This window comes from Enterococcus sp. DIV0213h (assembly GCF_051711285.1).
Taxonomy (GTDB): domain Bacteria; phylum Bacillota; class Bacilli; order Lactobacillales; family Enterococcaceae; genus Enterococcus_D; species Enterococcus_D casseliflavus.
This window is the reverse complement of the sequence record NZ_JBIOMH010000001.1, coordinates 3410502-3452500: the sequence shown is the minus strand read 5'-3', so window position 1 is coordinate 3452500 and position 41999 is coordinate 3410502. Positions and strand designations below refer to the sequence as shown.

Genomic DNA, 41999 nt, shown 5'->3' with positions numbered 1-41999 from the left:
GCATCTAAGTGTGAAGCCCACCTCAAGATGAGATTTCCCATTTCTTTAAGAAAGTAAGATCCCTGAGAGATGATCAGGTAGATAGGTCAGAAGTGGAAGGCCAGTGATGGTTGGAGCGGACTGATACTAATCGATCGAGGACTTAACCAAAAAGAAAAAAGCACGTAAACTCGTAGAGTTTTGATTTCTTCGATCCAGTTTTGAGTGAGCAAAACTTACTCAATTGAATAGTGTGGTGGCGATAGCAAGAAGGATACACCTGTAACCATGCCGAACACAGAAGTTAAGCTTCTTAGCGCCGATTGTAGTGAAGGGTTTCCCTTTGTGAGAGTAGGACGTCGCCACGCGTTTTTTTTACCTTATGGGGGTTTAGCTCAGCTGGGAGAGCATCTGCCTTACAAGCAGAGGGTCAGCGGTTCGATCCCGTTAACCCCCATATGAGTCGTTAGCTCAGTTGGTAGAGCATCTGACTTTTAATCAGAGGGTCACAGGTTCGAGCCCTGTACGACTCATAGTAATAACCTATGCGGGTGTGGCGGAATTGGCAGACGCACTAGATTTAGGATCTAGCGCCTTCGGGCGTGGGGGTTCAAGTCCCTTCACCCGCACTTCATTGCCGGCTTAGCTCAGTTGGTAGAGCATCTGATTTGTAATCAGAGGGTCGAGGGTTCAAGTCCTTTAGCCGGCATCAGGAATATGCGGAAATAGCTCAGTGGTAGAGCACCACCTTGCCAAGGTGGGGGTCGCGGGTTCGAACCCCGTTTTCCGCTTTGCCTTAGCAATTTTCAGCCGGGGTGGCGGAACTGGCAGACGCACAGGACTTAAAATCCTGCGGTGAGTGATCACCGTACCGGTTCGATTCCGGTCCTCGGCATTTCATAATATGCGCCCATAGCTCAATTGGATAGAGTGTTTGACTACGGATCAAAAGGTTAGGGGTTCGACTCCTCTTGGGCGCGCTTTTTAATAACGGGAAGTAGCTCAGCTTGGTAGAGCACTTGGTTTGGGACCAAGGGGTCGCAGGTTCGAATCCTGTCTTCCCGATACTTTTTCAAAAGGGGCCTTAGCTCAGCTGGGAGAGCGCCTGCTTTGCACGCAGGAGGTCAGCGGTTCGATCCCGCTAGGCTCCATATCATTTGAATAAATGATTCTTTTTTACGCGGTGTAGCTCAGCTGGCTAGAGCGTCCGGTTCATACCCGGGAGGTCGGGGGTTCGATCCCCTCCGCCGCGATTTTTAAGAGCCTGGACCTTTAGCTCAGTTGGTTAGAGCAGACGGCTCATAACCGTCCGGTCGTAGGTTCGAGTCCTACAAGGTCCATTGTGGCATTGTATCTGTTTTATTATGGAGGATTACCCAAGTCCGGCTGAAGGGAACGGTCTTGAAAACCGTCAGGCGGGTAAAACCGTGCAAGGGTTCGAATCCCTTATCCTCCTTAACTGTCTCTTTTGTTGCGAGCAAAAGAATCACAGTCTTTTAATTACTGTAAAGTAATTACTTATCGCGGGATGGAGCAGTCTGGTAGCTCGTCGGGCTCATAACCCGAAGGTCGTAGGTTCAAATCCTGCTCCCGCAATTGCTTTTGTTTTCAAAAGCGCAATAAAAGCTAAATATGGTTTGGTAGTTCAGTTGGTTAGAATGCCTGCCTGTCACGCAGGAGGTCGCGGGTTCGAGTCCCGTCCAGACCGCCATGCGGGTGTAGTTTAGTGGTAAAACCACAGCCTTCCAAGCTGTTGTCGCGAGTTCGATTCTCGTCACCCGCTTTAGCTTTTATTTTTTGGGGCCTATAGCTCAGCTGGTTAGAGCGCACGCCTGATAAGCGTGAGGTCGATGGTTCGAGTCCATTTAGGCCCATCAAAATGTAGTCATACATTTGGGGAAGTACTCAAGTGGCTGAAGAGGCGCCCCTGCTAAGGGTGTAGGTCGGGAAACCGGCGCGAGGGTTCAAATCCCTCCTTCTCCGTTTTTTATTGGTCCGTTGGTCAAGTGGTTAAGACACCGCCCTTTCACGGCGGTAACACGGGTTCGAATCCCGTACGGATCATTTTTTACTTTTGGAGGATTACCCAAGTCCGGCTGAAGGGAACGGTCTTGAAAACCGTCAGGCGGGTAAAACCGTGCAAGGGTTCGAATCCCTTATCCTCCTTAACTGTCTCTTTTGTTGCGAGCAAAAGAATCACAGTCCTTTAATTACTGTAAAGTAATTACTTATCGCGGGATGGAGCAGTCTGGTAGCTCGTCGGGCTCATAACCCGAAGGTCGTAGGTTCAAATCCTGCTCCCGCAATTGCTTTGTTTAACGGCAAAGCAGCAATACAAAGCTTCTGGTTTGGTAGTTCAGTTGGTTAGAATGCCTGCCTGTCACGCAGGAGGTCGCGGGTTCGAGTCCCGTCCAGACCGTTGTTTTTGGCTCGGTAGCTCAGTTGGTAGAGCAATGGATTGAAGCTCCATGTGTCGGCAGTTCGATTCTGTCCCGCGCCATAGGAATGCGGGTGTAGTTTAGTGGTAAAACTACAGCCTTCCAAGCTGTTGTCGCGAGTTCGATTCTCGTCACCCGCTTTGCATTTTTTATTTGGGGCCTATAGCTCAGCTGGTTAGAGCGCACGCCTGATAAGCGTGAGGTCGATGGTTCGAGTCCATTTAGGCCCATTACATTTTTAAACTGGTCCGTTGGTCAAGCGGTTAAGACACCGCCCTTTCACGGCGGTAACACGGGTTCGAATCCCGTACGGATCATGCAAACACTCTTGAGAGTGTTTTTTTATTGCCCAAAAATGATCTTTTTATCATTTTTTCAAGCATGAGCAGTCAAAATTTGTTATAATCAGTCCGTTGCAAGTTCCCGAAAGGATTCGCAGCTGCGAAGATGCCTTGTAACCGAAACATATATTAGGGGGAATACAAAAATGACAGAGAAACACTTATTTACATCAGAGTCCGTTTCAGAAGGACACCCAGACAAAGTAGCCGACCAAATCAGTGATGCCATCTTAGATGCGTTGCTTGCCGAAGATCCAATGGCACGGGTCGCTTGCGAAACGTCAGTTACTACCGGATTGGTTTTAGTCTTTGGAGAAATTTCTACTTCTGCTTATGTAGATATTCAAAAAGTCGTCCGAGAAACCATCAAAGAAATCGGCTATACACGAGCAAAATTCGGCTTTGACGGCGATACGGTTGCTGTTTTGGTAGCGATCGATGAGCAATCACCAGATATCGCTCAAGGCGTTGACGATGCTTTAGAAAGTCGTGGAGAAACGGATAAAGAAGATATCGGTGCCGGCGACCAAGGCTTGATGTTTGGTTTTGCCGTTGATGAAACACCTGAATTGATGCCTTTACCGATCGCGTTGAGCCATCGGCTGGTACGTCGCTTAGCAGAGTTGCGTAAAAACAACGAACTAAGCTATTTGCGTCCAGATGCAAAATCACAAGTAACCGTTGAATATGATGATAACGATCAACCACAAAGAGTGGACACCGTCGTTATTAGTACCCAGCATGATGATGCGGCTGATAATGAAATGATCCACCGTGATGTCATCGAAAAAGTGATCAAAGAAGTGATCCCTGCCGATCTTTTAGACGAGCAGACAAAATATTATATCAATCCTACTGGTCGTTTTGTGATCGGCGGTCCTCAAGGGGATGCCGGTTTGACTGGCAGAAAAATCATCGTTGATACTTATGGCGGCTATGCACGTCATGGCGGCGGTGCGTTTTCTGGAAAAGATGCAACCAAAGTTGACCGTTCAGCCAGCTATGCGGCTCGCTACATTGCCAAAAACATCGTAGCAGCAAACCTAGCCAAAAAAGTGGAAGTACAATTAGCCTATGCGATCGGTGTGGCACAGCCCGTTTCGATCAGCATCAACACTTTTGGTACAGGAACCGTCAGCAACGAGCGCTTGATCCAAGCGGTACGGGAAAACTTTGATTTGCGACCAGCAGGAATTATTGAAATGTTAGATTTGCGCCGTCCGATTTATCGTCAGACTGCCGCTTACGGACATTTCGGTCGTACAGATATCGATTTGCCATGGGAACGCACCGACAAGGTGTCGGCACTTTTGGCAAGTGTGAAGGATTAAAAGAGGCGACCTCTATTGATGACTATCAATAGAGGTTCTTTTTTTTGGAGTAAAAGGAGGAGTTATATGCGAACCAATGTAAAATTAGTCACCATTGCGGTCTTTGTCGCAACGTTTATGACCGCAATCGAAGGAACGATCATTACGACAGCGATGCCTACCATCGTCAGTTCATTGAAAGGGATCGAGATCATGAACTGGGTCTTCTCGATCTATCTTTTGACCAGTGCGATGTTGACCCCGATCTACGGCAAGTTTGCCGATAATATCGGCCGCAAACCAGTCTTTTTATTTGGGACGTTGCTGTTTATTATCGGGTCGGCGTTTTGTGGGATGGCCAACACGATGTTGACGTTGATCATTGCCAGAGCGTTGCAAGGATTAGGCGCAGGTGCCATGATGCCCGTTGCCCTAACGATCATTGCGGACCTGTATCCCGTTGAAAAGCGGGCGAAAGTCTTAGGGCTCAATAGTACGGCTTGGGGGATCGCCAGTGTCGTTGGTCCCTTAGCCGGTGGCTTGATCGTAGATACGATCGGGTGGCATTGGATCTTTTTTATCAACGTACCCATTGGATTAGGGCTGATTGCCTTGATTTGGTTTTATTTTCATGAAGAAAAAAAGGCCTTTGCTGCAGTCAACATTGATTATGCAGGCAGTCTCTTGTTGATGTTGACGCTAGTAGGGCTCCTGCTAGGCTTCCAGTTGCTGGGAGATTATGGTGTGAGTCTGCCTATCCTCAGTCTGTTCGTTTTTTCTGTCCTTATGTTCATCGGCTTCGTTCGGGTGGAGAAAAAAGCAGCAGATCCGATTATTGATCTGAAGCTGTTTCACTCAAAATTATTTGTGGTGGTCAATATCGTAGCAGCTTTGGCTAGCGGCTTCTTGATGGGGATCGATGTTTATATCCCAATGTGGATGCAAGGGGTCTTAGGCATGAGTGCGGGGATTGGCGGGCTTGTGTTGGCACCGTTGTCGATTTTATGGATGATTGGCTCCTTCTTAGCCAGCCGTTGGTTGACACAGCACAGTGTCAGCTGGGTCTTGACGGTTAGCTTGTTGATCACGGCTACCGGTGCTTTGTGGCTGTTTTTGACACCGGCACAGACCTCATTCTGGTTGTTCTTGGTCATTTCTTCTATTACTGGCGTCGGGTTAGGGGCAACGATGGTGGTTTGTACGGTTACTGCCCAAACCAGCGTTGGCCCCACACAAGTCGGCGTGGCGACTTCTTTCAATACCCTGTTGCGAACGATCGGGCAAACCATCATGGTAGCGGTCTTCGGTATCGTTTTAAACACCAGGAATAGCGTAGGCTTAGCACAGGCACAAGTCAATGATAGCAGTGTCATGAATCAGCTAGTAGATCCAGCCGCTGCGCGCCAGCTGCCAACCGCATTATTAGGGCAATTACGGGAGATTCTTTATAGCGGTCTACACTGGGTTTTTGGGATCGGTGTTTTACTTATTGTGCTAGCGATTGGTTTGACCCGCACGATTTCGCGAGAATCTGGTACAATATAAAAAAAGGATCGCAGGTGATTGTATGGCTTTTTTACAAGCAAATATCTATTCAAATGTTCTTGAAATGGAGGTAATGATCGATGTGATCTTGCCTCAAAGTACCAAGAAAAAAATCGGCACGCAAAGCCAATCGACAGGCACAGATCTCCCGGTGCTTTATTTATTGCATGGGATGAACGGAAATCATAGTGTCTGGCAGCGACGGACGTCGATCGAGCGGTATGCCGCAGAGTATCAACTAGCGGTCATCATGCCGTCTACTGATCTGGGGTGGTATACCGATACGACCTATGAGATGAAGTATTGGACTTTTATCGCCGAAGAATTACCACAGATTTGCCATGAGCTGTTTCCTCAGCTGACGCAAAAACGAGAAAAAACTTTTGCGGCTGGGCTTTCTATGGGGGGCTATGGGGCAGTAAAACTCGGGCTGAGAAAGCCTGACCAGTTTGCGGCGGTAGCGTCTTTGTCTGGGGCATTAGCGCTGGCTGAAAGCATGGATTCCTTGCTGCAGCTGCGAAGCCAAGCTTATTGGGAAGGAATTTTTGGACCATTAGAGCAATTCAAAGGGTCAGAAAATGATTTGATCCATCTGATTGAGACCATCGATCCAAGCACAGCGCCGCGCTTTTTTATTAGTTGCGGAACCGAGGATCAGCTGTATCCGGCAAGTGAATATGCGGTGGATAAGCTGCAAAAACGCAAACTAGCCGTAACGTTTGAATCGGGAACTGGGGATCATGATTGGAATTTCTGGGATCAATGGATCCAACGAGTCCTGCAATGGCTTTTTAGTGAATAAAAAAACCATCAGTCGATCGACACCTTAACGTGCCGAGGACTGATGGTTTTTTCGTTCGATACAAAATAAGATCGGCGGTTGGTTGCGCTGATTGATAAATTGATAGGAAAGGACATTGAATGCCTCTTGCGGCAGCTGTTGACAAAAGGAGTGGACTTCTTTCAGCTCTGCTTCGCCGCCAGCGTGTCCATAATAGCAGACGAGGATGATTCTACCTTTCGGGGCTAAACGTGTCAGTAAAGCTTCTAAAGCCGTTTTCGTTGTATCAGGCAGCGTGATGATCGCTTTGTCCCCTTTCGGCAAGTAGCCTAAATTGAAAATGGCGGCGTGAACCGGACCACTCACAACCTCTGCCAACGTCTCATGGCCTTGATGGATCAGCTGGACTTGCGCCAACAGCTCTTTTTCAGCCAACCGCTTTTTGGTAGCTTGCAGGGCTTGTTCTTGAATATCAAACGCAAACACCTGACCAGTTGGGCCAACTAAGGAAGCCAGTAATTCCGTGTCGAAGCCGTTGCCCATCGTGGCATCAACGGCGGTTTGTCCCGGCTGCAGAACTTCTTTTAAAAGGGTGTGGCTATAGCGCATGGCGGTCGGCAGCATTGACAGGCTCCTTTCGCACGTTGAATTTTCCTTGATAGGAGTTGCGGCGCAGCATTTCTTGATCGATCTCATTCAAGACTTCCCATTTTTTCAAACTCCACATTGGACCTACCAGAGAATCCCATGGTGCATCGCCTGTCAAGCGATGAATGATGATCTCTGGGGGGATCATTTCTAACTGATCGCAGATCAATGACACATAGGTATCGCGCCGCATCAATTGCAAACGTCCTTCATGATAATCCCGCAGCATCCGAGTATTGCGCATCAAATGCAGCAGGTGCAGTTTGATGCCTTGGATATCAGAATCTTGAATGGTGCGGCGGACATTTTCTTGCATCATCTCGATCGTCTCGCCTGGCAGGCCATTGATCAAATGGGTACAGACACGAATATTGTGTTTGCGCAGGCTGGCGACGCCGTCTAAGTAAGTTTGATAATCATGGGCGCGGTTGATGGCATTGCTCGTGGTTTCAAACGTCGTTTGCAGTCCTAATTCGACCCATAAATAAAAGCGTTGATTGAGCTCTGCTAGATAGTCAACGACATCTTCTGGTAAGCAGTCTGGTCGGGTCCCAATGGAGATCCCGACAACACCAGGTAGTGTCAGCACTTGCTCGAAGCGTTCGCGGATCACTGCCACCGGTGCGTGGGTGTTCGTAAAGTTTTGAAAATAGACAATGTATTTGTCCACTTGCGGCCACTTTTTGTGCATCATGGCGATCTCTTTTTCAAACTGCTCTGGCAGTGGGGCTTCAGGAGCTACGATCATATCGCCAGAACCGGACACACTGCAAAATGTACAGCCGCCTTTGGCAACGGTGCCGTCACGATTGGGGCAGTCGAAGCCCGCATCGATGGGGACTTTAAAGATTTTTTCGCCAAATTCTTGCCGCAAAGCAAAGTTCCACGAATGGTATCGTTTGTTTTTATCTTCTGCATAAGGAAATGGATTCATTTTTTTACCTTCTTTTATAATTGTTTACGCGTGAAGCGCCAGACAAAGCGTTTTTGCAAGTAGTACGGATAGGTCAACAGCAGCCAAGACAGGCCAACACAAAAACCGCCTAACACATCACTGGGGAAATGCACACCAACATAAATACGGCTGATGCCGATGCAGCCAATCAAAAGGCCCAGCAAAAGGCGGATGCCCCATTGCCAAAAAGGCTGCTTAAAGAAAACTGGGACCAAGAAGAGCAAGGTTCCATAAAAAATCATACTGCCCGTCGAGTGTCCACTGGGGAAACTGAAACTTGATTCCGTGACTAAGTGTTCAAGAGTTGGGCGCTCCCGTAAAAAGACCAGTTTGATCAATGGATTAAAGAGCCCAGCAATCCCGATGGTACCAATACTGAGCCATAGGGCTTCAGCATAATATTTGTTGATCACTAAGACAGCTAAAACAGCGAGAAAAAGCAAGATGATCGTGGTAGGATTCGCAAATTTTGTGACCCATAGAAAAAACGGTGTCCAAAACGGGTAGCCGCTGCGGATGATGCGAGTCAAGGTTTCGTCAAAGGAGACCAACCAAGTAGGGTAAAATTTCACGACATAGCCGAGAAAAACGAACAGCAGTAAAAAGCAACTGCCCGCAAATTGAAAATAAAGTTTTTTATGCATGGATAAGCCTCGTTTCTAGAGAATTTCTGTCAATTATTGTCATTAAGTCAAAGAGACATCTAGAAGGTATTATAGCATTTATCACAAGTCGGAAAAAGCGCGGAACGAGCAAGGTGTTACTCGTCTGAGCAAGCGATACGTTTATCGGGAGCAGGCCAATTGCTTCATTGCAATAAATGTTCGTTTGATTACAAAGAGTTTACAGTTTCTGAAATCGGCTCAAATACCTTTTATAAATTCTTAAGAAATTGTATACTAAACCTACGTTCACTATAAGGAAAAAACGGAGGAATAACGGACATGAACACGAGTCAATCAAGAAAAGTACATCGTCAAGCAGACCAATCGGGCGATAAGTATCGAGTGATCAAAAAAAGTGCAGTTGTTTTAGGAACAACACTGACTGCTTGCTCTGTTGTAGCTCCATTGGTGTCATCGGTTCAAGCAGAAGCCGTAGAGACCTCGATCGCCCAAGTTTCTACTAGCAATTTTGCCGCGCCGAATACTTCCGCGTTTATTGCTGAAATCGCTACGTACGCCCAACCTGTGGCAAACGCCAATGATCTATATGCTTCTGTGATGATCGCGCAAGCCATTTTAGAAAGTGGTTGGGGCCGAAGCAGCTTATCAAAAGCACCGAATTACAATCTTTTCGGAATCAAAGGCAGCTATAACGGTCAAACCGTTTATATGAGTACCTTAGAATATTTGAACAACCAATGGTTGACTATGAATGAACCCTTTAAGCGTTACCCATCTTACACGCAATCATTTGAAGATAACGCACGTACTTTACGCTCAACTTCTTTACAAAGCGGTGTCGCGTATTATTCTGGCGCTTGGAAAAGCAATACGACTTCATATCTTGATGCAACCGCATGGCTAGCAGGACGTTATGCGACTGCACCAAACTATGCCTCTTCACTGAATGCCGTGATCCAGCAATTTGGGTTGACGAAATATGACACGCCAGCTTCTGGCAATGCCGGTGGTGGCGCCACAGCCAGTGCTTCAACGAGTACGACGACCACGACATCAGCTGTCAGCACGAGCGGTAGTCAAACCTATACAGTCGCTTCGGGGGACTCAGTCTGGTCGATCGCCAACAAACATGGCATCTCCATGGATCAGTTGCGCAGTTTGAACAATATCAAAAACGATTTTGTTTATCCAGGACAAACCTTGAAAGTCAACGGCAGCGCCCAAAGTACTTCGGCAACTTCAACGGTATCGATCGTCAATCGCAATGCTTCAGCAACTACATCAGGCAATACCTACACCGTAGTTTCTGGTGATTCCGTCTGGTCGATCGCCAATAAGCATGGCATTTCGATGGATCAATTTCGCAGTTTGAACAACATCAAAAATGATTTTGTCTATCCAGGGCAAAAAGTTGTCGTTAGCGGTGGTTCGTCTACGAATACCAGCAGTACTACGACCGTCAGCACGGCATCAACGGCTAGCCAAAGCAGTGGCGGCACCTACACGGTGGCAGCTGGCGATTCAGTCTGGTCGATCGCTAACAAGCATGGCATCTCGATGGATCAGTTCCGCAGCTTGAACAATATTAAAAATGACTATGTTTATCCAGGTCAAAAGGTGGTTGTCAGCGGTAGTTCTACCCGTACAAGTACAACGACGAGCACGACCGTCAGCAGCCAAACCAGCAGCAGTGCTGCAGGCAACACCTATACGGTGGCTTCTGGTGATTCAGTCTGGTCAGTTGCCAATAAACACGGGATTTCGATGGACCAATTCCGCAGCTGGAACAACATCAAAAATGATTTTATCTATCCAGGACAAAAGGTGGTCGTCAAGCAAGGCGGCACGGCAGCTACTACCAGCACTTCAGCGACAAATGGTACCTACAAGGTCGCATCGGGGGATTCTGTTTGGGGGATCGCAGATAAGTTCGGCATCACGACGGATCAATTTATCCAATGGAACAATATTCAAAATAACTTTATTTACCCAGGACAAACAGTTAGGGTAAAATAGATTGCTATTCCTAATGATTTTTGTTAGGATAAGTGCAAAGAAACTTTCACGTTTGAGAAGGAATAGTAGAAGTACGGTGGGACTTTTAGAGAGTGCATGGTTGGTGGAAATGCACAGCACACCTTTCGAACTCGTCTTCGAGTGATATCTGACTGAACCTGATTTGGCTAGGCAGATACGGCGATGGCCGTTAAAACATCGAGGTCTGCTTTTTTGAGGAGCAGATAAACTTAGGTGGTACCACGTTGATAACGTCCTATAAAAATCATAGCGATTTTTATAGGACTTTTTTTAAGTTTTGCTGGTTGATTTGACGAGCAAAACACCAATTTTTTAGGAGGAGTCCATCGTGAATTACAATCACAAAGAAATCGAAAAAAAATGGCAAAAATATTGGGCAAAGAAAAATGAATTCAACACCCATGATGAGCCGGACAAACCAAAATTTTATGCGCTAGATATGTTCCCATATCCATCTGGACAAGGATTACATGTCGGACATCCAGAAGGCTATACAGCTACGGATATCTTGAGCCGCTTCAAACGCAGCCAAGGGTACAATGTACTGCACCCAATGGGCTGGGATGCCTTTGGTCTGCCTGCCGAACAATATGCATTAGACACTGGAAATGATCCAGCGGAATTCACGAAGAAAAATATTGAGACCTTCCGCCGTCAAATCAATGCGCTAGGATTCAGCTATGACTGGAATCGTGAAATCAATACGACAGATCCCGAGTACTACAAGTGGACGCAATGGATCTTTACCAAGCTTTATGAAAAAGGGTTAGCTTATGAAGCCGAAGTTCCAGTAAACTGGGTACCAGAGCTTGGGACCGTGATCGCCAATGAAGAAGTCATTGACGGCAAAAGCGAACGGGGCGGCTACGATGTGATCCGCAAACCGATGCGCCAATGGATGCTGAAAATCACAGCGTATGCTGATCGTTTGTTGGACGATTTAGAAGAAGTTGATTGGCCAGAAAGCATCAAAGAAATGCAACGCAATTGGATCGGACGTTCGGTCGGAGCCAACGTTACGTTTAAAGTGGCAGGGATGGAAAAAGACTTTACCGTCTTTACGACTCGCCCAGATACCTTGTTTGGTGCGACCTACGCCGTATTGGCACCAGAACATGAGCTAGTGGCCCAAATCACTACACCAGAACAAAAAGCAGCCATTGATGCCTATGTAGAAGAAGCGTCGAAAAAATCTGATTTGAACCGAACAGATTTGGCCAAAGAAAAAACTGGTGTCTTCACAGGTGCCTATGCCATCAATCCCGTGAATGGTAAAGAGATCCCGATTTGGATCGCCGATTATGTTTTGGCTTCTTATGGAACAGGTGCGATCATGGCGGTTCCTGCCCATGACGAACGTGACCACGAATTTGCCAAAACATTTGGCTTAGAGATCATTCCTGTATTGGCAGGGGGCAACGTGGAAGAATCTGCCTATACCGAAGATGGACTGCATATCAATTCAGACTTTTTGGATGGGCTAGACAAAGAGACAGCCATCGAAAAAATGGTCGCATGGTTGGAAGAAAACCACGTTGGGAAAAAAGAAGTCAGCTATCGTCTTCGCGATTGGTTGTTCTCTCGCCAACGGTATTGGGGAGAGCCAATCCCAATCATCCATTGGGAAGATGGTACGACTACGACGCTTCCTGAAGATCAGCTGCCGTTGCGTTTGCCAAAAACCGACAATATCAAACCAAGCGGTACTGGTGAATCGCCATTAGCCAATGTCACAGATTGGGTCAATGTCACCGACCCTGAAACCGGGAAAAAAGGACGTCGTGAAACCAATACGATGCCGCAATGGGCTGGAAGCTCATGGTATTTCTTGCGCTTTATCGATCCTCATAATAAGTCTGTTTTGGCAGACTACGACAAATTGAAACGCTGGATGCCAGTCGATATTTATATCGGTGGCGCAGAGCACGCTGTCTTGCACTTGCTTTATGCTCGCTTCTGGCATAAATTCTTGTATGATATCGGTGTCGTGCCAACGAAAGAACCATTTGAAAAATTGTTCAACCAAGGGATGATCCTTGGGGAAAACAATGAAAAAATGTCAAAATCCCGCGGCAACGTCGTCAATCCAGATGATGTCATCAATCAATACGGTGCGGATACTTTGCGTCTATATGAAATGTTTATGGGACCATTGGATGCATCGATCGCTTGGAATGAGAATGGTCTTGAAGGCAGTCGTAAATTCTTGGATCGTGTGTGGCGCTTGATCGTCGATGAAAATGGCAAAATGCGTGACCGCATCACGACATTCAACGATGGCAAATTGTCGAAAGTTTACCATCAAACCGTTAAGAAAGTGACGGAAGATTTTGAGCAGCTGCACTTCAATACGGCGATTTCCCAATTGATGGTCTTTGTCAATGAAGCGTACAAAGCCGATGCCTTGCCTTACGAATATGTCGAAGGATTTGTGCAGCTATTGGCTCCGATCGCACCGCATATCGGGGAAGAGCTATGGTCGATCCTCGGGAATGACCATGGGATCTCTTATGTGCCATGGCCAACCTATGACGAAAGTGCCCTAGTGGAAGACGAGATCGAAGTCGTCTTTCAAGTCAACGGCAAAGTTCGCGCCAAAGCAATGGTGCCAGCGGATGCCGAAAAAGCAGTGCTTGAACAATTGGCGCAAGAAAACGAACTTGTCCAAGAACAGCTCCAAGGAAAAACGATCCGTAAAGTGATCGTCGTACCGAACAAATTGGTCAATATCGTTGCAAACTAAACGCTAAAAAATAGCTGCCTAGCAGATCGAGGGTCTGTTAGGCAGCTTTTTGGTGACGACAAAGAAAAAAAGTGTTACTGAGTAGTTCTCAGCAACACTTTTTTGTTATTTTTTGCGAATGATCCCATAGAACAAAGCGGCTGTTGCGACCAATGGAATCAAGATCACTAGTAGAAAGCCGTTTGGATACGTAGCGCGAGTGAAAATTTCTGATGAAGCATCACTTCCGCCAAATAGATGATTGGAAATCATGAACTGAGCCATCATAGCAACGATTGCGACAAAACCAATTGCAGCACCAGTACCGACGAAAATTTTTTTCTTTGCGTTGTTCATTACATTTGCCCCTTTTATAGTCTCTATGTATCATTATACAAAATTTGGATGCGTGTTCAATCTGATTTTGTCAAATAATTGATTCGTAATACACTTGAAATGTTTCTGACATATTTAAGCACCAGAAGAGTAAAAATTCCCCTGTAGACCGATCATATTATTCGCTGATCCTCACGGACTCTCGTATAATAAAGTAAGAGAAAAGAAAGAGGGGACTTACATGGAGTATCAATCATTTGAAGGCCAGTCGGCTTTTTTTGAAGATTATGCACGGATTGCCAAACCTGGCTATGAGGAAGAGGCAGTCACTGCCGATGTCTTGGAACAGTTGAATCAACAATTAACAGAAGAAGAGCTGTTTTACCGTTTAGCAGCCGAAGATGCCAAAGAAGGGCAAGTCTTTTTGTTTCCTTTCAGCAAACGAATGTTTACCGAAGACCTTGACGCCGCCATTTCAACAGAATTCCGTTATGATGGCGCACCCTATGTCTATGAGACTTACGAAGACGAACAACCTTAGTCACGCAGAAAAAAAACTTTCAGATGATCTGTTAAATCATCTGAAAGTTTTTTTGTTGAGGCAACTTGTTGCTATTGGTGTTTGGCTTGCTGCTGCGCTAAGGTCAAGTCACCGATGTAAGGGACTTTTTTTCCAGCGACTTTCAAGTATTGTTCGGCGCCTTTGCCCGCAATAATCACGATATCCTTACTGTCTGCTTCAGCAATCGCTGATTTGACGGCTTGAGCCCGATCCATCTCATGAATGATGGCAACTTCAGGATTGGTGATCGCAGCTGCGATTTCTTTTGCGATCGCAGCTGCTTCTTCAAAATCAGGATCATCGCTGGTCAGGTAGACTTTGTCCGCATATTCTCCTAGCGCTCGTCCCATATCTGCTCGGCGAGATTGGGCTTTGCCGCCAGCACTGCCAGTGACAAAAAGCAGGCGGCCTTCTGGACGCAATTGGCGGGCAAGTTCACTTAATGATTGGAAGCTAAGGTAATTGTGAGCATAGTCAACGATCATGACTGCACCATTTTCTTTTTCTAAAACGATCATTCGTCCAGGGATGATCACTGTCGGCAGGACTTTCTGAGCGTCTTCACGAGAGGCACCCGCTAAGCAGGCAGCTAAAATCGCAGCTGCAGCGTTCTCATGGTTGAAAGAACCTAAGATCCCCAGTTGATATTCACCAGAGACTTGCAAGACATCAGAAGCAGCTGACAGCGCAAAGCCTTTTAGATCTGTCCCTTCTTGGACGACATAATCGGCGTCTGAACGTCCGTAGGTAATATAAGGAACTTGATGGACTTCACAAGTTTCTCGCAGCAAGTGGTAGTGATCGCTTTGGCGATTTAAAATCATCTGTTTGCTGTTGCGGATCAGTTCCCGTTTGCAGTAAAGGTAATCGTCATAAGTTGGATGTTCCACTGGTCCAATGTGATCAGGCGAAATATTTAAGAACGCGCCAATATCAAAGGTAATACCGACGACCCGTTTGGTTTTATAGGCTTGGGAAGAAACCTCCATCACAAGATGGGTCATGCCGTTTGCGACAGCCTCGGACATCATCTTATAAAGATCCAGTGTTTCGGGGGTCGTCAACACTGCTTCATTAAAGGTTCTTCCGTCGACTGAGTTTTCCTCAGATGAAAAGAATGCTACTTTTTGACCCGTCGATTCTGCTAAAATCGCCCGAGCAAAATAGGCGCAGCTGGTTTTGCCTTTTGTTCCAGTGATGCCGATGGTCACCAGCTGTTCTTGAGGATGGCCATAAAACGCTTGAGCGATCACTGCCATCGTTTCTCGAATGTCGGTGACGATGATTCCATAAGTTGCAAAGTTGTCATAGGGCGTTTCTGAAATGTAGCACTGAATCCCTTGGTCAATGGCGGCAGCCAGGTAGCTTTCTTTAAAAGAAGCTCCTTTACAGAAAAAAAGCGTCGCCGCATCGGCTGTTCGCGAGTCGTAGCTTAATGAGGTAAAGGCAAGATCAGTCATTTCTTGCGGCACGGTATAAACCCAATCAGTGGGGGTGATGATTTCTTTCAATAGGTTTTCCTGCAATAAGAGCTTGCGGATCTGTGGCACGGTAATGAGTTCCTTTTGCATCGTTGTTCTCCTTCATTCCTCTAAAGATTTCTCTTATTATAGCATAACTCCTAAAAACCGCCGTTTGGGAGGGAAAAGTTTTCTTTTTTTTCTCCTTATTTTGAAGAAACTTTAAGATGTTGCAAAAATAGATTGCGACCAACCCTTTTTCGAATTAAAATGGAAGGGATATGTTTGTAGAAAGTTGGAGATAATGGCGATGGATAAACACATGCGTTCAGTGTCAAAAGAATTAACTACACAAGAAAAAATGGCTCAAGGATCTGCTTGGATGACGATGGGAAATATCGGCTCACGTTTGCTTGGCGCCATTTACATTTTACCCTGGTATTATTGGATGGGCGCAAATGCGGATAAAGCAAATGCGTTGTTTGGAATGGGCTATAATGTTTACGCCTTATTTTTAATGATCTCCACTGCGGGGATCCCTTCAGCAATTGCCAAACAGATTTCTTTTTACAATTCTCGCCAAGAATACCGCACGAGCCAGAAGCTCTTTTTAAGAGCGTTTCAATTGATGGCAGGTTTTGGCGTGGTGACCGCTGGAATCATGTATTTGGCAGCCCCATGGTTGGCAACGGCTTCAGGCGGAGGCGCAGAATTGATTCCTGCGATGCGCTCATTGAGTATTGCTTTATTGGTTTTTCCTTGTATGAGTGTCATGCGAGGGTATTTCCAAGGAAACCAAGACATGAAACCTTTTGCGATCTCGCAAGTCGTTGAACAAATCGCTCGTGTCTGTTATATGCTTTTGGCGACCTTCATCATTATGCGGGTCATCGAAGGCGAATACACGGCAGCCGTGACGCAATCGACCTTTGCCGCCTTTATCGGTGTCTTAGCCAGCATTTTGGTATTAGGCTATTACTTCCAAAAGCAGCGGGTGCGGATGGATGTTTTAGTCGATATGAGCAAAGAAGAAACGGTGCTGCAAACCAAAGAATTGGTTTTAGCGACCATCAAAGAAGCGATCCCTTTTATTATCGTAGGCTCAGGGATCACGATTTTAAAATTGGTGGATCAGTACACCTTTGTTCGAATGATGAGCAGTTTTACCGAATTTTCAAATGATCAGCTCTTAGAACTAATGGCGATTTTCGGCAGCAACCCTGATAAGCTGACGATGGTGGTTATCGGATTAGCTACTTCCATGGCTTCAACGGGACTGCCTTTGATCAGTGAAGCAGTCGCCAAAAAAGACAAAAAGAACTTAGCCAAATTGATCAGCAACAACTTGCAATTGTATTCCTTTGTAATGTTTCCAGCGACTTTTGGGATGATCGTACTGTCTTATCCTCTATACACCTTGTTTTATCGTCCAGATGCGTTAGGGGCGAGCGTCTTAGTCGCTGCCTGTCTGTCTGGTCTGGTCTTGGGCTTGTTTATGCTTAGTTCGAGTATGCTGCAAGGGATGTACCACAACAAAGAAGCGGTTGTTTTCTTCTTTGTAGGATTACTGGTGAAAGTGATCTTGCAGTATCCAGCGATTCGTTTGTTCCAAGTCTACGGTCCATTGGTTTCTACCACGATTGCCTTAGGGATCGTCTGCTGGTTAAATATTCGCAAAATGATTCGCAAAGGCCATTTCAATGTAAACTTAACGTTGCGACGGACATTATTGATTGGCGCGATGACGATCATTATGGTGATCGCAGCGTTGATCGCTCGCCAACTCTTTGGGCTTGTCTTGAGCTCTGAAAGAAAAGCCCAAGCCTTTATCTTGAGCTTGCTAGTAGCAGGAGTCGGCGGCAGTGTATACATCTACATTGCGCTGAAATTGCGTTTAGCTGAAAAACTACTCGGCTCATCAATGGTACGTTTACGCCAGAAATTACACATCAAATAAAACCAGAAGCAGCCGCTGAGCCTCCTTTGTGAGACCTTGGCGGCTGTTTTATATGAAAGGAAGAAACCAATGCGTTTAGACAAGTTTTTAGCGGATATGGGCTATGGCTCCCGCAAAGAAGTGAAACAGTTGATCAAAAAAGGGCTCGTGACCGTCAATGGACAAGTCATCAAAAGTGACAAAGCACAAGTACAAGAAACACAAGATACCGTTTGTTTTGAGGGGGAACCCATCGCCTATCAAAGCCAGTTTTATTATTTGCTGAATAAACCCGCCGGCGTGATTTCGGCAACCGTCGATTCCTATGAAGAGACGGTCTTAGATTTGTTTTCTGAAGAAGCATTTCGCGAAGATCTGTTTCCAGTAGGACGGTTGGATAAAGACACCGAAGGCTTTTTGCTGATTACGAACGATGGCGGATTGGCGCATCAATTATTGTCGCCTAAGAAGCATGTGGAAAAAGAATATTATGCTCAAGTCGAGGGAATCATGACAGCGGAGGATCAAAAAATCTTTGCCAAAGGCATCAAATTAGACGGCGAGTGGACTTTGCCGGCTGAGCTGCAGATCCTCAACGTCGATGAAGACGAAATGCGCAGCGAGATCAAACTTATCCTCCATGAAGGCAAGTTTCATCAAGTCAAACGGATGGTCCATGCAGTAGGAAAAGAAGTCGTTTATTTGAAACGGATTCGCATGGGCGGGCTGTCCTTGCCAGATGATTTGGCATTAGGCGAGTATCGGGAATTAACGTCTGAGGAATTGGCGAAGTTGCAAGAGCGAGGATAAGGCGATTGGCGAGCTAAAGAAATTCTTATAAAAGTTGTTATTCGGCTGCAATATTTGTAAAAAAAGCCCATTTTATAGGTAATTTACATGAAAATTTGCAACAATAGACTTTAAACTGTTGGAAAAACCCTCTTTTTTTTCATGAATAAGCATGTTAAAGTAGCCAAGCTACTAAAAAAAAGAAGGAGTTGCCTCATTGAAGAAAAAGATTTTTTTATTGCTCGCCCTTACGTTGCCGCTTTTCCAGCCAGCTGTCAGTTATGCTGCTGAAACGAAGAGCACTGAGGAACTGACGGTTTTGACTGCAGAACTTGCCACGTATGAAGAGGAAGTCACCACTAGCCAACAGAAAGTCACAGCGCTGGAAAGTCAATTAGCGGATTATCAGGAAGAATTAACCCAATTAGCACAAGAAAGCCAGGAAGTTCAAAGGCAGATCGCTGCTCTGAATGACCAAAAAGCCCAGCATCAAGAAAGCCAAGCGCCAAGCAGCCTGGTAGTCGACGGACCACAAGCCACGATCCAACAACTACGCAAGTTTAGTGAACAACAAGCGGCTTTAAGGGAAGTGAACCAACAATTGGCGGAAAAAGAAGCCCAACAGCAACGAATCACTTCGTACCAAACCTTGACGCAAGCCCAATTAGTACATAGTAAAGAACAACTAGCAACAGCAAAAGAAGAATTGCAGAGCCAACAAGAGCAGCTGCAGCAAACGCAAGCGCAAGTACAAGACTTGCAAGAAAAAGTGGACAAAGAAGCAAAAGCCGCTGAAGAAGCAAAACAAAAAGCCAAAGAAGCAGCAGAGAAAGCAGCAGCCAGTGAATTTTCACTGCCAATCACGGGCGCCGTGTCGATCTCCAGCGGTTTTGGTACTCGAGCTGACCCAACTGGTTTTTCTGGGACGCAGCATGACGGGATCGACTTTACAGGTCAAGCGGGGGAGAAAATCGTCGCCGCTCGTGATGGTCAGGTAGAAGATGCTGGTTATGGTCCAAGCACGGGGAATTACGTGATTTTGGCTCATGATAACGGCTTTTACTCGTATTATTTTCACTTAACAGCTGTCAGTGTCTCGAAGGGGGCAACCGTTGCAGTTGGCGAGCAAGTCGGTACGATGGGGACGACTGGAAACTCGACTGGCGTCCATTTGCACTTTGGATTGAGTAAGACGTTGTGGTCGGATTTCGTTGATCCAGCAGCTTACTTACCGCTATAAGCCAAAGCACCGAGTAGAAACATTGAAAAAAACATCTGAAACCAAAAAGCATGACTGACAAGAGAGGTTCCTCAAGTCGTCATGCTTTTTTTGTTTACCACAAGCCCGGTTGAGCGATGATCACTAACTGTTCTTTGGTAAAGGGATGCTCCAGATGCAATTCATAGCCATGTAGCAGCAAACGCGGCGCTGGTTTGTTTTGGTAAAGCGGGTCACCGACGACTGGATGACCGATACTGGCAAGGTGGACGCGAATTTGGTGGGTCCTCCCCGTATCTAACACACAATACACATCGGTCGTCTTTTGTTGGGTGTGGGCGATGGTTACATGGGTGACGGCTGACTGACCGTTGCGGGGGTCAATGATCCGCTTGCGACGATCGTGACGGTCACGACCAATTTTTTTGGCGATCGTTTGATCTTGCGTGAGTCTGCCCCAAACTGTGGCTTGATAGCGGCGGAAAATCTGTTTGTTTTCCAACATTCGGCCCAAGATCGGCAACACCAAAGGATTTTTTGCGAATAAAACGACACCGCTGGTTTCTTTGTCTAGACGATGGACCACATAAGGCTGCTGCTGTTTCGGCGCAAGGTAAGCAGCGGCATCATTCAATAGGGTATCTGCTTCTAATGGCTGATTGGGGTGCGTCTTGACCCCCGCAGGCTTGTTCAGCACCAATAAGTGCTCATCTTCAAAAAGTACGTCGACTTTGTCTGCTTGGCCTAACTGGATCGGCTGATAGCTGTAATCACTGTCTTCAATGATCAAAGTGATTTGATCGCCGCCACGAACTTCTTGATGAAACATCGCGGGCTGCTGATTGACGGTAACATTTTTCCGTGTGCGCAGAAAATGGCGCACTTTTCGTGGGACAAGCCACTCCCGTTCCAACAAATCGCGAAGCGGCATGGGCGGGTGATTTTTGGGTAAAGTCATGGTGTATTCCATAAAAACGTCCTTTCTTTGCTGTTCGCTATCGACTATTATAGCATCTTTAAGCTTTTCTTATAAAAAAAACAATAAAAAACAGAGCATTCAATGCTAGAATAATAAAGCATTCTTTTCGAATGAAATTACGTCTAGAGCCGTATAACAAAGAAAGTCATTTATGCTACACTTAACCAAAGGAGCGTGAAGTAATGGATTGGAAACACATCCTTCACAAAATAAAGACCGGTTGGCTGACCTTTTGGCGCTGGTTAAAACCGTATTTGCAGCAATTTCATCAATGGCGCAAGCGGGTTTGGAAAAAATACCACGTAAATAAAATTTTTATTTTACTTAGTTTAGTTGCTATCTTAATCATGAGCGGGTATTTGTTTTATATCGCCAAAAATACGAAAGTCAGTGAATTAGAGTCAGGTCTGAAAGAATCGACGGTGATTTTTGATGCCAATGGCGATGAAGCAGGGCAGTTGTACTCGCAAAAAGGCACGTACGTTTCTCTTGATGCCATTTCCAGTGATGTGGTCAACGCCTTGATCTCAACCGAAGACCGCAACTTCTATAATCACCACGGGTTTGATATCAAGGGGATCGCTCGAGCAGCCCTGCGCATGCTGGTCAACCGCAGTGCCGAAGGCGGTGGGGGAAGTACCATCACCCAGCAGCTTGCCAAAAATGCCTATCTGTCCTTGGATCAAACCTTTAGTCGAAAAGCCAAGGAGCTTTTCTTAGCGATCGAGATCGAGAAGAAATATTCCAAAGATGAGATTTTGGAAATGTATTTGAACAGTTCCTATTTCGGTAACGGGGTTTGGGGCATTCAAGATGCCTCGCTAAAATATTTCGGTGTCAATGCTTCTGAACTAAGCGTGGGAGAAGCTGCGACGTTGGTGGGGATGCTCAAAGGTCCTTCGATCTATAACCCGATCGACAATCTAGAAAACGCCACGAACCGTCGCGATACCGTCTTGAGTTTGATGGTGGATAACGGCAAGTTGGACCAGTCCGTTGCTGACCAAGAATCACAAGTTGCCTTAGCCAATTTACTGTATGATGGATTTGGCAATTCAGAATCTGGCTATAAGTATCCTTATTATTTCGATGCGGTCATCGATGAAGCTGAATCCTATGGGTTGGACGCCGATGATGTCATGAATCGCGGCTACAAGATCTATACAGCACTGGATCAAAACTACCAAGCGCAAATGGAAGCTGCCTATAAAAACGATGCCTTGTTCCCTGAAAATGCCGCTGATGGCACGATGGTGCAATCAGGCTCTGTCGCACTTGATCCGAATACCGGTGGGGTGCAAGCGGTGGTGGGTCGTCGTGGCGAGCACGTCTTTAGAGGCTTTAATTTTGCCACGCAAATGAAACGTTCACCAGGCTCCACGATCAAACCGATCAGCGTCTTCGCCCCTGCCCTAGAAGCTGGGTTTGAACCCGATAGTATCCTGAAAGACGAGCCCCTCGATTTTTATGATGCTCAAAACTTTGATGGGACCTATGCTGGCGAAGCAGTCATGTATCAAGCCCTCGCCCAAAGCCTGAATCTGCCAGCAGTTTGGCTGTTGCATGAGATCGGCTTAGATCGTGGGTACAGCAAAGCACAAGAGTTTGGACTTTCCTTGACCGAATCCGACAAATATTATGGCTTAGCATTAGGTGGTTTGGAAAAAGGGGAATCACCCATGACGATGGCAGCAGCGTATGGCGTTTTCGCAAATGGCGGGTATTACTACAAACCGCATTTGATCACCAAAATCGTTGATTCAACTGGTGCCGTGATCGTTGACAATACGTCTGTGCAAGGCAAACGGGTGATTTCTAAAGAGACCGCTGATAAAATGACGAGCATGATGCTGGGCACCTTCTCTAACGGGACGGGTGTTAGTGCCAGTCCGTACGGCTTTACGATCGCCGGTAAGACGGGTACGACAGAGACCAACTTTGATGCTTCTAAGGTCAATGACCAATGGATCGTCGGCTATACTCCTGATATGGTTCTTTCAACTTGGTTAGGATTTGAGCATGTGAGTGAAGATCATTACTTAACAGGAACCAGTGGGCAAGTCGTTGGGAAAATATTCAAAGCAGAGGCCGAAAGCTTACTGCCTTATAGTCAAGGCACCCAATTCCAAGTTGCAGACGCTTATTGGACAGGCGGAAAACTGATGGCGGCCGATGAAGTACCAGATCCTGAGAGCAGTACGTCACAAAATGGCAATGATTGGCAGAAAACCATCGATGACTTTGCCGAAAGCGCCAAAGAAGGCATGAAGGAATTCGGCAGCAAGATCAAAGAAGGAACGAAAGAACTGTTTGGCGGCTTGTGGAATTCCATCAGCGGAAATTAAAGGAATTAGGCAACTGCTAGTCTAGAACCTGAGAAGAATGGTATACTAGAAAAAAAGAGGAGGCGTCAAAATGGCAAATATTTATGATACAGCAAACCAATTAGAACGTGAATTACGCGAGTCAGAACAGTTTCAAGATTTGAAAGGTTCCTTCGACCGCTTGAAAGCAAATGAAGAAGCGTATGCGTTATTCAAAGAGTTTCAAGAGTTGCAACAAAGCCTGCAACAAAAAATGATGGCTGGCGAAGAAATGACAGAAGAAGAAGCGCAAAAAGCCCAAGAATTATCGCAAAAAATTCAACAAGACGGCATTGTTTCTGACTTGATGCAAAAAGAGCAAGCCTTCAGCTTAGTAGCTAATGACTTGAACCGCATCATCATGGGTCCTGTAAGAGATCTATACGAAGCGTAATCGCCAACCAACAAAGACCAAAGAAGCAAGTGAATCTTCAGAGCAATCGGCTGCAACTGCAAGAGCCTTTTCCAAAGAAGTTTCAAAATCGCTTCTTTGGTTTTTTTTATGAAAAAGGCGAACAAATTTTCGTATTTTGCTGACGAAATGCCTGAGAAATGTTATGATAGAAGCATTAAGGAGGGAGAAAGAAATGCGATTTTTACATAGTGCAGACCTGCATATCGACCGGTCATTTGAAGGGGTTCATTTGTTATCTGAAAAAGTGAAGACCCAACTCCCTGCCATCAATCAAAAAATCATCCGTAATTTGGTGGATGTTGCCTTAGAAAAAGCGGTCGATTTTGTTTTGCTGGCTGGGGATACATTCCATCAAGCACGGCCGAGTCTAAAAGTGCAGCATGACTTTTTTGCCCAACTGCAACGACTAGGGGAAGCACAGATCCCTGTCTATATGATTTTCGGCAACCATGATTATTATGATCCGCAACGGTATTGGTTTGCTTTTCCAGAAAACGTCATTCTCTTTTCATCAGAAGAAGTTCAAACGGTTCAAGGAACAACGAAAAACGGTGAAACCTATGCAATCAGTGGATTTAGCTACCAACATCCTTGGATCACTGAAAATAAAGTAACAGAATTTCCTGCAAGAGCAGCGGTGGATTACCATATCGGGCTTTACCACGGGGACCAAGCTGGTGAACGGTATGCCCCCTTTTCAATCAGTGAAATGAAGCAAAAAGGCTATGATTATTGGGGCTTGGGGCACATCCATGTACCTAAGACGCTCTCAGAGCAGCCGCCAATCCTCTATCCCGGTACACCTCAAGGAAAGACCAAGAAAGAACAGGCGACTGGGGTGATTTTGGCAGACTTAACGCCGCAGGGACCAACGATCGAGCGCTTGGAGATCGCAGAGATCGCTTGGCAAAAGCAAGTGGTCTCCTTAGCGGATGTGACTGCCTCGAATGCCGTATTGCCAGCGATCATTGAGCGCTTAAAAAGTCCTGGTTCGCGCTTGCTGCATCTGGTGTTGACCGATGTGCAGCAGCTGCCGCCAGATTGGTTTCCAGCTGCGGAAAAAAATGAATGGCTGACCTACCTCAATGAACGGTTGGCACAAACAGAGCCGCTGCAAGTGATCTATGCCCTTGAAGTCGAGCAAGCCAATGAAGACAAGATCGCATTGGCGGTATCAGAAGATTATATGCTGCAGTTTTTAGCGATGTATGAGTCACCAGAGATGTTTGCGGACCGACTGTCGGATCTATTGCAGCATCCGCTGATCCAGCGGGGGATCACCCATGAATCATTTCAAGAAGAAGTCTTGCAGCAAGCCAAGCAATTGTTGAAAGACGACTTTCAATGGGAGGAGCAGTCATGAGAATTTTAAAAGCAGAGATTACCGGTTTTGGGAAATACCATGAACAAAGCTTTGCCTTTCATCCGCAAAATCAGCTGCTCTTCGGGCACAACGAGATCGGAAAATCGACGTTGTATCAATTTATTGCCGCCATCTTGTTTGGCTTTCCGAAAAAGACAGCCAAGAAAAAAGACTATACCCCCAAAAACGGTGCTGCTTACGGTGGCAAGTTATGGTTGGCGCTGGAACCCTTCGGCGAAGTGATCGTGGAACGCTATCGGCAAGTGGACCGTGGTCGTGCCAAAGTCCATGTCGCTGGCCAGACGGTCGATGAGCAATGGCTGGCACAACACCTGCAGCCCCTCAATCGAGCATTGTTCTTCGATGTCTTTACTTTTCAGCAAGAGCAATTGACCCAGATCGATAAGCTAGAAGAAAATGAGCTGCACCAAGCGTTGATTTCTCTAGGGATCAGCGGCAGTCAAAAAATGCTGCAGCAAGTGGCGCAATATGAAACCATCAATCAGCAGCAATACAAGCCACGAGGGCAAAAGCTGCCTTTGAACCAAGCGTTAAAACAATTAGAAAAACTGCAAAAAACGATTGCGGAAAAAGAAAGCGAAGAAAGCCGCATCCAACAGCAGTATCAACAGATCGCCCAGCTGCAAGAACAGATCCAAGACTTGCGGCACCAGTATCAAGCATTGAATGACGCTTATCAGGAAAATCAGCAACAGCTGAGTCACTGGGGCCTTTATGAAGAGTGGCAGCAAATGGCACCAGCAGATACGCTAGCCGATCCTCAGCAAGTCCAAGCCATCAAACAGTTTTATCAGCAGTATCAGCAGCTGACGGAAGAAATTCGCAAAAAAGAAGCCGAATTAGATCAGTTGGAGCAAGGAAAAGAATCAGACAAGTATTTCTTTTACCTTGATCACGAGCATCAGATCAATCACTTGCTGCAGCAGCAAGTGACGATGGCGCGTTTGGCAGATCGTGAAGCAGCAGCCAATCAACAAGAAACTGTCGCCATCACAGAGTTGAATCGCTTGATTGAAAAGCGCCAGTGGAGCAGAGAATCGCCGCCGCTAGTAACGGCTTCGATCCATGAACAAACCACACGTTTACTGCAAGAACGTGTGCAGTTAGAAGAGCTCGAAAAGCGCATGAGGCATTTAGAAGAAAAAGCGCAACCTTTGCAAGCCACCGCGGCCCGCTTAGAACAGCAGCATCCTCAATTGATTGGCCGCAAGCCCGTTTCTCGCCCACTATGGCCGCTAGGGATCGTCGGTGGGCTAGTCGCAGTGATCGGTATCTTTTTGCCGAGTCCCTGGCGCTGGCTTGCATTAGGTGCGGGGATCGCAGCGATCATCGGCAGTATTTTGCCGCTGATGAAAGCAGCACCAAACAAGCAGCAAGGCATCAAGCAAGAATGGCAGACGGTCCTCATGCAGTTGGATCTACTGGGCGAAGAGTTGGCACAGCTGGAAAATGAACAGCAGCAAAAGCAACAGCAGATCAGTCGTGCCCACCAAGCGTTGACACCCTTTTTTGGTGATTTGCCGGTGGAAAACTGGCAGTCGTATCTATTCGCCTATGATGAAGATGTTGCTAGCTATCAAGCCTACTCGCAGCAGCGCAAGCAAGCCTATCAAGAACGGCAAGCTGTCACGGAAGAATTGGCACCCTTTGAGGAGCAATTCCGTCCGTATGCGGAGTGGCTGCCGCTGCAAAACAAAACCTTGTTAGAAAAAGCGGCGATGTTGCAGAAGTTTCATGAAGAGATGCAAACGATCAAGCTTTCGCGGTTGCAACAACCTAGCACGTTATTGGCCCAACAATTGACCCGTACCCGCAACGAACGCGACCAGCTGTTTGCCCAAGCCAGTGCGCTCTTGCAGCAGCAAGGGTTAGATCACCCTGCAGAAATCAGCCTCTGGTTGAAGCAATGGGAAGCAGCGCAGCGCACGCAGCAGCGAGCAGAAGAATTGGCGGGGATGTTAACACCGATCTATCCCAAACCAGTCACACAAGCAGAATTGCTGCAGCAAAAAGACCAGATCAAGCAGCAGCAAACACAGCTTCAGGCACAAATGCAGCAGTTGACGGAGCACAAACAGCGCTTAGAATTAGAAGCAGCAGCCAGTCAAAAAAACGGCACCTTGAATCAGCTTTATCAAGAAGAAAGTGAGCTGAAGGCGGTCATTGAAGAACTCGCTGTGGCATGGGGCAGTCGTCAGTTGGCGGCTTCAATTTTGACGGATGTCACGACTGAATTGTCAGAACAGCAATTGCCGCAGCTATTGTCAGCCGCTTCGACTTATTTTGAACAGCTTTCAAACGGACGTTATCAAAAGATTCTTCTGGAAAATGGTCTGTTAGTAGCGGCAAATGCCAGCGAGACCTTTTCGATCATTGACTTGTCCACAGGAACGAAGGATCAGTTGATCATGGCGTTACGTTTCGGTTATCTAGCGCTGCAAAAAAATCACCCGTTGTGCCCGATCATTATTGATGATGGTTGGTTGCATTATGACAGTGTTCGTAAGGAACGCTTCGCAGCACTATTAAAAGAGTTTGGACAAAGTTATCAAGTAATTTGTTTGTCTTCTGACCAAGAAATGGTAAGCTATTATCAGAAGTACCAGCAGCCTATCCAGGATCTGAGTAAAGGAAGTGAAAGATTTGGCTGATCGGCCAAATAAGCCCATGAAAAAAATTCGTGAATTAACTGTTGATGAAACGTTTCAACTTTTCTTACTGATCAAAAATGCCGATGTACGGATCGCGAAAAACGGCAAAAAGTTTATTGCCTTCACGTTTCAGGATACATCTGGCACGATCGATGGAAAGTTTTGGGATGCATCAGATGAAGAAATCGCCCGTTTTGAACCCGGGAAAGTGGTACTACTAGATGGGAAACGAGAAGTTTACCAAGGCAATCCGCAAGTCAAAATCATGCATTTGCGTTTAGCGAAGCCGGAAGAACCCCACGAACCAAGCCAATACATGGAAAAAGCGCCCTTGCGAAAAGAAGAGATGGAAGAAGAAATCAGTCAAACCTTGTTTGAGATCACAAATCCTCACTGGAATCGCATCGTCCGTTTCTTGTTGAACAAGTATAAAAAGGAATTCTTTGATTTTCCAGCTGCGAAGCGCAATCACCATGCCTTCGCCAGTGGATTGGCGTATCATACGACAACTATGTTGCGCTTAGGAAAAGCGATCGTCAAAGAATACCCTGAATTAAATGCGTCACTGCTGTATGCGGGCATTATTTTACATGATTTAGGAAAAGTGATCGAGTTGACAGGTCCCATGACGACAGAATATACCTTAGCGGGGAATCTAGTAGGGCATTTGGTCTTAGTGGATGAAGAAATCACGCAAGCCTGTATTGCTTTGAAATTTGATGACAAACAAGAAGACATCGTTGTTTTGCGGCATATGGTCTTAGCCCACCATGGTTTATTAGAATATGGGTCACCTGTTCGGCCCCGCATAATGGAAGCGGAGATCCTCCATCAGATCGATAATTTGGATGCTTCCATGCAAATGATGCTGACCTCGATCCGCCTGACAGAACCTGGTCAATACACAGACCGAATTTTTGGCATGGACAATCGGAGTTTTTATGTACCGAAAGAAGTGTAGCAGTGATGTTGCAGCTTGATCGATCAAAGTGAATGATAGAAAGAACAAAAACCACGCTAGGCTTGCTTAGCGTGGCTTTTTTAGCTGCTGGAAAAAGCAGTTGAATCGTAGATAGAAATCTAATCGGCACAAAAAAAGAAGCACCGCTATGACGGCACTTCTTTTTTCGTTTATTCAGCAGAAGAATCTGTAGCACTTTCACTTGTTGCAGTAGAATCATCGGTTGCCTCAGTAGCAGAAGAATCTGCTGCTGAGCTGTCTGTTGCATCCGTTGCAGAAGAGTCAGCAGTTGAATCTTCTGTTTCGGCAGCTGTGATGTAATCAGAAAGCAAGTCTGCTAAGTCAGAGTCTTTCATTTTCACATTGGCTGCTTGCAATTCTTGACCGATCGTTGCTGCCATAAAGGTTGAATCATTCAACAACGTGTTTTGAGCAATTTCAGTCAATTCATCTTTGTATTTATCCATATCGTTGCCTTTGTCTTGGTTTTTCACCATTTTCACGATATAGTATTCCGTCGTATAAGTCGACGTGTTGGTTGCAGAGATCACTTCAGAGATTTCACCATCTTTTAAATCAAAAGCGGCTGTTTTCACTTCGTTTGGCACAGCAGTTGACGTAGAATCGAATTTGATCGTTCCGCCATCTTCTTTTGTTGCTGCATCCGTTGATTTTTCTTTAGCGATTTCGCCAAAGTCAGCATCATCTTTTTTCGCTTCTTCTAAGACATCTTTGGCATCATCTTCACTTGCTACTTTGATGATTTGTGCTTCTACTTCTGGGTGGAAAGAATCCCAAGCAGTTTTCATTTCTTCATCAGTAATATCCATGTTGGCTTTTAAGCCTTCACGTAACGCAAGCTGTTCTTTCAATTCTGCACGGTAAGATTTCACCGTATAACCAGAAGCAGTCAAGGTTGATTCAAAGGAATCACTACCGCCGTATTGTTCAGCCACGTTGTTGAATTGTTCGTCGATCATTTCTTCAGTCACGTCATCGCCGTATTTTTCATTAAAGACTTTTAAGACGATCATTTGACGCAACGCTTGTTGGTTTTCTGAACTTGTTTTTGCCTTGTCATAAAAATCTTGAACAGTGATTTTACCGCCCTTCATTGTTGCGATTTCCTCACTTGAGTTTCCACAAGCCGCTAATGCAAAAAGACTCATTGCACTGACTGCTACTAAAAGTAATTTTTTCTTCATTCGTTTAAGCACTCCTAATTCTAAAAAGATTCATAATAATCACTGCACCTACTATACCACTTCTAGAAATGGTTGGGAAGAAAACAGTGGATGTTTCAAACAAAATTCATAAAAACTACAAATTTTCGATTTGTTTGTCATCCGCTGCGCTTTGGGCTTGAATCGTCGTAATGTGTTGATTCAATTGCTCTATTTGGGTCTTGATCCGAGCAAGGCGCGGTTGTGTTTGGAATTTGAAGGCTTCCAAATCTTTCGTGAAAGACTCCGTAACAACAGGGATCGTTTCGTCGATCGTTTTGCGGGTCACCATTACGGCATCTTTTAGCTGTTTGACGCTGTCATTGAATTCTAAGGTCGCTTCTGTCGTGTCATCTAAATAGCGAATCAATTCTTCACGGGTTTCATTGCCGCTTTTCGGTGCAAAAAGCAAACCGCCTAAGCCGCCGGCGATGGACCCGAATAATAGTCCTTTAAGAAAATTGCCGATCATTTAGTCCACCTGCTTTCCAATTTTTTCGGCGATTGCCGCTAGTTCTTCCCCCGTGTAATTGTCTGCGTGATTGCCAAAATGGATCTTGAAATCATCGTCTTTGCTGTAACGAGGAATCAAATGGACATGGGAATGGAAGACCGATTGGTACGCCAATTCTTTATTGTTGTTGATGATATTTAAGCCTTCGATCTCAGGGAATGCTTTTTCGATCGCCCGAGCAATCTTAGGGATGCGGGCAAAAACCGCTGCTGCCAACGTTTCATCGTACTCAAAAATATCCGTCACATGGGTTTTGGGAATCACCAATGTATGACCAGGGGTGACTTGGGAAATATCTAAAAAGGCATAAACTTGCTCATCCTCGTAGACTTTGTAGCTAGGGATCTCACGATTGTTGATTTTACAAAAAATACAATTTTCCATTGTAAAAAACCTCCTTGATCTATTACCTCTACTTTACCATATTTTGCTTTTTTTCGTCTGGTTTCCTCTTTGAAAAAGTCGGAACAAGGCAACTGTTCCTTCAACAAAGGCGCTTTTTTAAAGAAATGCGAAAAGCGAGCGAGAAACGCTTGCATTTAGATTCCAACAACCCTAGACTTAATATCAGAAATCAATTGGAAAGAAGGAACCTATGAAACCGATCATCAAAGAAACCTTACAGAAAAAAACAACGACTTCAGCGAAGCTCCGCTACTTGGCTTATGCCTATAAAGAATGGTTGATTGCGATCACGCTTTTTGTGGTGTTCGCAGGTTCGATCACCTATTCGCTAACGCGTCCAAAAGAAGAAGTAGTCAATGCCGCCATCGTCACTGAAACAGCGATGGACCCTACGGTGCAAAGTGAATTAGAGACAGCCGTTGAGACCTGGGCGATCGACCAAGGGTATCAAAAAGAAGCGTTGAGGATCAGTCTGGTTTCCTATGCTGAACCTGCTGCTGTTCAAGCCTTTACCACCCGTCTTGCCGCCGGTGCGATCCAAATGGTCATTTTTCCAGCGAGTGATGCACAACTGTGGCAAGAACGCTTTGGCAGCCAAGAATTGCCGCAAGAAACCATTACAGTGGGAGAAAACGAATTTATCTTACAAGTCACGAATAAAGAAAAATAAGCAACGGTTTTGCTAGCGGATTGAAAAAAAGAGCCTACGTTGACAGAAAGCCGTAATTAGGCGAATCGGAGGAAAAGAATGACTTTACAAGTAACAAATGTGACAGGCGGTTATAACCAGCTGCCAGTCTTAAAAAATATTGATTTTACGATCGGCGATGGTGAGCTCGTTGGTCTGATTGGCTTGAATGGGGCAGGGAAGAGTACGACGATCAAAGAAATCATCGGGTTACTGCAACCTCACAGCGGGACGATCACGATCGATGGCTTGACCTTAAAGGAAAACCCAGAGCAATACCGCAAACAAATCGGGTATATTCCCGAAACCCCATCTTTATATGAAGAATTGACCTTAAGAGAGCACATTGAAGTGACAGCGATGGCCTATGACCTTCCGCAAGAAGAGGCCATGAAGCGAGCGGAGCGTTTGTTAAAAACCTTTCGCTTAGAAAACAAACTCGATTGGTTCCCAGCAAACTTCTCAAAAGGAATGAAGCAAAAAGTCATGGTGCTGTGTGCCTTTTTGATTGAGCCAAGCGTCTACATCATTGATGAACCTTTTCTAGGATTAGATCCTTTAGCGATCAATGCGTTATTGGAGCTGATGAATGAGATGAAACAAACAGGGGCATCAATTTTGATGTCCACCCATATTTTAGCAACCGCAGAGAAGTATTGTGACAAATTCATCCTACTGCATAACGGTGAGATCCGCGCACAAGGGACATTGGCGCAGCTAAGAAGCCAATTTCAAGCACCAGAAGCCTCCCTTGATGATCTGTACCTCGCACTGACAAAGGAGAGTCAAGCATGAAGCAGTTTTTCTCGCAACGCTTACAGCGGCATCAAAAACAGATGACACGCTATTTGCGCTATGTCTTCAATGATCATTTTGCTTTGATCAGCACCTTCTTAGTGGGAGGTCTGGGGCTGTATTATTCAGAATTGCTAAAAACATTGCCGCGGCCGTTTCCATTAGGCGGCATCATCGTGGTCGCTGTTTGGCTCTTCGTTTTACCGCTGGGACGCTTAGCGACACTGACGAAACCGGCAGATTTGATTTTTCTGTTAGCCAAAGAAGGGCAAATGAGAAGTTACCTCAGTCAAGCCCTGCGTTATTCCCTCTGGCTGCCCTTTGGGGTCTTATTTTTAGCCGTAGGAGCAACGATGCCTTTAGTCGTGGTCACCGCAAACAGTACATTTGCTTCCTTTCCCTTCTTTTTAGGAATGATGTGGCTGTTAAAACTGGGGGATCTTTCACTGCAGCGGATTCGGTTGTATCAAGAAACACAGCAGCAAGTCAAACAGCAGCGAGGAATCTGGTTCGCCAGTGCGTTAGCTGCCACACTTGCCAGTATTTATGTAGCACCTTGGCTAGGGTTGGTGATCAGCATCCTCCAAGCAATCTGGTTCCTCTTTGGCGTGAAATCTAATCGTCAGCTCTTGGATTGGGACTATATGATCCAAGCCGAGCAATCGCGCTTATTACGGATCTATCGATTTATCAACTTGTTTACAGATGTTCCCCAAATCACGACGGAAGCCAAACGACGCAAATACCTCGACTGGTTGCTGGCAAAGATCAAACCAGCCCAAAGCAATACGTATCTTTATCTTTACTTGCGCCGAGTGATTCGTGGTGGGCAATACGGCGGTCTTTATGTCCGTTTATCCTTGATTGGTGGCTTCGTCTTATTCTTTGTCGATGAGCTTTGGATCAGTCTGCTGATCGGCTGCTTGTTTCTTTATCTGATCGGTTTCCAACTGATCCCTTTGATCAATGAATTTCAATACATGGTTTTGACCCATTTGTATCCCGTGCCAGAAAAACAAAAAGCCGCGGCAATCAAAAAAATTATCGGGTCACTTTTGCTTGTGACGACTGTTTTTTTCGGCGTGATCTGTTGCTTGCGCTTGCCCGTTGTTTGGCAAGGGGGCATCGCTTTTGTGGGCTTCTTCCTCTTTGCGGGTCTTTTTTTAGGCATCTACTTGCCAGGGCGGTTAAAGAAAATGCACGCCTGATCCTCAGGAAACCTCTCTTACAAAAAGCGAACGCATATGCGCTTGACGGCGACCCTTTAGGAAGCTAGAATAAGAGGTACTGCGAAATAAGGAGAGAAGCTAGGATGGATATTCGCTTGGATCAAGATTGGCGTATGCGGCCGATCAAAGGCGACACCGGGAAAGCCTATATCGGGCTCAAGGACAACGACAAAGTCTTTATCAAACGAAATACGACCCCGATGCTTGCGGCACTCTCTAAAGAGGGCATTGCACCCAAACTCGTCTGGACGAAACGGACGGGAAATGGGGATACGCTCTCCGCACAAGAATGGCTGGATGGACGGGTCTTAGATCCCGATGAGATCGGCCAAAGAAATGACGTCATTGATGTGTTGTATCACTTGCATCATTCAAAAACGCTGGCACAGATGCTAAGCAAAATCGGCGGACAAGTCAGATCGCCTGAACAAATGCTGATGGATTATCAAGATCAGCTGCCTTCTGCGGTGGCTCAAAACCGTTTTATTCATTTGGTCACCGAGTATTTAAAAGCCAATATTCCAGCTTTTGACGAGCAAAAAGCCGCGGTCGTCCATGGCGATGTCAACTATCGAAATTGGCTGGTTTGTCAAAACTATTTGTATTTAGTCGATTGGGATTCCGTGATGTTTGCAGATCCAGCAATCGATATCGGGACTATTTTAGGTCACTATGTGCCGCTATCCAGCTGGTCCCATTGGCTGGTGCGCTACGGTATCCATAGCAGCAGCGAAGTGATCGAAAAAATTTATTGGTATGCATTGTTGAGTATGCTGCAAGAGGTCAAAAAATATTATCTGCGGGGCGATTACAAAGCCATGAATGCAGAGATTTTACAATTAAAACGAATTTATAGTGAATGAAGAGAAGATGGAGCGAGGCAATTTGGTTCCATCTTGTTTTTTCGGAAAGGAAGAAACATGAGAGTAAGAAAACGTGCAGGTGCAAAAGAGCTGATTGAAGCTCATCCACAATACGTCGTTGCAGAGCCTACCGAATGGAAAGGGCGTTGGCATGAACGCTTTGGCAATGATCATCCGCTACACATCGAGATCGGCATGGGAAAAGGTCAATTTATTACGGAAATGGCGAAAGCTCATCCCGAAATCAATTATATTGGGGTAGAGATGCAGATCAGTGTCGTTTCGATCGCACTGGATAAAATGATCGAGCAGGAGATCCCAAACTTGCAGCTGCTGCATGTGGATGGTTCGGCTTTGACCAACTATTTTGAAGACAATGAAGTAGACCAGATCTATTTGAATTTTTCTGATCCATGGCCTAAGAAGAAGCATGAGAAGCGCCGTTTGACTTCTAAAGCCTTTTTAGCGGTGGACGAGCAAATTTTACGACCTAATGGCGAAATCCATTTCAAAACGGACAACCAAGGATTGTTTGAGTATTCCTTAGCGAGCTTTTCTCAATATGGCATGATCATCAAACAAGTTTGGTTGGACCTGCATAACAGTACCTTTGAGAACAATATCATGACGGAATATGAAGAAAAATTCTCAAGCCGCGGGCAGCGAATCTATCGAGTGGAAGCCCAATTTGTGGCAAAAGACCCGCAGGAATAAAGAAGAGACGAAAGACGAAGCAAATTTGCTTCGTCTTTTTTTTCTATTCTCAAAAGGCTTGCGTATTTCTTTTTAGGAGGGATAAGTCGTGGATATTCAAGCATTCTCAGATGAGTTGATTCACTATGGCAGACAAGAACGCATGCAGGATCTGGCCATTTTGCCGAGCGGTACACAGATGGAGGTGATTTTCAGTAAAAGCTATCTCAGAAAGACCTATCAAGTACTGACCAACGAAGAAGCCCAGCAGCTGATCACTCGCTTCAAATTTTTAGGAGGAATGGAGGTGGGAGAACGACGCAAAGCTCAGTTAGGAGCAGTCAGTTATCCGTTAGGCGATCAGCTGCAGCGGCTGCGCATCTCCACAGTCGGTGATTACCAAGGGCGTGAAAGTCTCGTGATGCGGTTTCTTTATCCTTTGACTCAGGAGCACCTGCGCTATTTTTTTGCAGAAGACGTCCAGCAGATCCAACAGGCAACCAAACAAAGAGGGCTGTATTTGTTTTCTGGCCCCACTGGCTCAGGGAAATCGACCCTCATGTATCAATTAGCTCGGGCAACCAAGGGGCAAATCATTACCATCGAAGATCCTGTGGAGATCGAGGAGCCGCGCTTTTTACAGCTGCAAACCAATTTGAAGATCGAACAAGACTATGATGAATTGATTCGCTTGTCCTTGCGGCATCGTCCAGACCTGCTTTTGATCGGCGAGATTCGTAACAAAGAAACGGCGCAAGCCGCTGTACGAGCCGCTCTGACAGGTCACCGAGTATTTGCCACGATCCATGCCCGAGGTGTAGCAGAAACCAAGACGCGGCTGCTGGAATTGCGCGGGACAGACGATCGTCTGGCACATGCGCTGCAAGGGATCATTTATCAGCGATTGTTGCCAAATGAAGCGAATGAACCTCATGGATTGCTGGCATATCACTTTTATGAGGGGCAAGTGGAAAAACAGTGGCAGCAGGTATTAAAACAAGTGAAAGAAAGTGGGTGGATCAGCGATGAAGTTTATGAAAAAGAAGCTCCAGCTACCACGCCGTGCAACTGAAGCCCTCTTAGTCACCTTCACGGTGTTATTGGAGAGTGGCTTTTCCCTACAAGAAAGCCTCCAAGTGCTGCTGCGCAGCCGCCAGTTTTCTGAACCTGTGATCGAACAGCTAATTGTCCATCTCGCCCAAGGGCAAAGCTTTGCAGCAGCGGTAGCGCCGTTGTCGTTATCGGCTACTGAAAAAAGTCAGCTTCATTTAGCAGAAAATCATGGGGATCTCACGGCGACCTTGCGGCGGATGGTCGACTACCATAAATTGGTCAACAAGCAAAAACAGCTGCTGTACAAAGTAGCTGCCTATCCGCTTTTGTTACTGGTCTTTTTAATAGCTGCGCTTTTTGGGATGCACCGCTTTTTATTGCCCCAATTGCTAGCCTCTGGCATGATCGATGAAGGTCATTGGGGCATTCGCGCCATCACTTGGGCACCAGCAGTACTTATCCTCTTCTTGTTGTTAAGTGTGCTGCTTTTTGTGATCAGCCGCTGGGTGTTTGCCCGCCGCACTGCCTTGCAAAAAGCTGTGTTTTTCAGCCACCTGCCATTGTTCGGAGCATTGTACACGAGTTATCACACGAGTTTTTTCGCATTGGAATGGGGCAAGTTGTTTCAGCAAGGGTTAGATATCCAACAGATCATCGAGTGTATGGAGCACACCAATAAAGCTACCTTGATCCAAGAATTAGCACGAGAACTGCGAGTGACCTTGACACTTGGGGGCGAACTCCCAGAAAAACTTCGTCATTTCTCGTTTCTCACACCCGAATTTTCTTTGATCGTCTTTCAAGGAGAAGTACGAGGAAAGTTAGGAGAAGAGCTTTTTTTATACAGTCAATTATTGATGGAACGCTTGTTTCAACGAATCGAAAAAGCCATTCACTGGGTTCAGCCTCTGATTTTTTTGTTGGTTGCTTTAATGATCGTTGGGATCTATGCCGCTATGTTTTTACCAATCTATGGAAATATCCAAGGAGTGATCGAATGATAGAAAAGAAAGTAGCATCTCCTCGCAAGCAGGGGATTTGGCGTGTCAAAAAAGGCTTTACATTGGTTGAAATGCTAGTCGTTTTATTAGTGATCAGTATTTTGGTTTTGTTGTTTGTCCCAAATCTTGCCAAGCAAAGAGGAATCATTGATGAGAAAGGAAATGCGGCGATTGAAAAAGTAGTGGAAACCCAGATCGAACTCTTTCGTCTAAATGAAGATCGGGTGCCTTCGAAAGAAGAATTGATTGCAGAAGGGTATGTATCTGAGGAACAATATGCGATTTATGAGCAGAGAAAGTGAGAACAATGGCACTAAGGGATTTTCTGGGTTTACCTTGATGGAAAGTCTCTTGGTACTCTTGGTCAGTAGTCTCTTTCTCTTTTTCCCCGTCGTGGCTATCGAGTACTATCAACGCTCTGCGGAAGTTTTCGGCTTTTGTGCTCGCTTAGAAAAAGGACTCTATACCTTGCAGCAATCAGCCATCATCGATAACACACAAACCCGAGCAATCTATCAAGCAGAGCCAACACCAACTGTTTCATTTTACGGCGCTGCAACTGAGCCAGTCACCAAGATCGACGTTCCTCCTCAACTAGCGATGCAGGCGTTTCCCGATATTCTTTTTAGTAGTCAATCCGGCAACAACAGCAGTCTGCGAAGGATCATTTTCTATTGGCAGGAGAAAAAGCAAACCATCAGCTATAAGTTTTTATTTGGGAGTGGCCGTTATGAAAAAATCGTTGAATAGTGGGTTCATCTTAGCAGAAAGCCTGATTGGCTTTGGGGTGTTGGCAACTTGTGTGTTACTGTTTTTAGCAATGCAGACCGCTTCACTGACGCAAAGTGCGGCATTGCAAGAAAAAGCCCAAATGCTGCGGGTGCTGTATGAAGAAGTCCAGAACCACTCCTTTGATGCGTCAACCATTACCTACACGACGCAGCGTCAGGCAGTCTATCAAGTTCGCTTTTGGCAAGCAGCGCAGCATCAACAGGCACGCATCCAAAGCTGCGAGCAGCTCTGGGAGATCGTGTATGAAGAGTAAAGGCTTTACTTTGTTGGAGTGTCTGTTGTCTTTATGGGTATTGGCGATCTGCTTATTGCTGATCAGCGGGATCGTCAAGCACCTCGCACCCGTCAATCAGCAGATCATGGCTCGCAAAGATCAAGAATGGCATGTGTTTTTGTTTCAGCTGGAACGGGAATTAAGTACCTGTACCTATCTATCGGTCAGTGAGACCACACTGTATTTGAGAAGCAGTCAAAACAATTCGGTCACCATCGATCGCATCAATCGCGTGCTGCGAAAGCGGGACAACAATGGGTATCAACCACTATTGACAGAAGTAACGGATGTGTCTTTTGAGAAAATTGGCGCAGCGATCCGCTTTACCGTTTCCTTTGAGAATGGAGAGCAGAAAATTGGACAATGGAAAATTCACACACAAGAGGCGGCATAAAGGCGGTATTTTACTCACAGCATTGTTGTTTGTGCAGCTGTTGAGCTTGATGTTATTGCTAGTGTTAGAAAACAGCCGCACAACAGCCCTTTTTTATACAAAAACCATTGAAACCTATGAAGCCCGCATCATGAGCGAACTGTTTCATGCGGAATTCTTGCAAAACGAATTGGCAGATCAAGGGTCACGACTTTATAATGTAGGAAAGTTAACCTATGAACGGCAAGGACAACTCTTACAGATCGAGTGCCATGTCAAAAGCCACCGCTTTACATTTACCTTTTTGTTACCCGAAGAAGAGCCTGAAATAGACACAGATGACCAAGAAGAATAGTACAGGAAAAGGATGGTTGTTTCGACCATCCTTTTTCATACAGAAATAGAAAAAGAATGTTTACAGCTTCACAAATTATTCTAAACGAAAGCGATTGATTATTTTGGATGAATCGGCTAAAATTAAACAGGTATATATGTTGTTATAGTTTTGAAAAGAGGTGCAAGATGTCCGCAGAAAAAATGGAAACGTCTTTTCATTTGACCGTTGAAGCGATCCAACTGCTTCAAAACGCATTGGAAACGTCTTTTTTTGATGCTTACGTAGAGACGATCGAAAATTTTGTTGATCAATACCAAGTTCGCGTGATCGATGGGGTACCAGATGAAGCAACTGCTGCTCGTTTAGAAACCATCTATCAAGAAATTCGAGCAATGGAACTATCGGCAGAAGAAAAACGCAAGCTTGCGCAGTTGGTTTTGTTGAAAGGCAGCCAAACGGAGCGCCTGCAGGCCAATCACCAACTGACACCAGATAGTCTTGGGTTTTTATTCGTCTATTTGATCGAGCAGTTGAGTAGTGCCGACCAACCAGTGAAACTTCTTGATTTATCGGTAGGCATGGGGAATCTCTTATTGACAGTCTTGCTGAATCTGCAATTAGCGAAGCGTCCAGTAGAAGGAACCGGTGTGGATATTGACGAAACCTTGTTGGCGATCGCAGCTGCGACTGGCGAATGGACCAAAGCGCCCTTGCATTTGTTCCATCAAGATGGCTTGCAAGAGCTTTTGATCGAACCGATGGATCTGGCGATCAGCGATCTACCGGTGGGCTATTACCCACAAGATGACAAAGCCCGCAGCTTCATTACGGCGGCTCCAGAAGGGCACAGTTACGCCCATCATTTGTTGATGGAACAAGCGATGAACTATGTCAAAGCTGGCGGTTACGGTTTGTTCTTAGTACCAAGCAACTTCTTGGAAACGGAACAGAGTGAATTTTTGAAAAAATGGCTGAAAGAAAAGGTTTATTTGCAAGGAATGATTCAGCTTCCTGAAGAACTCTTTAAAAATGAACATTCACGTAAAAGTATTTTGCTTTTACAAAACCATGGAGGGACAAGCAAACAAGCAGACGAAGTCTTGCTGGTCAAGCTAGCCTCACTGAAAGAACCAAAGAACATCACAAAACTTTTTGAACAATTTGCGGCTTGGAAAGCAGCAAATCTGTAATATAATTCGGATAAGGAGATCATCATGTCAAAAACAATCGCAATCAATGCTGGAAGTTCAAGTTTAAAATGGCAATTATATCAAATGCCAGAGGAAACAGTTGTCGCTAAAGGAATCGTTGAACGAATCGGTTTGAAAGATTCTATCTTTACCATCAAATATGGGGAAGATCAAAAATTCGAACAAATCATCGACATCAACGATCACGAAGTAGCTGTAAAAATGTTATTGGATCAACTGATCGAATTAAACATTTTAGGTGCCTATGATGAAATCACTGGCGTCGGTCACCGCGTCGTTCACGGCGGAGAAGATTTCCCTGATTCAGTTGTGATCACAGACGAAGTGATGGAACGCATCCAAGCATTGGCTGAATTTGCGCCATTACACAACCCAGCAAACTTGATGGGGATCACTGCTTTCAAAAAAATCTTGCCAGAAATCATCAGTGTCGCTGTTTTTGATACTTCTTTCCATGCAACGATGCCAAAACACAATTACCTATACAGCTTGCCATTAGAGTACTATAACGAATTTAAAGTACGTAAATACGGCTTCCACGGTACAAGCCACCGTTATGTTTCTGAGCGTGCAGCAGAAATGTTAGGTAAACCAATCGAAGAATTAAAAATCATCACTTGCCATCTAGGGAACGGTGCGTCGATCACTGCGGTTGACGGCGGAAAATCAGTAGATACATCAATGGGCTTCACGCCATTAGCTGGTGTAACGATGGGCACACGTTCAGGTGACATCGATCCTGCTGTTTTGCCTTACTTAATGGAAAAATTAGATTTGAATATCGATGAAATGGTGGATGTTTTAAACAAAAAATCTGGTTTATTAGGTTTAACTGGTATTTCCAGCGACATGCGCGATCTAGAAGCAAACTATGACAAAGAAGAAGTCAAAGTTGCTTATGACGTCTTTACTGACCGCATCCGTAAATACATCGGTGGCTATGTCACAACCATGAACGGTGTTGATGCGATCGTCTTTACTGCTGGTATCGGTGAAAATGATGCCCACGTCCGCAGCGAAGTTATCAAAGGCATGACTTGGTTTGGTTGCGAATTAGATGCCGATCAAAATGCAAAACGCGGCGAAGAATTAGTGATCTCAACTGAAGAGTCAAAAGTCAAAGTACTTTTGATCCCAACAGATGAAGAATTAATGATCGCTCGCGATGTGGAACGTTTACGCGGCTAAGCGAAAACATTCTTTAGAAATAGAAGCTGAAACACATGCAAGAGAAATGCTTGCATGTGTTTTTTTTGTAGGAAAGTCCGCAAAATGGGGCTAGAGAGAAAAATTGGTGAAGACCATTTTCTAATTTTTTAAACAGATAATTTAATAATTATACATATGAGAATTGGCTCATACTGCACCTAGGTGGAGGGCTTCTCATTTTGCTTTCATTTGAATTTAAATTTCCCTCCTTTTTTACAAGGTGTTCTCAGAGAAATACCCTTGTAAAAGTTGCCAAATGGGAATAAACTGGCATTTGTGAATTTTCAGAAAAATTCCGCTATTTTATTTTCATTAATTTTTATAAGGGGCCATTACATATGGAAAAAGAAAAAACATTCTTAGGTCAGCCGCGAGGGCTGTCGACTTTATTCTTCACGGAAATGTGGGAACGATTCAGTTATTATGGTATGCGGGCGATTTTGGTGTACTTCATGTACGATGCAGTTGCCAACGGCGGCTTAGGGTTGCCAAAAGGAACGGCTGTGGCGATCATGTCGATTTACGGTTCCTTAGTGTATATGTCAAGTATTGTTGGCGGCTGGATCTCGGACCGTCTGTTAGGATCAAATAAATCCGTCTTTTATGGTGGGATCTTGATCATGTTAGGACACATCGTTTTGGCAACACCTTTAGGGATTCCAGCGTTGTTTGTGTCCATGATGCTGATCGTCATCGGAACCGGACTCTTGAAATCCAACGTGTCGGGTATGGTGGGGCATTTATACAGCAAAGACGATATCCGTCGGGATGCTGGTTTCTCGATTTTCTACATGGGGATCAATATTGGCGGCTTGTTAGCACCGATTATCGTCGGAATCTTAGGACAAGAGGTCAACTACCACTTAGGCTTTTCGATTGCTGCTATCGGGATGTTCATCGGT

At 45.5% G+C, this 41999-nt stretch carries 38 protein-coding genes, 25 tRNA genes, 2 rRNA genes, 1 riboswitch and 1 other annotated feature (2 of these 67 cut by a window edge); of the genes, 56 read left to right on the top strand and 9 right to left on the bottom strand.

Annotated features, from left to right (window positions below):
- The 30 genes from IGI77_RS16220 to IGI77_RS16075 form a co-directional block, all read left to right on the top strand.
- Positions 1 to 150, top strand: a 23S ribosomal RNA gene (locus IGI77_RS16220) (it extends 2765 nt beyond the left edge of the window).
- A gap of 81 nt (positions 151 to 231) precedes the next feature.
- Positions 232 to 347: ribosomal RNA gene (rrf, locus tag IGI77_RS16215) — 5S ribosomal RNA — on the top strand.
- 16 nt (positions 348 to 363) lie between these two features.
- A tRNA-Val gene (locus tag IGI77_RS16210) sits at positions 364 to 436 on the top strand.
- A 3-nt stretch (positions 437 to 439) separates the two neighbouring features.
- Positions 440 to 512, top strand: a tRNA-Lys gene (locus IGI77_RS16205).
- A gap of 14 nt (positions 513 to 526) precedes the next feature.
- A tRNA-Leu gene (locus tag IGI77_RS16200) sits at positions 527 to 608 on the top strand.
- Between the two features lie 7 nt (positions 609 to 615).
- A tRNA-Thr gene (locus tag IGI77_RS16195) sits at positions 616 to 688 on the top strand.
- Positions 689 to 698: 10 nt separating this feature from the next.
- A tRNA-Gly gene (locus tag IGI77_RS16190) sits at positions 699 to 770 on the top strand.
- Positions 771 to 788: 18 nt separating this feature from the next.
- Positions 789 to 874: transfer RNA gene (locus tag IGI77_RS16185), tRNA-Leu, on the top strand.
- Positions 875 to 885: 11 nt separating this feature from the next.
- Positions 886 to 959: transfer RNA gene (locus IGI77_RS16180), tRNA-Arg, on the top strand.
- Positions 960 to 970: 11 nt separating this feature from the next.
- A tRNA-Pro gene (locus tag IGI77_RS16175) sits at positions 971 to 1044 on the top strand.
- 13 nt (positions 1045 to 1057) lie between these two features.
- Positions 1058 to 1130: transfer RNA gene (locus IGI77_RS16170), tRNA-Ala, on the top strand.
- A 28-nt stretch (positions 1131 to 1158) separates the two neighbouring features.
- Positions 1159 to 1232 (top strand) — tRNA-Met (locus IGI77_RS16165).
- 13 nt (positions 1233 to 1245) lie between these two features.
- Positions 1246 to 1319 (top strand) — tRNA-Ile (locus IGI77_RS16160).
- A gap of 26 nt (positions 1320 to 1345) precedes the next feature.
- Positions 1346 to 1435 (top strand) — tRNA-Ser (locus IGI77_RS16155).
- A 66-nt stretch (positions 1436 to 1501) separates the two neighbouring features.
- Positions 1502 to 1575 (top strand) — tRNA-Met (locus IGI77_RS16150).
- Between the two features lie 38 nt (positions 1576 to 1613).
- Positions 1614 to 1690 (top strand) — tRNA-Asp (locus tag IGI77_RS16145).
- 1 nt (position 1691) lies between these two features.
- A tRNA-Gly gene (locus IGI77_RS16140) sits at positions 1692 to 1762 on the top strand.
- Positions 1763 to 1779: 17 nt separating this feature from the next.
- Positions 1780 to 1853: transfer RNA gene (locus IGI77_RS16135), tRNA-Ile, on the top strand.
- A gap of 21 nt (positions 1854 to 1874) precedes the next feature.
- Positions 1875 to 1962 (top strand) — tRNA-Ser (locus IGI77_RS16130).
- Between the two features lie 9 nt (positions 1963 to 1971).
- Positions 1972 to 2043: transfer RNA gene (locus tag IGI77_RS16125), tRNA-Glu, on the top strand.
- A gap of 12 nt (positions 2044 to 2055) precedes the next feature.
- Positions 2056 to 2145 (top strand) — tRNA-Ser (locus tag IGI77_RS16120).
- 66 nt (positions 2146 to 2211) lie between these two features.
- Positions 2212 to 2285, top strand: a tRNA-Met gene (locus IGI77_RS16115).
- Between the two features lie 39 nt (positions 2286 to 2324).
- A tRNA-Asp gene (locus tag IGI77_RS16110) sits at positions 2325 to 2398 on the top strand.
- Positions 2399 to 2406: 8 nt separating this feature from the next.
- Positions 2407 to 2479, top strand: a tRNA-Phe gene (locus tag IGI77_RS16105).
- A 7-nt stretch (positions 2480 to 2486) separates the two neighbouring features.
- Positions 2487 to 2557 (top strand) — tRNA-Gly (locus IGI77_RS16100).
- Between the two features lie 16 nt (positions 2558 to 2573).
- A tRNA-Ile gene (locus IGI77_RS16095) sits at positions 2574 to 2647 on the top strand.
- A 15-nt stretch (positions 2648 to 2662) separates the two neighbouring features.
- Positions 2663 to 2734, top strand: a tRNA-Glu gene (locus tag IGI77_RS16090).
- Between the two features lie 91 nt (positions 2735 to 2825).
- Positions 2826 to 2907, top strand: a riboswitch (SMK box riboswitch).
- Positions 2905 to 4089, top strand: coding sequence for a methionine adenosyltransferase (gene metK / locus IGI77_RS16085; protein ID WP_438770343.1), 1185 nt, complete (start codon positions 2905 to 2907; stop codon positions 4087 to 4089). Its footprint overlaps the riboswitch before it by 3 nt.
- 66 nt (positions 4090 to 4155) lie before the next feature.
- Entirely contained in the window at positions 4156 to 5613 is a 1458-nt protein-coding gene (locus IGI77_RS16080; RefSeq protein WP_438770342.1) for an MDR family MFS transporter, read from the top strand.
- Between the two features lie 22 nt (positions 5614 to 5635).
- Positions 5636 to 6415: an alpha/beta hydrolase gene (locus IGI77_RS16075; RefSeq protein WP_005227672.1), complete on the top strand. Its 780-nt coding sequence runs from the start codon at positions 5636 to 5638 to the stop codon at positions 6413 to 6415.
- 24 nt (positions 6416 to 6439) lie between these two features.
- On the opposite strand, the gene IGI77_RS16070 is transcribed toward IGI77_RS16075, so the two are convergent.
- Genes IGI77_RS16070 through IGI77_RS16060 form a run of 3 tightly spaced genes read right to left on the bottom strand, consistent with a single transcriptional unit; the run spans position 6440 to position 8641 of the window.
- Complete coding sequence (locus tag IGI77_RS16070; RefSeq protein ID WP_015510496.1) at positions 6440 to 7018, bottom strand: tRNA (mnm(5)s(2)U34)-methyltransferase; 579 nt, start codon at positions 7016 to 7018, stop codon at positions 6440 to 6442.
- Positions 6993 to 7976, bottom strand: coding sequence for a TIGR01212 family radical SAM protein (locus tag IGI77_RS16065; protein WP_010749006.1), 984 nt, complete (start codon positions 7974 to 7976; stop codon positions 6993 to 6995). Before IGI77_RS16065 ends, IGI77_RS16070 begins: the two co-directional genes overlap by 26 nt.
- Before the next feature lie 14 nt (positions 7977 to 7990).
- The gene (locus IGI77_RS16060) at positions 7991 to 8641 is read right to left on the bottom strand and encodes a phosphatase PAP2 family protein (protein ID WP_015510495.1); all 651 of its coding nucleotides are present in this window, start codon (positions 8639 to 8641) and stop codon (positions 7991 to 7993) included.
- Between the two features lie 300 nt (positions 8642 to 8941).
- Between IGI77_RS16060 and IGI77_RS16055 the strand changes: the two genes are divergently transcribed.
- Both IGI77_RS16055 and leuS read left to right on the top strand, forming a co-directional pair.
- Complete coding sequence (locus IGI77_RS16055) at positions 8942 to 10639, top strand: LysM peptidoglycan-binding domain-containing protein (RefSeq protein WP_081116953.1); 1698 nt, start codon at positions 8942 to 8944, stop codon at positions 10637 to 10639.
- Positions 10640 to 10681: 42 nt separating this feature from the next.
- Positions 10682 to 10901: a binding site (T-box leader), on the top strand.
- Positions 10902 to 10988: 87 nt separating this feature from the next.
- Positions 10989 to 13403, top strand: a complete 2415-nt coding sequence (gene leuS, locus IGI77_RS16050) for a leucine--tRNA ligase (RefSeq protein ID WP_010749009.1) — start codon at positions 10989 to 10991, stop codon at positions 13401 to 13403.
- Positions 13404 to 13508: 105 nt separating this feature from the next.
- On the opposite strand, the gene IGI77_RS16045 is transcribed toward leuS, so the two are convergent.
- Positions 13509 to 13739 (bottom strand): hypothetical protein, encoded by a 231-nt coding sequence (locus IGI77_RS16045; protein WP_005227680.1) that lies wholly within the window; start codon positions 13737 to 13739, stop codon positions 13509 to 13511.
- A gap of 220 nt (positions 13740 to 13959) precedes the next feature.
- On the opposite strand from IGI77_RS16045, the gene IGI77_RS16040 reads away from it, so the two are divergent.
- Positions 13960 to 14259 carry a DUF5960 family protein gene (locus IGI77_RS16040; protein WP_005227682.1) on the top strand — a complete coding sequence of 100 codons (300 nt, stop codon included), beginning with the start codon at positions 13960 to 13962 and terminating at the stop codon, positions 14257 to 14259.
- A 71-nt stretch (positions 14260 to 14330) separates the two neighbouring features.
- Here the strand turns inward: IGI77_RS16040 and murE are convergent, their stop codons facing one another.
- The gene (murE, locus tag IGI77_RS16035) at positions 14331 to 15851 is read right to left on the bottom strand and encodes a UDP-N-acetylmuramyl-tripeptide synthetase (protein WP_438770341.1); all 1521 of its coding nucleotides are present in this window, start codon (positions 15849 to 15851) and stop codon (positions 14331 to 14333) included.
- A gap of 199 nt (positions 15852 to 16050) precedes the next feature.
- Here murE and IGI77_RS16030 point away from each other — a divergent pair, with 199 nt between their 5' ends.
- The 3 genes from IGI77_RS16030 (at position 16051) to IGI77_RS16020 (ending at position 19705) form a co-directional block, all read left to right on the top strand.
- Positions 16051 to 17697 (top strand): putative polysaccharide biosynthesis protein, encoded by a 1647-nt coding sequence (locus IGI77_RS16030; protein WP_438770340.1) that lies wholly within the window; start codon positions 16051 to 16053, stop codon positions 17695 to 17697.
- Between the two features lie 69 nt (positions 17698 to 17766).
- Complete coding sequence (locus tag IGI77_RS16025) at positions 17767 to 18486, top strand: pseudouridine synthase (protein WP_118215432.1); 720 nt, start codon at positions 17767 to 17769, stop codon at positions 18484 to 18486.
- Positions 18487 to 18682: 196 nt separating this feature from the next.
- The gene (locus tag IGI77_RS16020) at positions 18683 to 19705 is read left to right on the top strand and encodes a peptidoglycan DD-metalloendopeptidase family protein (protein ID WP_438770339.1); all 1023 of its coding nucleotides are present in this window, start codon (positions 18683 to 18685) and stop codon (positions 19703 to 19705) included.
- A gap of 94 nt (positions 19706 to 19799) precedes the next feature.
- Here the strand turns inward: IGI77_RS16020 and IGI77_RS16015 are convergent, their stop codons facing one another.
- Positions 19800 to 20654 (bottom strand): RluA family pseudouridine synthase, encoded by an 855-nt coding sequence (locus IGI77_RS16015; RefSeq protein WP_123834803.1) that lies wholly within the window; start codon positions 20652 to 20654, stop codon positions 19800 to 19802.
- Between the two features lie 191 nt (positions 20655 to 20845).
- On the opposite strand from IGI77_RS16015, the gene IGI77_RS16010 reads away from it, so the two are divergent.
- The 5 genes from IGI77_RS16010 to IGI77_RS15990 all read left to right on the top strand — a co-directional run bounded on the left by IGI77_RS16010 (position 20846) and on the right by IGI77_RS15990 (position 28437).
- Complete coding sequence (locus tag IGI77_RS16010) at positions 20846 to 23008, top strand: PBP1A family penicillin-binding protein (RefSeq protein ID WP_005227705.1); 2163 nt, start codon at positions 20846 to 20848, stop codon at positions 23006 to 23008.
- A gap of 70 nt (positions 23009 to 23078) precedes the next feature.
- A complete protein-coding gene (locus IGI77_RS16005; RefSeq protein ID WP_005227708.1) occupies positions 23079 to 23420 on the top strand; it encodes a YlbF family regulator in 342 nt (113 codons plus the stop codon).
- Between the two features lie 193 nt (positions 23421 to 23613).
- Complete coding sequence (locus IGI77_RS16000) at positions 23614 to 24804, top strand: metallophosphoesterase family protein (RefSeq protein WP_016609954.1); 1191 nt, start codon at positions 23614 to 23616, stop codon at positions 24802 to 24804.
- Positions 24801 to 27476, top strand: a complete 2676-nt coding sequence (locus IGI77_RS15995) for an AAA family ATPase (RefSeq protein ID WP_336681737.1) — start codon at positions 24801 to 24803, stop codon at positions 27474 to 27476. Before IGI77_RS16000 ends, IGI77_RS15995 begins: the two co-directional genes overlap by 4 nt.
- Positions 27477 to 27492: 16 nt before the next feature.
- The gene (locus IGI77_RS15990) at positions 27493 to 28437 is read left to right on the top strand and encodes a 3'-5' exoribonuclease YhaM family protein (RefSeq protein WP_026008117.1); all 945 of its coding nucleotides are present in this window, start codon (positions 27493 to 27495) and stop codon (positions 28435 to 28437) included.
- A 170-nt stretch (positions 28438 to 28607) separates the two neighbouring features.
- Here the strand turns inward: IGI77_RS15990 and IGI77_RS15985 are convergent, their stop codons facing one another.
- The 3 genes from IGI77_RS15985 to IGI77_RS15975 form a co-directional block, all read right to left on the bottom strand.
- Positions 28608 to 29642 carry a peptidylprolyl isomerase gene (locus tag IGI77_RS15985; protein ID WP_005227715.1) on the bottom strand — a complete coding sequence of 345 codons (1035 nt, stop codon included), beginning with the start codon at positions 29640 to 29642 and terminating at the stop codon, positions 28608 to 28610.
- 115 nt (positions 29643 to 29757) lie between these two features.
- Complete coding sequence (locus tag IGI77_RS15980) at positions 29758 to 30132, bottom strand: YtxH domain-containing protein (protein WP_438770338.1); 375 nt, start codon at positions 30130 to 30132, stop codon at positions 29758 to 29760.
- Positions 30133 to 30558 carry an HIT family protein gene (locus tag IGI77_RS15975; protein ID WP_005227719.1) on the bottom strand — a complete coding sequence of 142 codons (426 nt, stop codon included), beginning with the start codon at positions 30556 to 30558 and terminating at the stop codon, positions 30133 to 30135.
- Positions 30559 to 30769: 211 nt separating this feature from the next.
- On the opposite strand from IGI77_RS15975, the gene IGI77_RS15970 reads away from it, so the two are divergent.
- From IGI77_RS15970 to IGI77_RS15900, 15 genes are all read left to right on the top strand, one after another.
- Complete coding sequence (locus tag IGI77_RS15970; RefSeq protein WP_213336190.1) at positions 30770 to 31249, top strand: hypothetical protein; 480 nt, start codon at positions 30770 to 30772, stop codon at positions 31247 to 31249.
- Positions 31250 to 31327: 78 nt separating this feature from the next.
- Complete coding sequence (locus IGI77_RS15965; protein WP_142964470.1) at positions 31328 to 32062, top strand: ABC transporter ATP-binding protein; 735 nt, start codon at positions 31328 to 31330, stop codon at positions 32060 to 32062.
- A complete protein-coding gene (locus IGI77_RS15960; protein WP_015510486.1) occupies positions 32059 to 33270 on the top strand; it encodes an ABC transporter permease in 1212 nt (403 codons plus the stop codon). Before IGI77_RS15965 ends, IGI77_RS15960 begins: the two co-directional genes overlap by 4 nt.
- Positions 33271 to 33374: 104 nt before the next feature.
- Positions 33375 to 34154: a phosphotransferase family protein gene (locus IGI77_RS15955; protein ID WP_005227730.1), complete on the top strand. Its 780-nt coding sequence runs from the start codon at positions 33375 to 33377 to the stop codon at positions 34152 to 34154.
- A 57-nt stretch (positions 34155 to 34211) separates the two neighbouring features.
- Positions 34212 to 34868 carry a tRNA (guanosine(46)-N7)-methyltransferase TrmB gene (trmB, locus tag IGI77_RS15950; RefSeq protein ID WP_015510485.1) on the top strand — a complete coding sequence of 219 codons (657 nt, stop codon included), beginning with the start codon at positions 34212 to 34214 and terminating at the stop codon, positions 34866 to 34868.
- Positions 34869 to 34956: 88 nt separating this feature from the next.
- A complete protein-coding gene (gene comGA, locus IGI77_RS15945) occupies positions 34957 to 35919 on the top strand; it encodes a competence type IV pilus ATPase ComGA (RefSeq protein ID WP_438770337.1) in 963 nt (320 codons plus the stop codon).
- Entirely contained in the window at positions 35873 to 36901 is a 1029-nt protein-coding gene (gene comGB, locus IGI77_RS15940) for a competence type IV pilus assembly protein ComGB (protein WP_438770336.1), read from the top strand. Before comGA ends, comGB begins: the two co-directional genes overlap by 47 nt.
- Positions 36898 to 37203, top strand: coding sequence for a competence type IV pilus major pilin ComGC (gene comGC, locus IGI77_RS15935; protein ID WP_159160631.1), 306 nt, complete (start codon positions 36898 to 36900; stop codon positions 37201 to 37203). The genes comGB and comGC overlap by 4 nt, the downstream gene beginning before the upstream one ends.
- Complete coding sequence (gene comGD / locus IGI77_RS15930; protein ID WP_348652154.1) at positions 37178 to 37651, top strand: competence type IV pilus minor pilin ComGD; 474 nt, start codon at positions 37178 to 37180, stop codon at positions 37649 to 37651. The genes comGC and comGD overlap by 26 nt, the downstream gene beginning before the upstream one ends.
- On the top strand, positions 37632 to 37946 hold the full coding sequence (locus IGI77_RS15925; RefSeq protein ID WP_015510481.1) for a hypothetical protein: 315 nt from the start codon (positions 37632 to 37634) through the stop codon (positions 37944 to 37946). Before comGD ends, IGI77_RS15925 begins: the two co-directional genes overlap by 20 nt.
- Positions 37936 to 38361 carry a competence type IV pilus minor pilin ComGF gene (gene comGF, locus IGI77_RS15920; protein WP_005227741.1) on the top strand — a complete coding sequence of 142 codons (426 nt, stop codon included), beginning with the start codon at positions 37936 to 37938 and terminating at the stop codon, positions 38359 to 38361. The genes IGI77_RS15925 and comGF overlap by 11 nt, the downstream gene beginning before the upstream one ends.
- A complete protein-coding gene (gene comGG / locus IGI77_RS15915; RefSeq protein WP_284590693.1) occupies positions 38324 to 38695 on the top strand; it encodes a competence type IV pilus minor pilin ComGG in 372 nt (123 codons plus the stop codon). The genes comGF and comGG overlap by 38 nt, the downstream gene beginning before the upstream one ends.
- A gap of 167 nt (positions 38696 to 38862) precedes the next feature.
- Complete coding sequence (locus IGI77_RS15910) at positions 38863 to 39867, top strand: class I SAM-dependent methyltransferase (RefSeq protein WP_008382040.1); 1005 nt, start codon at positions 38863 to 38865, stop codon at positions 39865 to 39867.
- Positions 39868 to 39891: 24 nt separating this feature from the next.
- Positions 39892 to 41076, top strand: coding sequence for an acetate/propionate family kinase (locus tag IGI77_RS15905; RefSeq protein WP_005233419.1), 1185 nt, complete (start codon positions 39892 to 39894; stop codon positions 41074 to 41076).
- Positions 41077 to 41435: 359 nt separating this feature from the next.
- Positions 41436 to 41999: the 5' portion of a peptide MFS transporter gene (locus IGI77_RS15900; RefSeq protein ID WP_005227746.1), read on the top strand. 897 nt of this gene lie beyond the right edge of the window; only the first 564 of its 1461 coding nucleotides appear in the window; its start codon is at positions 41436 to 41438; its stop codon lies beyond the right edge, outside the window.

Coding starts and splice junctions, on each gene's coding strand:
- IGI77_RS15910 (WP_008382040.1), top strand. CDS start 38,863: ATGTCCGCAGAAAAAATGGAAACGTCTTTTCATTTGACCGTTGAAGCG.
- metK (WP_438770343.1), top strand. CDS start 2,905: ATGACAGAGAAACACTTATTTACATCAGAGTCCGTTTCAGAAGGACAC.
- IGI77_RS16075 (WP_005227672.1), top strand. CDS start 5,636: ATGGCTTTTTTACAAGCAAATATCTATTCAAATGTTCTTGAAATGGAG.
- IGI77_RS16025 (WP_118215432.1), top strand. CDS start 17,767: ATGCGTTTAGACAAGTTTTTAGCGGATATGGGCTATGGCTCCCGCAAA.
- IGI77_RS15965 (WP_142964470.1), top strand. CDS start 31,328: ATGACTTTACAAGTAACAAATGTGACAGGCGGTTATAACCAGCTGCCA.
- IGI77_RS15970 (WP_213336190.1), top strand. CDS start 30,770: ATGAAACCGATCATCAAAGAAACCTTACAGAAAAAAACAACGACTTCA.
- IGI77_RS16040 (WP_005227682.1), top strand. CDS start 13,960: ATGGAGTATCAATCATTTGAAGGCCAGTCGGCTTTTTTTGAAGATTAT.
- IGI77_RS15960 (WP_015510486.1), top strand. CDS start 32,059: ATGAAGCAGTTTTTCTCGCAACGCTTACAGCGGCATCAAAAACAGATG.
- comGD (WP_348652154.1), top strand. CDS start 37,178: ATGCGATTTATGAGCAGAGAAAGTGAGAACAATGGCACTAAGGGATTT.
- comGF (WP_005227741.1), top strand. CDS start 37,936: ATGAAGAGTAAAGGCTTTACTTTGTTGGAGTGTCTGTTGTCTTTATGG.
- IGI77_RS16005 (WP_005227708.1), top strand. CDS start 23,079: ATGGCAAATATTTATGATACAGCAAACCAATTAGAACGTGAATTACGC.
- IGI77_RS15955 (WP_005227730.1), top strand. CDS start 33,375: ATGGATATTCGCTTGGATCAAGATTGGCGTATGCGGCCGATCAAAGGC.
- IGI77_RS16055 (WP_081116953.1), top strand. CDS start 8,942: ATGAACACGAGTCAATCAAGAAAAGTACATCGTCAAGCAGACCAATCG.
- IGI77_RS16080 (WP_438770342.1), top strand. CDS start 4,156: ATGCGAACCAATGTAAAATTAGTCACCATTGCGGTCTTTGTCGCAACG.
- IGI77_RS15990 (WP_026008117.1), top strand. CDS start 27,493: ATGAAAAAAATTCGTGAATTAACTGTTGATGAAACGTTTCAACTTTTC.
- trmB (WP_015510485.1), top strand. CDS start 34,212: ATGAGAGTAAGAAAACGTGCAGGTGCAAAAGAGCTGATTGAAGCTCAT.
- comGB (WP_438770336.1), top strand. CDS start 35,873: ATGAAGTTTATGAAAAAGAAGCTCCAGCTACCACGCCGTGCAACTGAA.
- IGI77_RS16045 (WP_005227680.1), bottom strand. CDS start 13,739: ATGAACAACGCAAAGAAAAAAATTTTCGTCGGTACTGGTGCTGCAATT.
- IGI77_RS16060 (WP_015510495.1), bottom strand. CDS start 8,641: ATGCATAAAAAACTTTATTTTCAATTTGCGGGCAGTTGCTTTTTACTG.
- IGI77_RS16065 (WP_010749006.1), bottom strand. CDS start 7,976: ATGAATCCATTTCCTTATGCAGAAGATAAAAACAAACGATACCATTCG.
- IGI77_RS16000 (WP_016609954.1), top strand. CDS start 23,614: ATGCGATTTTTACATAGTGCAGACCTGCATATCGACCGGTCATTTGAA.
- IGI77_RS16070 (WP_015510496.1), bottom strand. CDS start 7,018: ATGCTGCCGACCGCCATGCGCTATAGCCACACCCTTTTAAAAGAAGTT.
- comGC (WP_159160631.1), top strand. CDS start 36,898: ATGATAGAAAAGAAAGTAGCATCTCCTCGCAAGCAGGGGATTTGGCGT.
- IGI77_RS15980 (WP_438770338.1), bottom strand. CDS start 30,132: ATGATCGGCAATTTTCTTAAAGGACTATTATTCGGGTCCATCGCCGGC.
- IGI77_RS15985 (WP_005227715.1), bottom strand. CDS start 29,642: ATGAAGAAAAAATTACTTTTAGTAGCAGTCAGTGCAATGAGTCTTTTT.
- IGI77_RS16010 (WP_005227705.1), top strand. CDS start 20,846: ATGGATTGGAAACACATCCTTCACAAAATAAAGACCGGTTGGCTGACC.
- IGI77_RS15995 (WP_336681737.1), top strand. CDS start 24,801: ATGAGAATTTTAAAAGCAGAGATTACCGGTTTTGGGAAATACCATGAA.
- IGI77_RS15975 (WP_005227719.1), bottom strand. CDS start 30,558: ATGGAAAATTGTATTTTTTGTAAAATCAACAATCGTGAGATCCCTAGC.
- murE (WP_438770341.1), bottom strand. CDS start 15,851: ATGCAAAAGGAACTCATTACCGTGCCACAGATCCGCAAGCTCTTATTG.
- IGI77_RS16030 (WP_438770340.1), top strand. CDS start 16,051: ATGGATAAACACATGCGTTCAGTGTCAAAAGAATTAACTACACAAGAA.
- IGI77_RS15905 (WP_005233419.1), top strand. CDS start 39,892: ATGTCAAAAACAATCGCAATCAATGCTGGAAGTTCAAGTTTAAAATGG.
- IGI77_RS15925 (WP_015510481.1), top strand. CDS start 37,632: ATGAAAAAATCGTTGAATAGTGGGTTCATCTTAGCAGAAAGCCTGATT.
- IGI77_RS16015 (WP_123834803.1), bottom strand. CDS start 20,654: ATGGAATACACCATGACTTTACCCAAAAATCACCCGCCCATGCCGCTT.